The sequence below is a fragment of the Phytohalomonas tamaricis genome (assembly GCF_003012345.1).
Lineage (GTDB): Bacteria > Pseudomonadota > Gammaproteobacteria > Pseudomonadales > Halomonadaceae > Phytohalomonas > Phytohalomonas tamaricis.
In genome coordinates this window covers 744722-802392 of record NZ_PVRV01000020.1, presented here as the reverse complement: position 1 = coordinate 802392, position 57671 = coordinate 744722, and the positions used below count along the sequence as shown (strand labels likewise).

At 56.1% G+C, this 57671-nt stretch carries 49 protein-coding genes and 3 tRNA genes (2 of these 52 running past the window's edge); 40 read left to right on the top strand and 12 right to left on the bottom strand.

Annotation, left to right across the window (positions count from 1 at the left end; translation table 11 throughout):
* From alaS to C3Z11_RS09105, 6 genes are all read left to right on the top strand, one after another.
* Positions 1 to 1350, top strand: partial view of an alanine--tRNA ligase gene (gene alaS, locus C3Z11_RS09130; protein ID WP_106477594.1) — the 3' portion only. 1254 nt of this gene lie to the left of the window's left edge; the window shows 1350 of its 2604 coding nt (coding positions 1255–2604); its start codon lies beyond the left edge, outside the window; it ends in the stop codon at positions 1348 to 1350.
* Positions 1351 to 1468: 118 nt separating this feature from the next.
* Positions 1469 to 2719, top strand: coding sequence for an aspartate kinase (locus C3Z11_RS09125; protein ID WP_106477593.1), 1251 nt, complete (start codon positions 1469 to 1471; stop codon positions 2717 to 2719).
* A 195-nt stretch (positions 2720 to 2914) separates the two neighbouring features.
* Positions 2915 to 3112, top strand: a complete 198-nt coding sequence (gene csrA / locus C3Z11_RS09120; RefSeq protein WP_106477592.1) for a carbon storage regulator CsrA — start codon at positions 2915 to 2917, stop codon at positions 3110 to 3112.
* Between the two features lie 125 nt (positions 3113 to 3237).
* A tRNA-Ser gene (locus C3Z11_RS09115) sits at positions 3238 to 3330 on the top strand.
* 37 nt (positions 3331 to 3367) lie between these two features.
* Positions 3368 to 3444: transfer RNA gene (locus tag C3Z11_RS09110), tRNA-Arg, on the top strand.
* Positions 3445 to 3488: 44 nt separating this feature from the next.
* Positions 3489 to 3565, top strand: a tRNA-Arg gene (locus C3Z11_RS09105).
* A 119-nt stretch (positions 3566 to 3684) separates the two neighbouring features.
* On the opposite strand, the gene C3Z11_RS09100 is transcribed toward C3Z11_RS09105, so the two are convergent.
* The gene (locus tag C3Z11_RS09100) at positions 3685 to 4635 is read right to left on the bottom strand and encodes a tRNA dihydrouridine synthase (protein ID WP_106477591.1); all 951 of its coding nucleotides are present in this window, start codon (positions 4633 to 4635) and stop codon (positions 3685 to 3687) included.
* Positions 4636 to 4956: 321 nt separating this feature from the next.
* Here C3Z11_RS09100 and C3Z11_RS09095 point away from each other — a divergent pair, with 321 nt between their 5' ends.
* From C3Z11_RS09095 to C3Z11_RS09070, 6 genes are all read left to right on the top strand, one after another.
* Positions 4957 to 5625: a GntR family transcriptional regulator gene (locus tag C3Z11_RS09095; protein WP_106477590.1), complete on the top strand. Its 669-nt coding sequence runs from the start codon at positions 4957 to 4959 to the stop codon at positions 5623 to 5625.
* Positions 5625 to 6701 (top strand): ABC transporter ATP-binding protein, encoded by a 1077-nt coding sequence (locus C3Z11_RS09090; protein WP_106477589.1) that lies wholly within the window; start codon positions 5625 to 5627, stop codon positions 6699 to 6701. The genes C3Z11_RS09095 and C3Z11_RS09090 overlap by 1 nt, the downstream gene beginning before the upstream one ends.
* The gene (locus C3Z11_RS09085; protein ID WP_106477787.1) at positions 6698 to 7828 is read left to right on the top strand and encodes an ABC transporter ATP-binding protein; all 1131 of its coding nucleotides are present in this window, start codon (positions 6698 to 6700) and stop codon (positions 7826 to 7828) included. The genes C3Z11_RS09090 and C3Z11_RS09085 overlap by 4 nt, the downstream gene beginning before the upstream one ends.
* A gap of 85 nt (positions 7829 to 7913) precedes the next feature.
* The gene (locus tag C3Z11_RS09080) at positions 7914 to 9431 is read left to right on the top strand and encodes an ABC transporter substrate-binding protein (RefSeq protein ID WP_106477588.1); all 1518 of its coding nucleotides are present in this window, start codon (positions 7914 to 7916) and stop codon (positions 9429 to 9431) included.
* 103 nt (positions 9432 to 9534) lie between these two features.
* Complete coding sequence (locus C3Z11_RS09075; RefSeq protein WP_106477587.1) at positions 9535 to 10476, top strand: ABC transporter permease; 942 nt, start codon at positions 9535 to 9537, stop codon at positions 10474 to 10476.
* A 10-nt stretch (positions 10477 to 10486) separates the two neighbouring features.
* Positions 10487 to 11386, top strand: coding sequence for an ABC transporter permease (locus C3Z11_RS09070; protein WP_262927313.1), 900 nt, complete (start codon positions 10487 to 10489; stop codon positions 11384 to 11386).
* A gap of 80 nt (positions 11387 to 11466) precedes the next feature.
* Here the strand turns inward: C3Z11_RS09070 and C3Z11_RS09065 are convergent, their stop codons facing one another.
* The 3 genes from C3Z11_RS09065 to C3Z11_RS09055 all read right to left on the bottom strand — a co-directional run bounded on the left by C3Z11_RS09065 (position 11467) and on the right by C3Z11_RS09055 (position 14349).
* Complete coding sequence (locus C3Z11_RS09065) at positions 11467 to 13101, bottom strand: gamma-glutamyltransferase family protein (protein WP_106477785.1); 1635 nt, start codon at positions 13099 to 13101, stop codon at positions 11467 to 11469.
* Between the two features lie 139 nt (positions 13102 to 13240).
* Positions 13241 to 13873 (bottom strand): IMPACT family protein, encoded by a 633-nt coding sequence (locus C3Z11_RS09060; RefSeq protein WP_106477586.1) that lies wholly within the window; start codon positions 13871 to 13873, stop codon positions 13241 to 13243.
* Complete coding sequence (locus C3Z11_RS09055) at positions 13873 to 14349, bottom strand: LexA family protein (RefSeq protein WP_106477585.1); 477 nt, start codon at positions 14347 to 14349, stop codon at positions 13873 to 13875. Before C3Z11_RS09055 ends, C3Z11_RS09060 begins: the two co-directional genes overlap by 1 nt.
* Before the next feature lie 143 nt (positions 14350 to 14492).
* On the opposite strand from C3Z11_RS09055, the gene ccmA reads away from it, so the two are divergent.
* The 13 genes from ccmA (at position 14493) to C3Z11_RS08990 (ending at position 29179) form a co-directional block, all read left to right on the top strand.
* The gene (gene ccmA / locus C3Z11_RS09050) at positions 14493 to 15143 is read left to right on the top strand and encodes a cytochrome c biogenesis heme-transporting ATPase CcmA (protein WP_106477784.1); all 651 of its coding nucleotides are present in this window, start codon (positions 14493 to 14495) and stop codon (positions 15141 to 15143) included.
* Positions 15133 to 15858, top strand: coding sequence for a heme exporter protein CcmB (ccmB, locus tag C3Z11_RS09045; protein ID WP_262927312.1), 726 nt, complete (start codon positions 15133 to 15135; stop codon positions 15856 to 15858). Before ccmA ends, ccmB begins: the two co-directional genes overlap by 11 nt.
* 98 nt (positions 15859 to 15956) lie before the next feature.
* Positions 15957 to 16697, top strand: a complete 741-nt coding sequence (locus C3Z11_RS09040; RefSeq protein ID WP_106477583.1) for a heme ABC transporter permease — start codon at positions 15957 to 15959, stop codon at positions 16695 to 16697.
* A 48-nt stretch (positions 16698 to 16745) separates the two neighbouring features.
* Positions 16746 to 16937 (top strand): heme exporter protein CcmD, encoded by a 192-nt coding sequence (gene ccmD, locus C3Z11_RS09035; protein ID WP_106477582.1) that lies wholly within the window; start codon positions 16746 to 16748, stop codon positions 16935 to 16937.
* Complete coding sequence (ccmE, locus tag C3Z11_RS09030; RefSeq protein ID WP_106477581.1) at positions 16921 to 17439, top strand: cytochrome c maturation protein CcmE; 519 nt, start codon at positions 16921 to 16923, stop codon at positions 17437 to 17439. Before ccmD ends, ccmE begins: the two co-directional genes overlap by 17 nt.
* Before the next feature lie 8 nt (positions 17440 to 17447).
* Positions 17448 to 19421 (top strand): heme lyase CcmF/NrfE family subunit, encoded by a 1974-nt coding sequence (locus tag C3Z11_RS09025; protein ID WP_106477580.1) that lies wholly within the window; start codon positions 17448 to 17450, stop codon positions 19419 to 19421.
* A complete protein-coding gene (locus C3Z11_RS09020; RefSeq protein WP_106477579.1) occupies positions 19418 to 19945 on the top strand; it encodes a DsbE family thiol:disulfide interchange protein in 528 nt (175 codons plus the stop codon). The genes C3Z11_RS09025 and C3Z11_RS09020 overlap by 4 nt, the downstream gene beginning before the upstream one ends.
* Positions 19933 to 20442 carry a cytochrome c-type biogenesis protein gene (locus C3Z11_RS09015; RefSeq protein WP_262927311.1) on the top strand — a complete coding sequence of 170 codons (510 nt, stop codon included), beginning with the start codon at positions 19933 to 19935 and terminating at the stop codon, positions 20440 to 20442. Before C3Z11_RS09020 ends, C3Z11_RS09015 begins: the two co-directional genes overlap by 13 nt.
* Complete coding sequence (gene ccmI, locus C3Z11_RS09010) at positions 20439 to 21740, top strand: c-type cytochrome biogenesis protein CcmI (protein WP_106477578.1); 1302 nt, start codon at positions 20439 to 20441, stop codon at positions 21738 to 21740. The genes C3Z11_RS09015 and ccmI overlap by 4 nt, the downstream gene beginning before the upstream one ends.
* 72 nt (positions 21741 to 21812) lie before the next feature.
* Positions 21813 to 25307, top strand: a complete 3495-nt coding sequence (gene smc / locus C3Z11_RS09005) for a chromosome segregation protein SMC (RefSeq protein WP_106477577.1) — start codon at positions 21813 to 21815, stop codon at positions 25305 to 25307.
* Positions 25308 to 25571: 264 nt separating this feature from the next.
* Positions 25572 to 26738, top strand: a complete 1167-nt coding sequence (gene zipA, locus C3Z11_RS09000) for a cell division protein ZipA (RefSeq protein WP_106477576.1) — start codon at positions 25572 to 25574, stop codon at positions 26736 to 26738.
* Positions 26739 to 26855: 117 nt separating this feature from the next.
* A complete protein-coding gene (gene ligA, locus C3Z11_RS08995) occupies positions 26856 to 28910 on the top strand; it encodes an NAD-dependent DNA ligase LigA (protein ID WP_106477575.1) in 2055 nt (684 codons plus the stop codon).
* Entirely contained in the window at positions 28907 to 29179 is a 273-nt protein-coding gene (locus C3Z11_RS08990; RefSeq protein ID WP_106477574.1) for a YheU family protein, read from the top strand. Before ligA ends, C3Z11_RS08990 begins: the two co-directional genes overlap by 4 nt.
* An 83-nt stretch (positions 29180 to 29262) precedes the next feature.
* Here the strand turns inward: C3Z11_RS08990 and C3Z11_RS08985 are convergent, their stop codons facing one another.
* A complete protein-coding gene (locus C3Z11_RS08985) occupies positions 29263 to 30555 on the bottom strand; it encodes a 2-hydroxycarboxylate transporter family protein (RefSeq protein WP_262927310.1) in 1293 nt (430 codons plus the stop codon).
* A gap of 417 nt (positions 30556 to 30972) precedes the next feature.
* Between C3Z11_RS08985 and C3Z11_RS08980 the strand changes: the two genes are divergently transcribed.
* Complete coding sequence (locus C3Z11_RS08980) at positions 30973 to 32571, top strand: ATP-binding protein (RefSeq protein WP_106477572.1); 1599 nt, start codon at positions 30973 to 30975, stop codon at positions 32569 to 32571.
* On the top strand, positions 32568 to 33281 hold the full coding sequence (locus tag C3Z11_RS08975) for a response regulator (RefSeq protein WP_106477571.1): 714 nt from the start codon (positions 32568 to 32570) through the stop codon (positions 33279 to 33281). The genes C3Z11_RS08980 and C3Z11_RS08975 overlap by 4 nt, the downstream gene beginning before the upstream one ends.
* A 19-nt stretch (positions 33282 to 33300) precedes the next feature.
* Here C3Z11_RS08975 and mnmC read toward each other — a convergent pair whose 3' ends face one another.
* From mnmC to C3Z11_RS08960, 3 genes are all read right to left on the bottom strand, one after another.
* Entirely contained in the window at positions 33301 to 35322 is a 2022-nt protein-coding gene (gene mnmC / locus C3Z11_RS08970; RefSeq protein ID WP_106477570.1) for a bifunctional tRNA (5-methylaminomethyl-2-thiouridine)(34)-methyltransferase MnmD/FAD-dependent 5-carboxymethylaminomethyl-2-thiouridine(34) oxidoreductase MnmC, read from the bottom strand.
* A gap of 171 nt (positions 35323 to 35493) precedes the next feature.
* Positions 35494 to 35793 (bottom strand): YciI family protein, encoded by a 300-nt coding sequence (locus C3Z11_RS08965; RefSeq protein WP_106477569.1) that lies wholly within the window; start codon positions 35791 to 35793, stop codon positions 35494 to 35496.
* Positions 35793 to 36365 carry a septation protein A gene (locus C3Z11_RS08960; protein ID WP_106477568.1) on the bottom strand — a complete coding sequence of 191 codons (573 nt, stop codon included), beginning with the start codon at positions 36363 to 36365 and terminating at the stop codon, positions 35793 to 35795. The genes C3Z11_RS08965 and C3Z11_RS08960 overlap by 1 nt, the downstream gene beginning before the upstream one ends.
* 132 nt (positions 36366 to 36497) lie before the next feature.
* Here C3Z11_RS08960 and C3Z11_RS08955 point away from each other — a divergent pair, with 132 nt between their 5' ends.
* Positions 36498 to 37406 carry a PHP domain-containing protein gene (locus tag C3Z11_RS08955; protein WP_106477567.1) on the top strand — a complete coding sequence of 303 codons (909 nt, stop codon included), beginning with the start codon at positions 36498 to 36500 and terminating at the stop codon, positions 37404 to 37406.
* A gap of 60 nt (positions 37407 to 37466) precedes the next feature.
* Positions 37467 to 38093, top strand: coding sequence for an L-threonylcarbamoyladenylate synthase (locus C3Z11_RS08950; protein ID WP_106477566.1), 627 nt, complete (start codon positions 37467 to 37469; stop codon positions 38091 to 38093).
* 65 nt (positions 38094 to 38158) lie between these two features.
* Here the strand turns inward: C3Z11_RS08950 and C3Z11_RS08945 are convergent, their stop codons facing one another.
* Both C3Z11_RS08945 and C3Z11_RS08940 read right to left on the bottom strand, forming a co-directional pair.
* Positions 38159 to 39082: an ion transporter gene (locus tag C3Z11_RS08945; protein ID WP_106477565.1), complete on the bottom strand. Its 924-nt coding sequence runs from the start codon at positions 39080 to 39082 to the stop codon at positions 38159 to 38161.
* A 199-nt stretch (positions 39083 to 39281) separates the two neighbouring features.
* On the bottom strand, positions 39282 to 40172 hold the full coding sequence (locus C3Z11_RS08940) for a CYTH domain-containing protein (protein WP_106477564.1): 891 nt from the start codon (positions 40170 to 40172) through the stop codon (positions 39282 to 39284).
* A 111-nt stretch (positions 40173 to 40283) separates the two neighbouring features.
* On the opposite strand from C3Z11_RS08940, the gene C3Z11_RS08935 reads away from it, so the two are divergent.
* From C3Z11_RS08935 to glrR, 6 genes are all read left to right on the top strand, one after another.
* Positions 40284 to 40964, top strand: coding sequence for a TIGR00153 family protein (locus tag C3Z11_RS08935; RefSeq protein ID WP_106477563.1), 681 nt, complete (start codon positions 40284 to 40286; stop codon positions 40962 to 40964).
* A 52-nt stretch (positions 40965 to 41016) separates the two neighbouring features.
* Positions 41017 to 42285 carry an inorganic phosphate transporter gene (locus C3Z11_RS08930; protein ID WP_106477562.1) on the top strand — a complete coding sequence of 423 codons (1269 nt, stop codon included), beginning with the start codon at positions 41017 to 41019 and terminating at the stop codon, positions 42283 to 42285.
* Positions 42286 to 42423: 138 nt separating this feature from the next.
* A complete protein-coding gene (gene argA, locus C3Z11_RS08925; protein ID WP_106477561.1) occupies positions 42424 to 43737 on the top strand; it encodes an amino-acid N-acetyltransferase in 1314 nt (437 codons plus the stop codon).
* Between the two features lie 913 nt (positions 43738 to 44650).
* Positions 44651 to 46156 (top strand): sensor histidine kinase, encoded by a 1506-nt coding sequence (locus C3Z11_RS08920; protein WP_106477560.1) that lies wholly within the window; start codon positions 44651 to 44653, stop codon positions 46154 to 46156.
* A gap of 8 nt (positions 46157 to 46164) precedes the next feature.
* Complete coding sequence (locus tag C3Z11_RS08915; RefSeq protein WP_106477559.1) at positions 46165 to 46707, top strand: hypothetical protein; 543 nt, start codon at positions 46165 to 46167, stop codon at positions 46705 to 46707.
* A 24-nt stretch (positions 46708 to 46731) separates the two neighbouring features.
* Positions 46732 to 48084: a two-component system response regulator GlrR gene (glrR, locus tag C3Z11_RS08910; RefSeq protein WP_106477558.1), complete on the top strand. Its 1353-nt coding sequence runs from the start codon at positions 46732 to 46734 to the stop codon at positions 48082 to 48084.
* 82 nt (positions 48085 to 48166) lie between these two features.
* On the opposite strand, the gene xseA is transcribed toward glrR, so the two are convergent.
* Positions 48167 to 49525: an exodeoxyribonuclease VII large subunit gene (gene xseA / locus C3Z11_RS08905; RefSeq protein ID WP_106477557.1), complete on the bottom strand. Its 1359-nt coding sequence runs from the start codon at positions 49523 to 49525 to the stop codon at positions 48167 to 48169.
* Between the two features lie 203 nt (positions 49526 to 49728).
* On the opposite strand from xseA, the gene guaB reads away from it, so the two are divergent.
* The 5 genes from guaB to C3Z11_RS08875 all read left to right on the top strand — a co-directional run bounded on the left by guaB (position 49729) and on the right by C3Z11_RS08875 (position 57529).
* Positions 49729 to 51198 (top strand): IMP dehydrogenase, encoded by a 1470-nt coding sequence (guaB, locus tag C3Z11_RS08900; RefSeq protein ID WP_106477782.1) that lies wholly within the window; start codon positions 49729 to 49731, stop codon positions 51196 to 51198.
* Between the two features lie 105 nt (positions 51199 to 51303).
* Positions 51304 to 52878: a glutamine-hydrolyzing GMP synthase gene (guaA, locus tag C3Z11_RS08895; RefSeq protein ID WP_106477556.1), complete on the top strand. Its 1575-nt coding sequence runs from the start codon at positions 51304 to 51306 to the stop codon at positions 52876 to 52878.
* 246 nt (positions 52879 to 53124) lie between these two features.
* Positions 53125 to 55188, top strand: a complete 2064-nt coding sequence (locus tag C3Z11_RS08890; protein ID WP_262927309.1) for a P-loop ATPase, Sll1717 family — start codon at positions 53125 to 53127, stop codon at positions 55186 to 55188.
* 1208 nt (positions 55189 to 56396) lie between these two features.
* Positions 56397 to 56567: a hypothetical protein gene (locus C3Z11_RS16805; protein WP_158700976.1), complete on the top strand. Its 171-nt coding sequence runs from the start codon at positions 56397 to 56399 to the stop codon at positions 56565 to 56567.
* Positions 56568 to 57013: 446 nt separating this feature from the next.
* Complete coding sequence (locus tag C3Z11_RS08875; protein ID WP_106477554.1) at positions 57014 to 57529, top strand: hypothetical protein; 516 nt, start codon at positions 57014 to 57016, stop codon at positions 57527 to 57529.
* Positions 57530 to 57598: 69 nt separating this feature from the next.
* Here C3Z11_RS08875 and C3Z11_RS08870 read toward each other — a convergent pair whose 3' ends face one another.
* A protein-coding gene (locus tag C3Z11_RS08870; RefSeq protein WP_106477553.1) for a DUF2252 domain-containing protein crosses the window boundary here: on the bottom strand, positions 57599 to 57671 show its 3' end. The gene runs 1421 nt beyond the window's last position; 73 of the gene's 1494 nt are visible here — the last part of the coding sequence; its start codon lies off the right edge, out of view; it ends in the stop codon at positions 57599 to 57601.

The window sequence follows — 57671 nt, the reverse complement described above, 5'->3', positions numbered from 1 at the left end:
GCCCAGCGCGAACGTGCACGTGCGGCAAGCCAGTTCGGTGCCGATTACTCGGCCAATGTCGAGCTGGAAGGTCAGACGCTATTTACTGGCTATGACGCTCTGGAAGGAGAGAGCCGTATCACTGCGATTGTCGATAATGAGGGCAATGCGCTTGAAGCGTTGAAAGAAGGACAGCAGGCTATCGTGGTGTTAGAGCGCACACCCTTCTACGCTGAATCAGGTGGGCAGGTGGGCGATGTTGGCTATATCACTGGTGCTGAGGGCCGGTTCCAAGTATCCGATACGCAGAAGCAGGGCGGAAACCATCTCCATTACGGGGTCATGGTCGAGGGGTATCTGGAACCCGGTGCGACGGTGACGCCGCAGGTTGATGCAGCGGTAAGAACGGCCACGATGCGCAATCATTCGGCCACTCATTTGTTGCATGAGGCGTTGCGTCAGGTATTGGGTGATCATGTTCAGCAGAAGGGCTCTCTGGTCAGCGCCGAGCGCCTTCGCTTCGATTTCAGCCACTTCGAAGCCATGACTGCCGAGCAAATTGCTGCGGTCGAGACTATCGTTAATGAACAGATTCGCGCCAATACGCCTGTTCTTACCGAGCAGATGAGTCTGGATGAGGCCAAGCAGCGCGGCGCCCGAGCGCTCTTTGAAGCCAAGTACGCTGATAATGTTCGGGTGCTGACAATGGGCACCAATGCATTCTCCATTGAGTTGTGCGGCGGCACGCACGTAGCGCGCACCGGAGATGTTGGGCTTTGCCACGTTGTTGCCGAAAGTGGTGTGGCGGCCGGTGTCAGGCGTGTAGAAGCGTTAACGGGACAGGCGGCACTTGATTACTTCTATGCACATGAACAGACGCTGGTTCGGCTCGGTGAGCAGATAAAGGCACGACCTGAGCAGGTCGAAGCCCGCGTTATGGGGTTGCTTGACCGTAACCGCGAACTTGAAAAGGAACTTGAGCGGCTCAAGTCCAAACTGGCCAGTCAGGCCGGTAGTGATATGGTCAGCGAAGCAATTGAGGTGGCGGGTGTCAAACTGCTGGCTCGGCAAGTAGAGGGTGTCTCTGCCAAAGAGTTGCGCGGTGTGCTGGATCAGCTCAAGAACAAGCTTGGCTCCGGTGTGATTGTGCTTGGCGTTGTGGATGGTGCCAAGGTAAGCCTGATTGCCGGGGTGACCCAGGATCTGACTGATCGCCTGAAAGCGGGTGAATTGATCGGTTTCATTGCGGAACAGGTAGGCGGACGTGGCGGCGGCCGAGCGGATATGGCTCAGGCCGGTGGCAGTGAGCCTTCAGCGCTACCCGGTGCGCTTGATAGCGTTGCTGGTTGGGTTGCCGGCAAGTTAGGCTGAAAGAGAGAATCGATAAAAAGACTTGGTAATAACAAGGTGAGAGGACAGATGCTGGCATAGCCATGCCGGCTCTGTTTCTTCTCAGACCAAGCGGATACATTTTACGATAGGGACATTTATGGCGCTATACGTACAAAAGTTCGGCGGGACGTCGGTGGGCTCGGTTGAGCGCATCAAGGCCGTTGCCGAGAAAGTGAAGGGATATCGGGACCAAGGTCATCAGATCGTTGTCGTTGTCTCAGCCATGAGCGGCGAGACTAATCGCCTGATCGGTTTGGCCAGTGAAATCAATGATGATCCCACTCCGCGTGAAATGGATATGCTGGTTTCGACAGGTGAGCAGGTGACGATTTCGCTGCTTGCCATGGCATTACAAAAGCTCGGTGTGAATGCAACGTCCTACACGGGCGCTCAGGTAGGTATTCACACTGATAGCGCGCATACCAAGGCACGTATCCAGCGCATCGAAACAGATGAAGTGCGGGCTGATCTCGCTGATGGCCAAGTCATTGTAGTGGCGGGTTTCCAGGGTGTTGATGAAGAAGGCAACATCACTACGCTTGGCCGGGGCGGCTCGGATACGACGGCGGTTGCGTTGGCTGCGGCGCTCAATGCCGATGAATGTCAGATTTATACCGATGTTGACGGCGTCTATACCACTGACCCACGTGTCTGTTCGCGTGCGCGTCGTCTCAAGACCGTGACGGTTGAAGAAATGCTCGAAATGGCGAGCCTCGGTTCCAAGGTATTACAGATACGCTCCGTAGAGTTCGCGGGTAAGTATAATGTTCCACTTCGTGTGCTTTCTTCTTTTGAGGATGGCCCGGGTACCCTGATTGTCGCAGAGGAAGAGGTAGATACTCATATGGAAGAGCCGCTGATCTCGGGCATCGCGTTTAATACTAATGAAGCTAAACTGACAGTACTTAATACGCCGGATATACCTGGCGTTGCGTCAAAGATTCTAGGGCCGATTTCGGATGCCAATATCGAAGTCGACATGATCGTGCAGAACGTTGCGCCTGTTGGTGACCGTACTGATTTTACTTTTACTGTCGCCAAGGGTGACTACAAGAAGACCCGCAAGATTCTTGAAGAACAGGTCATCCCTGAGCTGGGCAGTGGCGAGATCAAGGGCGATGACCAGATTGCCAAGGTGTCTCTGGTAGGTGTCGGCATGCGCTCTCATGCAGGTGTGGCGACTAAAATGTTTCGGGTTTTAGCCGATGAAGGTATCAACATTCGGATGGTATCGACATCAGAAATCAAGATTTCGGTCGTTATTGACGAGAAGTTCATGGAATTAGCCGTTCGGGCCTTGCATACCGCTTTTGGGCTCGATAAGGATGATGTGCAGCAGGAAGGATGATGCGGGTAACGTTTCGGCGTTCGTAAGGATTACGGCGCCGAAGCGGTGAAGCGCTCCCAGCGTTGCGTAGACAGAGCTGATGTCAACTTAATAGTTCTCAAGTTGGCCCAACGGTTCGCCATGAAGCATAATGCACGCTTTACGTAAAACTGCGGCGCGCTCCCGTGGGAAGTTACAACTGAAAAGGAGATCACAATGCTCATCCTCACTCGCCGCGTTGGCGAAACGCTCATGATAGGTGATGAAATCACCGTTACGGTATTAGGTGTAAAAGGTAATCAGGTCCGCATTGGCGTTAACGCGCCCAAGGATGTGGCAGTGCATCGCGAAGAAATTTATCAGCGCATCCAGCGTGAAAAGACCGATGCAGAAAACGATAGTGAATTGGTGTAAAGCCGCTTCTGCTGGTGGTTGTAGCCGGTTTTGCATCAGATGGGTTTGATCTAAAAGCTAAAAATTGTGGTGTTGGGCTGGACAACTCCTTTCAGACTCGATAACATGCGCGCCGTGCCGATGAGGGAGAGGTGGCCGAGTGGCTGAAGGCGCTCCCCTGCTAAGGGAGTATAGGGTTTATAGCCCTATCGAGGGTTCGAATCCCTCCCTCTCCGCCAATCGGTTTCGCTGAAAGGCGAAGATGTTTGAAAGTACGCGCCCGTAGCTCAGCTGGATAGAGTACCTGACTACGAATCAGGGGGTCGGAGGTTCGAATCCTCCCGGGCGCGCCACTTTTGAATAAGCTGTGAAGAAATAATGTTGTACATACTGTATTGCGCTCGTAGCTCAGCTGGATAGAGTACCTGACTACGAATCAGGTGGTCGGAGGTTCGAATCCTCCCGAGCGCGCCAGATTACGAAACCCTGCTCCATGTGAGCGGGGTTTCTTCGTTTCAGGCTCTTCGTCCAGTCACTAGCCTACGTACCTGCCTGTTGATAGCAGCGCCACGCTAATGCGGTGGCGCAATACGTTAAATCGCTGTGTCCGTTTCGCATGATCCTCGTAGCGCGTAGAGAAACTCTGTTAACGTTTTAATCCGCTTGAGAGTAGTGAAGTGGCTTGCTGCCGCCGGATCATGCTGACGCATGATATTGAGCCACTGCTTCAGCAGCGACAGTGTGACCTTGTCGGGCAGTGCCGTATCGATCAGCGTGGCATATTCGAGCAATACTTCAGCGCGCGCCTTCCAGGTCGTGGCGGGTAGACGCTCTCCGCTTGTCTGCCAGTGGCGAATTCGCGCGGCCAGCCACGGGTCGGCGAGGGCGCCACGGCCGATCATGACATCCTTGCATCCCGATAGCGTGCGGGCCTTCCAATAGTCTTCAAGCGTCCAGATATCGCCGTTAGCCACGACCGGGATGCTGAGCTGTTGCTGAATGCGCGCGATCCATTCCCAGTGTGCTGGAGGCTTGTAGCCTTCCTGGCGGGTGCGCGCGTGGACGACAAGCTGAGTCGCGCCGCCTTCCTCCGCTGCCAACGCACAGGCCAGCGCAAGGCGCTTGTCAGCAAAACCAAGGCGAATCTTGGCGGTGACGGGGATGCCGCTACTACGCAGTGCCAATGTGACCCCGTTGACTGCGGAATAGACGCGCCGAGGATCGCGCAGCAGCGAAGCGCCGCCATCATGACGATTGACCAGTTTGGCCGGGCAGCCGAAATTGATATCGATGCTGATCGCGCCGCACGCTACCGCCTGCAGAGCATTCTCTCCAAGTACTTCAGGGACCGAGCCCAAAAGCTGCAAATGCACCGGTATGCCGTCAGGGGTCTGGGCGCCTTGGGCAAGCTCCGGACAGGTGCGTAGAAATACTTTGGCCGGTAGGCGTGCATCGACCACACGTACAAATTCAGTCACCACCCAGTCAAAGCCGCCCTTGGACGTCAATAAGTGCCGTGTCGTGGCATCAATGACACCTTCCATCGGGGCGAGACCAATACGACCGGGAGATATATTCGATAAAGCGGTTGGTGAAGAAGCAATAGGCATGGATAAGCAATAGTCGTACTGCAAAGTAGGGCACCGGATGGCGCAGAGGAATGTGATGATAAACATCCGCAGCCATCATGCTAAGCCTTTTGTCGACTAGACATCGAAAACTTTTGAGCGAGTGCCGATTCAAAAGAGTTGCATCGTCTGCGCATTATCGTTATTGATAATGCAATAACACCAAATAAACGGACCGATGCGCTGCCGAAAAAAAAGAGCAATAACCGGTAAAGTAATACGTCCAGGACACTTGATATGCATCATTCGAAGCGTAAAGCGGCGCATGTCTATCGTGCACTGCGTCAGGATATCGTGCTTGGCTTACGGCCACCCGGCGATTGCCTGCTTGAAATTGCACTGGCCAACGAATTCGAAGCGAGCCAGGGCACCATTCGTGAAGCCCTGATGTCGCTTGCCGAGGAAGGACTGGTCATTCGTGACGGTTACCGCGGCACTCGCATCTCCTCCATTGAACTCGACGAAGCCGAAGAACTGCTTGCCTTGCGTCTACGCCTGGAAAGCGTAGGGATCGTTCGAGCGCTCGCGCAGGTGAAGCCCCCGCTGGTTACCGACCTGCATACGCTGATCGAGCGTATGAAGGCCAGTGCTCGTCAGGAGGATTACTACGCGACGATGGAGTACGACCACGACTTCCATCTGCTCATCTTTCAGCACGCCAGATTACCCGTCATGGTGCCAATGCTGAGCCGTTGCATGCTCCATATGCATCGGCTGTCTTTCGTTGAAACCCGTCGTCTCGAAAGCGGTCAGGCACGTCTTGATGCCATGCTTGTCTCTATTGATCGCCATTACGATATCGTCGACACCCTGGTGCAAGGTGATGAGAAAGAGGCCTTGCGGGTGATCGATGCCCATATCCGCACCGTCTGGGAAAATGGCCTGGCGGGCATGAGGTCACAATAATGACAATTATCCTTGCACAACACGACCAAGCACCCGCAAGAACCAAGCGTAGTGATGCGATGAATGACAATGTCCTGACAGTCGAGGGGCTGAAGGTAGGCTTTCGTACCGACAAGGGGCGTTTCTCCATTCTTGATGGTGTCGACTTCACGTTAAGACGTGGCAGAACCCTCTGTCTGGTGGGAGAGTCTGGCTGCGGCAAGAGCGTTACTGCGCTCTCGATCATGGGGCTTCTTGCCGAGAACGCTGAAATTCTCGGCGGTAGCGCCAGGCTCAACCAGCATGAATTGATCGGCCTTGATCGCCACGCACTACGACGCTTGCGCGGTGATGCGATGGCGATGATTTTTCAGGAGCCGATGACCAGTCTGAATCCTGCATTCACGATCGGCAATCAGCTCATCGAAGGCATTCGTCAACATAGTGATCTGGAGGGAGCCGCGGCGCGTGAGCATGCCATCGAGATGCTGAAGCGCGTGCGCATTCCTGCCGCCGAGCAGCGCATGGGGGAGTATCCTCACCAGCTCTCCGGAGGGATGCGTCAACGCGTGATGATTGCGATGGCCCTGGCCAATGATCCGGGGCTCCTGATCGCCGATGAGCCCACCACGGCCCTCGATGTCACTATCCAGGCCCAGATACTGCAACTGATCCGACGTCTGCAGCACGATAGCGGCACCGCCGTACTAATGATTACTCATGATCTCGGTGTGGTTGCCGAGGTCGGTGATGATGTGGCTGTCATGTATGCCGGTCGGATTGTGGAGCGGGGCAGCGTGACTGCGCTTTTTGATGATCCTCTTCACCCTTACACCATTGGCCTGTTGAGTTCGATCCCGCGGCTGGATGACACCTTGACTCGACTGTCTACCATTCCCGGCTCGGTTCCGACGCCGGCTGAAATGCCACGCGGCTGTCGTTTTTCGACACGCTGTCCGTTCGCCGATCAACACTGTCGCGAAGAGGTGCCGCCGCTCGCGGCGGTTGGCAACGACAAAGAGCATGTTGTCGCCTGCTGGAAAGCCCCTATCGAGCACTGTGAAGAATGCAGCGAAAGCCGCGAGGTGATGGCATGACGGACAGAACAACGCTCAAGACCGATCCACTGGTGCGTATTCGCGGCATCAGCAAGCATTATCCGGTAGGGCGCGATGCGTTTGGTCGGCCCAGCGCCATGCTACGCGCCGTCAACGATGTCAGTCTTGACGTCAGGCGCGGCGAAACGCTGGCACTGGTCGGCGAATCGGGCTGTGGCAAGTCAACGCTGGCGCGCCTGATGCTGCGCCTGATCGAGCCGACCGCGGGGCGGATCGTATTCGATGATGACGACATCTCCAAGCTCTCACCCCGCAAGCTACGTCCCTATCGGGCGCGGATGCAGCTGATCTTTCAGGACCCATTCGCCTCGCTCAATCCACGCATGACGGTGGGTGACGTGCTGGATGAGCCGCTGCGTATCAATGGCTGGCCACGCGAGAAGCGTCGTGAACGTGTCGCTCAACTGCTGGCGATGGTCGGGCTGCGCAGCGCCCATGCCGAACGTTATCCGCATGAATTTTCGGGCGGGCAGCGCCAGCGGATCGGCATCGCCCGGGCGCTGGCCTGTGGCCCGGAACTGGTGGTGGGCGATGAGCCGGTCTCCGCGCTTGATGTGTCGGTACAAGCGCAGATCATCAACCTGCTCGGCGATCTCAAGGCACAGTTGGGTCTGACACTGGTGATGATCGCGCACGATTTGGCGGTGGTGCGTCATATGGCTGACCGGGTCGGCGTGATGTATCTCGGTGAGCTGGTCGAGCTGGCCGATACCCGTACGCTCTTCAGCCGCCCGCGCCACCCCTATACCCGTGCGTTGATCGAGGCAGTACCGCTGCCCGATCCGCATGTTCGTCCTGAACGCCGCTTACTCGAAGGCGATGCGCCCAGCCCATTGTCGGCCGCGCCGGGATGCAAATTCGCAACGCGTTGCCCGCTGGCACGCGAGCGCTGCCATAGCGATACGCCGGCACTACTGGAGACGGGCGAAGGAGTGAATGGCGAGCCACAGCGGGTGGCCTGTCACTACTGGAAAGAGGCTGACATGGGCGCGCCAATGACAACAGCTGTAGCTCAGGAATCCGAGCGCTATCGTCTGCGTGCCAAACTTTTTCAGGCGCGCCTGCAGGCGCTTGAAGAGAAGACTGCAACGCAGCCCGTTGCCTGAACCAATAATGATGTAGCGATATAACGACAAGTGCTTCACTACTAGCCACTAAGTAATAACAACGACAATGACAAAGGTAACTATCATGAGACGTTTCTGGAAAGGCAGTGCGTTGGCGCTGCTCAGTGCCACGACGCTGTTCGCGCATGCCGCAAGTGCGCAGACGCTGACTATCGGCTTGGCTGAAGATCCTGATCAGCTCGATCCTGACCGGGCGCGTTCCTATGTGGGGCGCATCGTATTCACGGGCATGTGCGACAAGCTTGTCGATCTTGATGATAAGCTCAATATCGTGCCGCAGCTTGCTACTGAGTGGTCATGGAATGACGATCAAACCGTGTTGACCATGACACTGCGAGATGGCGTGACCTTCCATGATGGCACACCGTTCAACGCTGAGGCGGTCAAGTACAACATCGAGCGTTCACTCAACCTGCCGGGCTCGAACCGCAGAAACGAGATTAGTGCGGTCGATCATGTCGAGGTTGTTGACGGCCACACCGTCAAGTTGCATCTGAAACAGCCGTTCGCGCCGCTGCTGGCGGCGCTCTCCGATCGTGCCGGAATGATGATTTCTCCCAAGGCGGCGGAGGAAGAGGGTGAAAACTTCTCGCGCAATCCGGTCTGTTCCGGGCCGTTCAAGTTTGTCGATCGGGTCGCTCAGGACAAGATCACGCTGGAAAAATATGCCGGTTACTGGAACAAGGACGCGATTCACCTCGACCGAGTCATCTATCGGCCGATCCCCGATGCTACCGTGCGCCTGGCGAATCTGCAGTCCGGGCAGCTCGATATCATCGACCGCGCCGCGACGTCCGATCTCAAGCAGATTCGGGACGACAGCAGTCTCAAGCTCGAATCAGCCGTCAGCCTCGGCTATAGCGGCATTACCATCAATACCGACCATGGTCCGAGAGCGGATAATCCGCTCGGCAGCGACCCGCGTGTGCGCGAGGCGTTCGAGCTCTCTATCGATCGGAATATCATCAATCAGGTCGCCTATGATGGTGAGTTCACTCCTGATAACCAGCCGATTTCGACCCAGAGCCCGTTTCATGCCCACAGCCTGAAGTCACCTGTGCGTGACGTCGAGCGCGCCAAGGCCCTGCTGAAGGAGGCCGGGGTCGACCGCGTCAGTATTGACCTGATGGCGACCAATAGCCCCGAAGTCATGCGCGTGGCGCAAATCATCCAGTCGATGGCTGGACAGGCCGGCTTCGATGTCAAGGTGACCGCTACGGAGTTCGCCACCATGCTCGACAGCTATGACCGCGGCGACTTTCAGGCCGGCCTGTTGAACTGGAGCGGCCGTGCCGACCCCGATGGCAATCTTTATGCCTTTCTTACCTGCGATGGCACGCTCAACGATGGCGAGTACTGCAATGCCAAGCTCGACGAGCAGTTGAACAAGGCGCGCCGGACCAATGATACCGCAGCGCGGCATGAAGCCTATGAAGCGGCCGAACGCATCCTGCTCACGGATCGTCCGATCATCTATCTCTACCATCCCAACTGGTTCTGGGGATTGTCCAAGCGGGTCGAGGGATTCAAGCCGTATCCGGATGGCATGATTCGTCTCACGAACGTCAGTCTCGGTTCCTGAGGGTCAAACGCCGCTCCTCTTGCTGGAGGAGCGGCCGGATACCGTTGGGCTGACTTACAGGTTAATGCGCCGCTTTTATCGGCGTTCACATGGGTAGGGCGTCATGTTCGCTTTCATCTTCAGGCGCGTGCTGATCGCCGTGCCGACGCTTTTGCTGATTTCATTGATGGTCTTTTCGCTGCAGCTGTTGCTGCCGGGTGATCCCGCGCTGGCACTTGCTGGTGAAGAGCGCGATCCCGCTGTTATTGAGGCGATTCGCGAGCAGTATCATTTGAATGATCCGATGATCGTGCAATATGGCCATTGGCTGGCCGGCGTTTTCACCGGTGACTGGGGTATATCACTGCGCAACCAGATGGCAGTCACGGATCTTCTGCTTTCCAAACTGCCGGTCACGCTTGAACTCGCCATTCTGGCGATGCTGGTCGCACTGGCGATTGGTGTCACGGCAGGGCTGGTGTCGGCGGTCAAGAAGGGTACACGCTGGGATTTCGGTGCCAATGTCATTGCACTGTCGGGAATATCGATTCCCAACTTCTGGCTTGGCATCATGTTGATTTTGCTGGTGTCGGTGCGCTGGGGACTATTGCCAGCTTCAGGATATACCAGTCCGCTGGAAAGCGTGTCGCGCAATCTTGAAATGATGGTCATGCCGGCGCTGGTGCTGGGAACGGCGATTGCCGCGATCATGATGCGCCATACTCGTTCGGCAATGATCCAGGCGATGCAGGCTGATTATGTGCGCACGGCACGCGCCAAGGGATTATCCGAACGCGTGGTGATTCTCAAGCACGCCTTTCGCAATGCGCTGGTGCCGGTGGTGACCATGGGGACGCTGCAATTTGGCGAGCTGCTCTCCGGCGCGGTACTGACTGAGCAGGTCTTCACGATTCCCGGCTTCGGCAAGCTTATCGTCGATGCCGTATTCAATCGCGATTATGCCGTCGTGCAGGGCGTGGTGCTGTTTACCGGCACGGTCTTCATCGTCATGAACTTCATTGCTGACCTGCTCTACTTTCTGCTCAATCCACGGTTACGGACATGAGGATGCGACCATGAGTGCAACCACACAACCCATGGTGCAGCCTCCCGTTGCTGCCCCGGCGATGGCTGCCATTGAGCGCCCTGGCGCGCGGGTCTGGCGGCGTTTTCGCCACCATCCCAGTGCGCTGCTGGGCGGCACGCTGGTACTGGCATTCGTGATTGTCGCGTTGGGTTCGCCATGGCTGGCGCCCTTTGATCCAGCGGCGAATGACTGGATGGCCATCCGTCAGGCGCCTTCCGCCGCGCACTGGCTGGGCACCGATGATGTCGGGCGCGATGTGCTGTCGCGTCTGCTTTACGGCGCGCGAGCATCGCTTTATGCCGGTGTGTTGTCGGTAGTAATCGCTTTCATCATTGGTGTGCCGTTCGGGCTGCTGGCGGGTTACTACGGAGGGCTTGTCGATGCCACGATTTCCCGTGTGATCGAAGCGCTGCTGGCCTGTCCCTTTCTGATTCTGGCGATTGCCTTCTCGGCGTTTCTCGGCCCGTCGCTGACCAATGCCATGATCGCGATCGGCATTGCGGCATCACCGATGTTTGCGCGTCTGACGCGAGGTCAGGTCATGGCGGTGAAGACAGAAGACTACATCGAGGGTGCACGTGCGGTTGGCGCTTCCGACCTACGTATTATCAGCCGTTATATTCTGCCCAACGTATTCACGCCGCTGCTGGTGCAGGCAACGCTGACCATTGCCACGGCGATCATTGCCGAGGCGAGTCTGTCATTTCTGGGGCTGGGCCAGCAGCCGCCGGCGCCGAGTTGGGGCTCGATGCTCGACACGGCCAAGAACTTCATCACACAGGCGCCGTGGATGGCTGTATCGCCGGGGGTGGCGATCTTCATCGTCGTGTTCGGCTTCAACATTCTCGGTGATGGCCTGCGCGACGCACTCGACCCGCGCGAAACCTGATGCCCTGATGACTAGGCAATACAAAACGCCCCGGCTTGCCGGGGCGTTTCTCTTTCATTGTTAGACATCGGTGAGACGGGCTAGAGTACGGCGATACTTGAATCAGTGCGTGGCTCAGTGCCGCCGCACAGTACACCGGTCTGCGGGTCACGGATGATGATCTGACCGCGGCCGAAGCTGGAGAAATCGAAGGCGAGCTCGATCTGGTGGCCACGGCAGGCCATTTCACGCACCAGATGGGCAGGGTAGCCACACTCGATGCCAATCTTCTTGCCACCCATCCACTGCCAGCGCGGTGCGTCGAGGGCGGCCTGTGGATTGAGGCCGAAGTCGATCATGTTCATGATCACTTGCATGTGGCCCTGAGGCTGCATGAAGCCGCCCATCACGCCGAAGGGTCCCATCGGCACGTCGCCTTTGGTCAGAAAACCCGGGATGATGGTGTGGAAGGTTTTCTTGCCAGGCGCCAACACGTTGACATGGTCTTCATCGAGACTGAAACCGTGGCCACGATTTTGCAGCGCGATGCCGGTGTCGGGAACCACCACGCCAGAGCCGAAACCGTGATAGTTGCTCTGGATGTAGGAGATCATGTTGCCTTCGCCATCAGCGGCAGCAAGATAGACGGTGCCGCCGGCGTTGGGCTTGCCCGGCGTTGGGTCGAGCGCCTCGTGATTGATCAGGGCGCGGCGTGTATCCGCGTAATCCTTGTGCAATAGCGCATCGGCTGAGACCCGCATGTGGTCGGGGTGAGTAATGAATTCATGACCATCGGTGTAGGCAAGCTTCATCGCCTCGATCTGACGATGTAATACCTCAGGATTGTCGCGAGCATCGATGTCATCAAAATCACTCATGATGTTGAGCGCCATCAACGCCACCATGCCCTGACCGTTAGGCGGAATTTCCCAGACATCATAGCCGCGGTAGTTGACCGAAATCGGATCAACCCATTCGGCACGATGGCTCGCTAGGTCACTGGCACGCAGGTAGCCGCCGGTCTGCTGCGAGAAGGCGTCGATCTTGGCGGCAATCTCACCGCGATAAAAACTTTCACAGCGAGTTTGTGCCAGCGATTCCAGCGTGCGTGCTTGCGCTTCGCAGCGGTATAGCTCGCCCGGCTGCGGTGCGTGGCCGTTCGGAGTGAAGGTAGTGAACCAGTGCTCGGTCGAGGCTTCGTTGAACTCGTGACGGAATTTCTTCTCGGCGCGTTGCCACATGTCACTGATCGCGGGCGAGACTGGGAACCCTTCACGGGCCAGCTTGATCGCCGGTGCCAGTACTTCGGCGAAGTCGAGTTTGCCAAAACGGCTGGAGAGTTCGGCCCAGGCGGAAGGCGCACCAGGCACCGTAACGGGGGTCCAGCCGTAGAGCGGCATTTCCTGATGACCTGCCGCCTTGACGGCATCCAGCGTTAGTGCTGCAGGTGCCACGCCACTGGCGTTGAGTCCGTGAAGCTTGCCCTGTCCCGACTGTTTATCCTTGATCCAGACCAGCGCGAAGGCGTCACCGCCGATGCCGTTGGCCGTGGGCTCAACCACGGTCAGCGCCGCTGCGGTCGCGATAGCAGCATCAATGGCATTGCCGCCGCGCGCCAGAATGTCGCGGCCTGCCTGGGCGGCAAACGGCTGCGAGGCGGCCACCATGCCATTTTTTGAATAGGTGACGCTGCGTTGGGAAGGATAGGGGTTTTGTTGAGAGAAAGGGGTAAGCATGGTGTCTCCAGACACAATTATGTTGTTGTTGCGTGGATGATCAGTGAAGCGTTCGAGTTTTTTCTTGTTGCTGATACACATTACGTTATCAATATTGATAACAGCCAACGGCTAATATGCTGTCGGCGATGAGATAACGTCAAGCCTGGGATGAGCCATTGTCGACAAGCGTCAGTTGTCCCTTGAGGCGTATTTCAAGTTCACTGAAGTCATGCGCCATATCGGTCGGCCAGGCCACGCTGAGTATCACGCCATCCGCACCGTAGCAGACGTTTTCAATGGTGGCGACTTGTGCTTCGAGCCAGCTGCGCGCGTCGCGCTCACCGGCAAAATCAACCTTGAGCTGGATCAGTTGGCGCGGCACGAACGTCACGGTCGGTAACTGTTCCAGACCCAGCAGAACGGCTTTCGAATAGGCGCGGGCCAGCCCGCCGGTACCGAGTTTGATGCCGCCGAAGTAGCGGATCACTACGCAGGCGATCTGACCAAGACCACTGCCATCTAGCACCTGGAACATGGGGCGCCCGGCGGTACCGCCTGGCTCACCATCATCGGAAAAGCCGATGGCATTCTGCTCGCCTGGAGGGCCAGCAATAAAGGCCGAGCAGTGATGGCGTGCATCGGAATACGCCGATCGGGCACGGCCGACAAGGCAATGCGCCGCATCTATATCCGGCGCATGGGCTATCCAGGTAATGAAGCGGCTTTTCTGGACTTCGAACTCAGCGACATGCAGCGCATTTTCTGGCAGATCTGGAATAGGGTAGGCCATCAAGCGGCCTGGTCTGATGGTCGGCGTGCTACTCCCATTACCAGGCCGAGCACCTGGATATCATCGTTTTTAAGATAGATAGGCGGCATCGACTCGTTGGCCGGCTGCAGCCGCACGCCGGATTTTTCGATGTAGAGCTTTTTAAGCGTGACTTCCTGATTATTGATCAGCACCACGGCTGTCTCGCCATTCTCGGCGCTTTCGAAACGCTCGATGATGATGATGTCGCCGTCTCGAATGTTGCAGTCAATCATCGAGTCGCCGCGGACCCGGAGAGCATAGGTGTTGCGCCGCACCATGCGCGAAGGAATGCGAACGGTTTCATTGTCGAGACACGCCTCCATCGGCAGACCGGCGGAGACAATACCGAGCAGGGGTACGTCGACCAGTTCGTCGGCGTCGATCTCTTCCCAGGCGTTGTCATTGAGCGGAATGTTGGGCAGGCGGTGCAGAAAGCGAGGCTCAGCGGTCGACATGACACTCTTCCTTTTGGACGTCAAAGGCCATCATAGCAAGCCTGTCATGGCGAACACAGAGGGACTGGCGTGCTGAGGTGAAATCGCCATTCAGGGGGATTCGTAGTAGGATGCGCCGCTAGTCGCGAAGGGAGGTAATGGCGTTGGCGGTACTACTCCAGGCCCATGAGCTAAGCTGCGAGCGTGACGACCGCTGGCTATTTGAAAACCTCGCGTTTCAGGTCGGTACAGGCGATCTTCTACGTATCGAAGGGCCTAACGGTAGCGGTAAGACAACGCTTTTGAAGATTCTGTCCGGGCAGTTTGCTGACTTCACGGGAACGCTGCGCTGGCGACAGCAGCCATTGGCGCGCGTGCGCGGCGATTTTATGATGCATCTGCTCTATCTGGGGCATCAGACGGGGATCAAGGCGACACTGACGGCGCTGGAGAATCTGGCCTGGTATCAGGCGCTCAACGGGCGTGATGACGAGCAAGCTTCTGGACAGCGTTGGGAGGCATTGGCAACGGTCGGACTGGAAGGGTTCGAGGATGTGCCGGTACATCAACTCTCGGCAGGTCAGCAACGTCGCGTGGCGCTTGCCCGGTTGCATCTGGAGCATCGCCCGTTATGGATTTTAGATGAGCCTTTCACGGCAATCGACCGGGATGGTGTGGTTAAGCTGGAACAGTGGATCGTGGCGCATTGCCGCAACGGTGGCGCGGTCATTTTGACGACGCATCATGCGCTGACTACCGATTACGATGTCAGGCACGTGCGTTTCAACGGACAAGGTGGCTGCGATGTCGGCTGATCGATTGCCAGAAGCGTCCTCGTTCAACACGTCGGCTGCTCCGTTGCGTTACGCCTTCCTGGCCACTATCAGACGCGATCTCACCCTGAAGCTGCGCCGCCGCAGTGAGTTGGCTAATCCACTAGTGTTCTTTGCACTGATCATTACCCTATTTCCGCTCGGCATTACTCCACGGCAAGAGGTGCTACGTGAACTGGCACCGGGGTTATTGTGGGTCTCGGCGTTGCTGGCCGTGCTGCTGTCGCTTGATGGTCTGTTTCGTGATGATTTTGAAGACGGTACGCTTGAGCAACTGCTGCTGTCGCCTCAGCCTTCTTCTCTTCTGGTGCTGGCCAAGATAACGGCGCACTGGCTGACGACGGGGTTGCCCTTGGCGTTCATGGCGCCCCTGCTTGGGCTTATGCTGGCCTTGCCAGCCACGAGTTTTCCGGCGCTTTGCGCTACTCTGGCGCTCGGCTCGGCGTCGCTGAGTTTGATCGGTGCGATTGGTGCAGCGCTAACCGTTGGGCTCAAGCGTGGTGGTGTGCTGTTGTCTCTCCTGATTTTGCCTCTCTACATACCCGTATTGATCTTTGGCGCTGGTGCGGTGAAGCTGGCCATCGATGGCGCAGTGGTGATGCCCTATCTGGCCCTGCTGGGGGCATTGCTCGCTGCCGGATTGGCCCTGGCGCCCTGGGCCGCAACAGCGGCGCTCCGGCTTAGTGTTAATGGTTAGCGTGCGAGGTAAATGAATCTTCCTGTATGATGTGCACTGTCATTTGGCTGTCTCTTGCCTGGCAGGCTGAATGTTCTTTAAAAGTTTGAGAGCGCGTAATGTGGCAAATCGTTCATAAGTTAGGGTCACCCAAATGGTTCTATCGCGTCAGTGGCCCTTGGTTGCCCTGGCTATGGAGCCTGTCGGTCGTGTTGCTGGTGATCGGTACGGTATGGGGGTTAGCGTTCGCTCCCGCCGACTATCAGCAGGGCGATAGCTTTCGCATCATTTACGTACATGTGCCTGCCGCTATCCTTGCCCAGTCGTGTTTTGCGCTGCTGGCCATCTGTGCGGTTATCTTCCTGGTCTGGCGCATCAAGCTTGCCGATATGGCCGCCACAGTGGCAGCACCCTTCGGTGCAGCGATGACCTTCGTAGCCCTGTTCACAGGCTCGGTATGGGGAATTCCTACCTGGGGCACCTGGTGGGTATGGGATGCGCGTCTGACATCGATGCTGATTCTGCTTTTTCTCTATCTGGGCATCATTGCGCTGCGTGGTGCATTTACCAGTCGCGATAGCGGCTCACGCGCCGCGTCGATCCTGGCGCTGGTCGGGGTTATCAACCTGCCGATCATTAAGTATTCGGTGAACTGGTGGAACACGCTGCATCAGCCAGCGACGTTCAGCCTTACCCGCCAGCCTGCGATGCCGGCCGAGATGTGGCTGCCGCTGCTGGTCATGGTGCTCGGGTTTTATATGTTTTTTGCAGCTACCGTGACATTTCGCACGCGCAACGAGATATTGCGGCGCGAGTCGCGTACCCGTTGGGTGCGTGAGTTGGCCGAGAAAACGCACTGAGGCAGTCGCTGAAATATTTCATGAGCTATTTAAGAAGAGGAGCGCAACGTGAGCTTCGAAAGCGTTAGCGCACTATTGCACATGCATGGCTATGCGCCTTACGTCTGGCCAGCCTGGGGCGTCGCGTTAGGAGCGCTGGCGTTGTTGGCGCTTCATGCCCGTTATGAAAAGCGTCAGTTGCTGCGCGATATAGAACGCCGCATTCGGCGCGAGCGAGTGAATCATGACACCCAAGCGTAAACAGCGCCTTTATATTGTACTTGGTCTGGTAGTGTTGGCAGGCGTTGCCGTGGGGCTGACGCTTTATGCGCTGCGTGCCAATCTCAACCTGTTTTACAGTCCTCAGCAGATTGTCGATGGCGATGCGCCGATTGGCCGTCAGATTCGTGCCGGTGGGTTGGTACGTGTCGGCAGTGTTCAACGCTCGGGAGATAGTCTCGATGTCACGTTTGATGTGACCGACTATCGTGTCAGCGTGCCGATACACTACAACGGCATTCTGCCGGACCTGTTTCGTGAGGGGCAGGGCGTGGTCATCACCGGCACGCTAAATGACCAGGGCCGCTTTGAGGCGTCTGAAGTACTGGCCAAGCATGATGAAAAATACATGCCGCCGGAAGTGGCCGAGGTAATGAAAAAGGCCAACGCCAAGGACGTGCCTGCTGGTTACGATCCGGCCCGAGACGCTTTCGATAGTGCCGAATCATCCACCAATGCGCCTGCCGACGCTCCCCGCTCTTAGGTCGAGACATGCTGATTAAAACCGTTCCCGAACTCGGCTTCTTTGCGCTGATCCTGGCGCTATGCGTGGCGCTGGTGCAGGCCATCGTGCCTTTGATGGGTAGCCTGACACGCCGTCCCTTATGGATGAGTTTTGCGCAACCCATGGCATGGAGCCAGTTCCTGTGCCTGGCCATTTCTTTTGCCTGCCTGACTTTTAGTTTCCTGAAAGATGACTTTAGCGTCGCTTACGTTGCCAACAACTCCAATTCGCTGTTGCCTTGGTATTACAAGTTCAGCGCCGTGTGGGGCAGTCACGAGGGGTCGGTGTTGTTATGGTCGCTGCTGCTCTCGGCGTGGAGTTTCGCGGTCAGTATTTTTTCGCGCCATTTGCCACGCGACATGCTGGCGCGCGTACTGTCGGTCATGGGCATGGTGAGTTCAGGGTTTCTGCTGTTCATTATCCTCACCTCAAATCCCTTTGCGCGTATCCTGCCGATTGCTCCTCAGGAGGGCGCCGACCTTAATCCTCTATTGCAGGACCCTGGCCTGATTGTTCATCCGCCCATGCTTTATATGGGTTATGTCGGTTTTTCGGTGGCGTTCGCCTTCGCCATGGCTGCGCTTATCGGTGGTCGCCTCGATGCGGCCTGGACACGCTGGGCGCGGCCGTGGACCAATATCGCCTGGGCATTCTTGTCGCTGGGTATTGCGCTGGGTAGCTGGTGGGCCTATTACGAACTCGGCTGGGGCGGGTGGTGGTTCTGGGACCCGGTCGAGAATGCGTCGCTGATGCCTTGGCTGATGGGTACTGCGCTGATCCACTCGCTGGCCGCCACTGAAAAGCGTGGCACATTCAAGAGCTGGACGGCACTGCTGGCGATCTTCACCTTCTCGCTATCACTGTTGGGTACTTTTCTGGTGCGCTCGGGCGTGCTCACCTCTGTACACGCCTTCGCCAACGACCCGTCGCGCGGCACGTTCATACTGGCGTTGCTGGGCATTACCGTTGGCGCTTCACTGCTGGTCTTCGCATTGCGTGCTCCCAAGGTCAAGAGCCCGATCGGTTTCGGGTGGCTGTCGCGTGATGCGCTGCTGCTGTTCAACAATATCCTGCTGCTGGTGATGATGGTAACGGTGCTGCTCGGCACTCTTTATCCGCTGCTGCTCGATGCCTTGGATCTCGGCAAGATCTCGGTGGGCCCGCCGTACTTCAATGCGTTGTTCGTGCCGTTGGCCACCCTGCTTGCCATCTTCATGGGATTGGGCCCGGTCGCACGCTGGAAGCAGATGGGAGCGGGTGAGCTGGTGCGGCGCGTCTGGTTTGGGGCACTGGTGGGGTGTGTCATCGCTGTTGCGGCGCCGCTGCTCTATGACGGACAGTGGAGCTTTGGTGTCTCGCTTGGCCTGCTGCTGGCGATCTGGATCGTGCTGCCAATGCTGCGTGACATGCTGATCAAGCTGCGTCAGGAAGGGCCGCGTGGGCTGCGTAAGTTGTCACGCAGTTATTACGGCATGGTGCTGGGGCATGTGGGGTTGGCGGTGACGCTGGTCGGCATCACCATGGTTTCGCACTATTCCAGCGCCGAGAATGTACGCCTTAATGAAAATCAAAGCGTTGAAGTGGGTGGCTATACCTTCACCATGACCGGATTGTCGGAACAGCGTGGCCCCAATTATCTCGCTGACCGGGCCACGGTCAGGGTCTCGCGTGACAATACGCTGATTACACTGCTGCATCCCGAAAAGCGTTTTTTCATGGCGCGGGGGCAGGCAATGACCGAAACCGCACTCGATCCGGGCCTGTTACGTGATCTTTATGTCGCGATGGGTGAAAAGCTCGATAACGGCGATTGGGCGATGCGCGTTCAGGTCAAGCCGTTCGTGCGCTGGCTATGGTTGGGGGCGTTGTTGATGGCGGCTGGCGGCATTCTGGCCGTGCTCGACAAGCGTTATCGCCGTCTGGGCTCAACTGATGCCAAGCGTCTGGGAGCATCGTCATGAAGCGCCGACTACTGCTGTTCATCCCGCTGGTACTATTCGTTGCGCTGGGTGTGTTCCTCTGGCTCGGGCTTGGCAAGGACCCTTCCGCGCGCGATTCGGCACTGCTCGCCGACCCGTTCCCCGAGTTCCAACTGACGACGCTTGAGGAGCCGAACCGCCAGGTCGACAAATCGCTGCTTGAAGGGCAGGTGACTTTGGTCAATGTGTGGGGGGAGTGGTGCCCGACCTGCAAGCGTGAGATGCCGCAGCTTCTGGCGCTCAAGGCGCGCGGCATCCGTCTTGTCGGTGTTGACTACAAGGATAGCCGCGACAAGGGCCGCGCTTTTCTCGATGAGTTCGGCAACCCGTTTGAGCTGACCGTTTTCGATCCCGAAGGCTCGCTCGGCTTCGACCTGGGCGTATATGGCGCGCCTGAGAGTTTCATCGTCGATAGGGACGGTATCATTCGCTATCACCATACCGGCTATATCACGCCCAGCGATGTCGACGCGGTCGTTAGGGAGGTGGGCAAGTGGCAGCGTTGATCCGTCTGATCATCTTCATGCTGGGCATGGGGTTGGCCTTGCCGAGCCTGGCGGCGATCGAAGTGCATGATTTCGATGATCCGGCCTTGCAGGCACGCTACAACGCCCTGCTTGACGAGTTGCGTTGCCCCAAATGCCAGAACGAGTCGATCGGCAGCTCCAATTCACCGATAGCGCGAGACATGCGGGCGCGTACCGCTACCTGGCTTGAACAGGGGCGCAGCGATGAAGATATCCGCAATGCGATGGTGGCACGTTTTGGCGACTACGTACTTTATGACCCGCGTCTTGATTCGCGTACCTGGCTGCTGTGGAGCTTGCCCGGTGCGCTGGTCATTGTGGGCGTTACCATCATCGCTTTGGTGGTGCGGCAGCGGCGCAAGCGCCACGCCGAAGGCTTGAGTGCGCTGGAACGCCAGCGCCTGGCGACACTGCTCGATACCCATCAAGAGGCTGCTCGCATGCCGCAGGATGAACGCCGGGAGAAGTCACCATGACGCTTTTATGGTTAGCCTGCGGTGTGTTGCTGCTGTTGGTGATCGGGCTGTTGTTGTGGCCGCTTGTCCGCGCCGGGGGTACGTTTGCTGCACAACGTGATTTCGAGGCGCGTGATATGGCGTCGGCAGGCAATGTCCGCGTCTTTCGTCAGCGCCTGGCCTCGCTTGAAGCAAGCCGGGGCAGCGGCGAGCTCGATGAGGCGCGCTATCAGGCCAGCCGGCTTGAGCTTGAGCGCAGCCTGCTGGAAGACACCGAAGACAGCCATCTTCGTCCGCTCAAAGCAGCCCGGGCTGGCCTGTGGCTGGTGCCGGTAGTCATATTGCTAGTGGTTAGCGGTGTGGTCTATGTCTATCACAGCTACGGTGCGGCAGATGATCTTGAGCTTTACGCTGTGCGTCAGGAGGTGTTGGCCAGTAATGACACGTCAAATGCCCACTTCATCAACCGGTTTGAAGCCGAAGCGGAGCGCCAGCCCGATAACCCCAGGGTATGGGCGACGCTGTTCCCGCTCTACCGTGATTCGGGGAGATTCGACGCTGCGGTTGCAAGCCTCAAGCATTTGATTGCCCTGGAAGGCAGGTCGCCGGCTCTGGTCGCTGAGCTGGCACAGATGACATTTTTTGCGGCCGGACGTACGCTCACGCCTGATGTGCAGACGCTGGTCGCTGAGGTACTCAAGGAAGATCCACGTCAGCCGACGATACATGGCATGCTTGGCTTCGCCGCCTTCCAGCACGGTGAGTATCGCAAGGCAATCGATCACTGGCGCCTGGCGATTGCCGGTTTTGATGATGAGGAGAGCCAGAAGGCGCTACGCGCTGCCATTGGTGTCGCGCAGGAACGCTCGGGCATTATTTCGAGTGATGAGTTGGCATCGGCGCGTTCAAGCAGTGCGGCCCGCTCAACAGACGATGAGCAAGGCGATATGCAACCCCCTTCGCCTGCTGAGGCGGCTATCACGGTTCATGTGAGCCTCGACGAGCAGCTGCGCGATAAAGTGACTGCAGACGATACCGTTTTCGTTCTCGCCCGTGATATCGACAACCGTTTGCCACCGCTGGCTATCGCACGCCTTAAGGTTGGCGATTTGCCAGCGAACGTGACGCTGAGCGATGCCAATGCGATGGCAGCGACAGCGAAACTTTCTCAGGTTGAGCGCGCCAGTATTGTGGTGCGTGTCTCGAAGGCAGGTGTGGCCACGCCTGCCCCGGGTGACTTGTACGGCGAAAGCGACGCGGTTGCGGTGCAAGGTGATGCCCCGGTTGAGGCAGTTATCGACCGTATCATCAAGCAATGACCGGTTTCGGTGTAATGAATATATTGAGCAGATTGGGCGGTAGATGCCGCCTGCGAGGACTTTGATTACTGCATGCGTCTTAAATCGATCAAGCTGGTGGGTTTCAAATCCTTTGTTGATCCGGTCACGGTGCCCTTCGATGGCAACATGACCGCCATCGTAGGGCCCAATGGCTGCGGTAAATCAAACGTTATCGATGCCGTACGCTGGGTCATGGGCGAATCGTCGGCCAAGATGCTGCGCGGCGAGTCGATGGCCGATGTCATCTTTAATGGCTCGACCGGACGCAAGCCGGTCGGCCAGGCCTCGATCGAGCTGTCATTCGATAACCGTGAGGGCAAGATCGGCGGCGCCTATGCGCAGTACGCTGAAATTGCGGTCAAGCGTCTCGTCACCCGTGACGGCCAGTCACTTTATTACTTCAACGGTCAGAAATGCCGCCGGCGCGACATCGCTGATCTATTCCTCGGCACCGGCCTGGGGCCGCGTTCCTACGCCATCATCGGGCAGGGCATGATTTCACGGCTGGTCGAGGCGCGCCCGGAAGAACTGCGCGCCACGCTTGAAGAGGCCGCGGGGATTTCCAAGTACAAGGAGCGACGCCGCGAGACTGAAACGCGCATGCGGCGCACCCAGGAGAACCTAGAACGCCTTGATGATTTGCGCGAAGAGTTGGATAAGCAGCTCGAACGCCTGCGGCGACAGGCCGATGCGGCGCGGCGCTATCAGGATCTGAAAGCCCGTGAGTATCGCCTTAAAGGTGAGCTGGCGCTGATTCGCTCAAGAGCGCTGCGTGCCCGTCAGCATGAAGATGAGGCGCGGGTGCGAGAGCTTGAACTCGGGGTCGAAAAGGACGTGTTCGGCGTACGCGAAAGCGAGAATCGCCTCGAGCAGTCCCGCACCGAATACGACGAGGCTTCTCAGGCGCTCGAAACCCATCAAGCGCGTTTTTATGAAACCGGCGCGGCGATTGCGCGGCTTGAGCAGACACTCGAAAGTGCTCGCGCACGCGAGCAGCAGCTAATGGCCGATATCGAGAGTCTGGGGCGCGATCTGGTTGATCTCGATCGGATCGGTCAGGAAGATGTCGAGCGTCTGGCGGCGTTGGAAGCACGTCTGGAGACGCTGATACCGGAACAGGAAGACGCCGCCGAGCAGCTCGAAATGCTGGCGGCACGTCTTGAAGAGGCCGAGGCGGCACAGCTTGGTGCGCAGGATGACTGGGAACGCTTTGCTGAAGCTGACCGTGACGCCGGGCGTGAAGCCGAACGTGCACAAAGCGACATACGCAGGCTTGAGTCGAATCTTGACGGTGTCGACAAACAGCTCACCCGGCGTGAACACCAGCTGGACGAGCTGCCTGATGTCAGCGCATTGCGTGAAGAGCGCGAAGCATTGGCGGAACAGCTAAGCGAATTCGAGCTTGAGCAGGAGGCGCTCGATACGCGGCGCGAGCAGCAAAATGGCATGCGGGAAGCCGCCAGTGAGCGGATCGATACGTTGAGCCGTGAACGTGACGCGCTGATTGAGCGTCAGCATGCACTGCAGGGTGAGAAATCTTCGCTCGATGCCTTGATTCGCGCCGCACTTGAATCCAGTGATGAGGCGTTCATCGCCCATCTTGAAACGCACGGCCTTGACCGTGTCGTCTCGCTGGCTGAGCGGCTTGAAGTGAGTGAGGGCTGGCAGTCGACCGCGGCGTGGGTATTGACGCCGTGGCTGACAGCAAAAGTGGCTAACACAGCGCAGTTTACGGCCGCCTTTCAAACCCTTGCCTCTGGCGAACTGGCCATTGTCGATGAAGCGGCATTCTCTGCACCTGCGGCCACGCTTGCCGCTGAAGTGCGTGGCGCCGGTGCGCTGAATGCATTGCTGGGTACGATTAAGCTCGCTGAAGACAGTGAAATGGCCTGGTCGATGCGTGACGCTCTGGCACCCGGCGAAAGCGTTCTGACCCGTGATGGATTGTGGCTGGGGCGTGGCTGGGTGCGCCGTCGTGGCGACAACGAAAGTGCTGATAGTGTCATTGCACAGCGTCAACGGCGCGACGAGGTAGTGGCTCAACTTGCTGCGCTCGGCGAGCGGCTCGAAACGCTTGATAATGAATTGAATACCGCACGCGAAACGCTTGTTCAAAGTGAGCAGACGCTTGAGCAGGTGCGTATCGATGAGCGTTCGCTGGGCGAGGCGCGTCAGCAGATAGCATTGAAGGAGTCCACCCTGGCCACGCGGCTTGAGCACGTCGATAGTCGTCGCGCTGAACTGTGTGAAGAGATCAGCGGACTCAAGGAGAATCGTGCTGCTGTTGAGCTGGAGCTGGAGCGTGAACGCGAGCGTTGGCAGGCGGCGATGGAGGTGGTGGAGGCCAACAGTGCCACACGTGAACAGCTTACGCCCGCCCGCCGTGAAGCACAGGAATATCTAAATGCGATCCGCGCCCAGCTTGCTCCGGCGCGCGAGCTGAGTAGTCGGCTTGAGCTGGAGCGCTCAAGGCTAGCGACTGAGCGTGCAGGCCTTGAAAGCCAGCGTACGCGGGGAGATGAGCAGAAGGCGCGCCTGACCGAAAAACGCGAGTTGCTTGAAGAACAGCTCGAAGAAATCCGTGAGCCATTCGAAGAGAGCCGCGAACAGCTTGATGAGCTGCTTGATCAGCGTAGTCGTCAGGAAGAGGCTCTGAATGCGTGTCGTGATCGTGCTCATCAGTTGGCTGAAACGATGCGTCAGCTCGAGCAGAATCGTCAGCAGCATGAGCGCAACCTCGAAGGGCTGCGGGCCCGCCTCGAGGAGGCGCGCATGCATGTGCAGGAGCAGAAACTCAAGGCGGATGCGCAGGATGAGCAGCTTACCGAGTTGGGCCATGATGTCACTGAATTGCTTGAGCAGTTGCCGGCCGAGGCCAGCGAATCGCAGTGGCAAACCGAACTTGAGAGCGTTGCTGAAAAGATTCGCCGTCTGGGCGCCATTAACTTGGCGGCAATTGAAGAATATGACCAGCAGGCCGAGCGCCGCGATTATCTTGAAGCGCAGCATAGCGAGTTGAGCGAGGCGCTTGAAACCCTCGATAAAGCGATTCGCAAGATTGATCAGGAAACGCGTGTGCGCTTCAAGCAGACCTTTGACGATGTTAATGCAGGGCTTGGCGAGCTTTTTCCCAAGGTGTTCGGCGGCGGTGCAGCGTGGTTAACCTTGACCGGTGATGATCTGCTTGAAACTGGCGTGGCGATCATGGCGCGTCCGCCCGGCAAGAAGAACAGCACGATTCATCTACTCTCGGGTGGTGAAAAGACCATGACTGCGCTGTCGTTGGTATTTGCAATTTTTCAGCTCAATCCGGCGCCGTTCTGCATGCTCGATGAGGTCGATGCACCGCTTGATGATGCCAACGTGGGACGCTACGCCAAACTGGTGCGCGACATGTCCGAGACAGTGCAATTCATCTATATTACGCATAACAAGATCGCCATGGAGGCTGCCGATCGCCTGATGGGGGTCACCATGCAAGAGCCAGGAGTCTCGCGCCTGGTTGCCGTAGGTGTCGATGAAGCGGCCATACTGGCAGAAGCTTGATAAGATCAACGGTTGAAAATTTAGTCAGAATAAGTACGTACAAGTATCGCCAAAGCTTGCATTAAAGTTCATAAAGCGTTAACAACTTGGCAATAACAGGGTATGTAGGGATAATCGACAGGCGATTGCGACCACGCTGGACTCGTTGATGCTCGGATGAACGCCTGGTACTCGTGATTTATTCGAAAATCGAGCGTCCTTTTTTCAGGCGATCGCGCTATGCTACGGACGAGCATGGTGCCCTAAAGATAGGCAAGATATTTCATGGAATTACGAGAGTGGCTCATTATTTTGGGGCTGGTGCTTGTCGCAATCATCGTCGTTGACGGTGTGCGGCGGCTCCAGCGCCAGCGGCGCGTTCCGCGTCTCGATCTTGGCGATGAGGCGCAAAATCCCCGCGACCCGGAAGACGTCAAGCGCGAAGAAGCGCTCAGTTGGGAATTGCCCAATGGTGGCGCGCGCGTAGTGGATGCAGAAAGCGTGACGGATCCTCGTTCGACTCGTCAGCCTGCTTCCCATGATGAAGATGACTACGACGATGAACATGAGCCGGACGAGGAGGATAGCCCTCCCGGACGGTTTGCAGGGCTCGCGTCGGGCAAGATTTTCCGCCGTCCGCTTGATGAGATGAACAAGCGGCGAGCGGCACGTATTTCTGCGTCTGAGCAACGTGAGGCACAGCGACAGGTTGAGCGCCAGCGTCAGGCTGAAGCAGAGCAACGTCACGCCGAAGAACTGACGGCAGCAAAAGCAAAAGAGGCGCGTCGCACCGAGAACGAGCAGCTAGCGGCGCGGTCACGTTACGTTGAGCCTGATAATTACGATGACGTCCATGATGATCGCTATAGCGATCAAGAACGTTTTGACGGCTATGCCGATGATGCTGATGATTCGGCCTATGAGGAAATTGCCGCGCAGCATCCGGCTGTTGAGCTTGCCAAACGCCATCAGGTCGGGGCTGAGCGTGCGCGCAATACATTGGCCGATGCCGATGAAATTATCGTCATCAGTGTGATGGCGCATGATGATGAAGGCTTCTCTGGCTTGGCCCTGTTGAAGTTAATGCTCGCCTGCGGCCTTCGTTACAGCGAAATGGGCGTCTTCCATCGCTTTGAGAGCGAGTCGGACAACAGTCCTTTGCAGTTCTCCATGGTTAATGTCATCAAGCCAGGAACGTTCGCGCTCGATGCCATCGATGAAGATTTTTATACGCCCGGTGTGACGTTCCTGATGCCGCTTCCCGGAGCAGAGGATACGCGTGCCGCCTTCGAGGCCATGTTCGAGACGGCTATGGTGTTAGTACGTAATCTGGGAGGTGAACTGAAAGATGAGAACCGCAGCGTAATGACCGCTCAGACCGTTGAGTTTGCACGCCAGCGTGTGCACGAATTCGAGCGCCGCTGGAGATTACACCGGCACCATGCCAACTGATGCATATTCTTATCAGAGCCGAGCGTTCTGATAAGGTCTATTCTGTCATGATACGGGGGGCAATTAAGCCCCCCGTATTGTTTGTATATCAATCCTTTAAAGAGCTGTTGCCAGCCGATGAGTTCGCGCGTTCCTGATGCCATTTATGACGAGGTGCGCACGCTGCGTACCGATCTCGAAGACGCTAACTACCGTTATTACGTCGAAGACGATCCTGCTATTCCCGACATCGAGTATGACCGGATGCTGCGGCGCCTGCAGGAAATCGAAGCCGATTATCCCGAGCTTGTCACGGCGGATTCGCCAACGCAGCGTGTCGGCGCGCCCCCAGCCGAAGGCTTTCCCGAAGTCAGACATTCAGTGGCGATGTTGTCTTTGGATAACGCCTTCAGTGACGAAGAGCTGCGCGCTTTCGTCAAGCGGGTCAGTGACAAACTTGAATGTGCCGATGACGATCTCACGTTCTGCTGTGAGCCCAAACTCGATGGTCTAGCCGTCTCACTCATCTATGAAAACGGCTTGTTCGTACAGGGCGCGACCCGTGGCGATGGCCGCATCGGAGAGGGGATTACCGCCAATCTGCGAACGCTGAAGTCGATTCCGCTGAAGCTGCGGGGGGACAGTTTCCCTGAGTTGCTTGAGGTGCGAGGTGAGGTTTACATGAGCCGCTCCGGTTTCGAGCGGCTTAATGAAAAGGCGCGCGACGAGGGTTCCAAACTGTTTGCCAACCCGCGCAATGCCGCTGCCGGAAGCCTGCGACAGCTTGATCCTAACGTTGCGGCTAGCCGTCCGCTTGAATTCTGCGCCTATCAGGTGGCCCGTATTGATGATGCCTACCTTGAGTCTTGTCACTCGGCGCTGATGGCGCGGCTACGTGATTTCGGTTTTCGTTCAAGTCCTGAACTCAGCGTGGTCAAGGGCAGCGAGGGTATTATCGACTTCTGTGAGCGTATGGGGCAGCGGCGTGAAACGCTCGATTACGATATCGATGGCGCCGTGCTCAAGGTCGATGACCTGCGCTTGCAGCGCGAACTCGGTTTCGTTTCCCGTGCGCCGCGTTGGGCAATTGCCTTCAAGTTCCCCGCGCAGGAACAGACCACGGTAATCAACGACGTCGCCTTTCAAGTCGGGCGTACGGGACGATTGACGCCAGTGGCCAAACTTGAGCCGGTACAGGTCGCCGGCGTCACGGTATCGAACGCTACGTTGCACAACATGGATGAAATTGCGCGCCTCGATGCGCGCATCGGTGATAGCGTGATCGTGCGTCGCGCTGGTGATGTAATCCCTCAAATCGTCAGAGTTTTGAGTGAAAAGCGCCCTGACGATGCACGTGAGATCGTACTCCCTGAGCACTGTCCGGTGTGTGGCGCTACGATCGAGAAGCTCAGCGAAGAGGTCGATGCACGCTGCTCGGGAGGGCTTTACTGTGCGGCACAACGCAAGGAAGCGCTCAAGCACTTCGCTAGTCGCCGTGCGTTGGATATCGATGGGCTTGGCGATAAGCTGATTGATGCGTTGGTGGAGCGCGAGTGGGTCAGCACACCGGCCGATCTGTTCCGGCTGGAAGCCGCCAAGCTCGCTGAACTACCACGCCTGGGCGAGAAATCAGCCGCTAATCTGGTCAGTGCCCTGGAGCGTGCCAAGCGGACGACGTTGCCACGCTTTATCTATGCGCTCGGTGTGCCCGAGGTGGGCGAGGCGACGGCCAATGCCTTGGCGACCCACTTCGGCTCGCTTGCGCGGCTGATGGACGCCTCGCATGAAGAGCTTATCGCTATTCCCGATATTGGCCCGGTGGTGGCGGCCCACATCGCTACTTTTTTCCAACAGGCACACAATCGCGAAAGCGTCGATGACCTTATGGCAGTGGGCGTGACCTGGAGCGAAGTGGAAGTAAGTGCCCGTGAACAACCGCTGTCAGGCCAGACGTGGGTATTGACCGGCACACTCGAAGCGATGACCCGCGATGAAGCCAAGGCGCGTCTGGTCGCGCTAGGTGCCAAGGTCAGCGGTAGCGTCTCGAAGAAGACGCATGCGGTAGTCGCTGGACCCGGAGCCGGTAGTAAGCTTGCCAAGGCTGAAGAGGCCGGGGTTGAGATACTGGACGAGGCGACTTTTATTGACCGTCTCAAGGCGTTTGAAAATGACGAAGGGGATAGTGCCTCATGAGTGGACGTTTCGTTGAAATTCCGCCGCGCATGCTTCCGCCGGATACGCTTGAGCGGCTGCTGGAGGAATTTGTGACGCGGCAGGGGTATGACACGACCGATACCTCTGGGGCGGGCATGACGGGCTGGGTAGATGACGTCAAGCGCCAGCTCGAACGCGGCGAGCTGCTGATCGTGCATGATCTGCAGACCGAGCTCACCGAGGTGATGACACTGACCCAGTGGCGCTCCTTTGGTCGTGATGTTGGCGATGATGAGGAAGAAGGTTAACCGGCCGAACGCATCCGCCACTAGCTGAGCACAGGCCAATAAAAAGGCGCCCCTCGGGGCGCCTTTTGCATGCTTGACTGCGCTCAGGTAAAGAAGATGGGTACCACCAGGCTTGAAATCAGCAGGATCAGCGCGCCACCCAGACGTGAAGATATCTGTGCGAACGGCATCAGCTGCATGCGGCGTGCGGCGGAGAGTACGGCGACATCGCCTGTACCACCCATGTTGGCCATGCACAGACCGGCCGTGATAGCTGATTCGATCGGATAGAAGCCGACCAGTTTGCCCGCCAGTCCGGCGCCGAACGCAGCGCCGGCAACGACGGCGAGAACAATCAGTACATAGGTGATCGAGATGGCATCAATGACCTGGCCGAGATCGGTGTAAGCAATGCCGATGCCGAACAGAAGGGCAAACGTCCAATTCTTGGCAACGAAACGGAACCAGTGAGCAGCGGCGTCGTTGATTGCTTCGGGGACCAGCTTCATGACCTTCATCGCGGCAACCAGGACAATCATCAACGCATAGGGATGCAGCGGGATGAAATCACCCAGAATCTGACCTGCGGTAAAGAAGGTCAGGGAAATCACCAGACCAATGCCCAGCTTGGAAATATCCAGCGGCGTGTGTTCTTCCTTGATCTCGACGCCTGGCATCATCTGACCGTTGCCGGTCAATGATGGCATGCGGTTGGCCAGCCCGTTGAGCAGGCCGGCAATAATGATGGCGAAGACGTTGCCCAGTGCCAGGGCCGGAACCAGAATCGAGATATAATAGCTGGCTGGCTGGCCTAGCAGTTCCTGATAGATCTGACTCATGGGGACCGCCCCGGCACCCATGCCGCCACCCATGATCGGCAGCGTGATGACGACGACGGCGTCCTGAGGCGAGAAGCCGGTCAAAAGGCCCATGGCCATTGCAAACAGGCAGGCAAACAGGACCGCCGCCAGCAACGGGATGGCAAAGCGCGCCCCGACCTTGACCAGAATGCGGGAGTCCATACCGAGAATACTACCGGTGATCAGTGCGGCGATGTAAAAGTTGAGAAAGCCGCCGCTTTTCATGAATGTCGTGATGTTGTCACTGACCCCTGTGGGCAGGATATTGGCATAAACCAGCGCGGCAGAACCGAAAAGGGCAAGAATGGCGCCGCCGCCCAGATAGGTCTTGACGATAGGCAACCGATCACCCACAAAACCGAATAGCTCACCAAGCACCATCATCACCAGTAAGGCACCGATCATGCCTTTGGAGAGCGTGTCGGTATACATGGCAATAATCATCACCAGCGTGACGATAGCGAAGATGGGGACTTTTAACCCGAAAATGCGATGACTGTTCGCGGAGCTGTCAGCCACGGGCGATGTCTCATTCATGATTTTTCCCATGGAAAATTCCTTCTGTGCCGGTGGCGACCGATGGCCATGCGTTTGCATGACGTAGTGCCACGCAAAGGCATTTTGATCAGTCACGGACTGGACTGGCGATAGATAACCTTGTAGCGCGGGAGTGAGTGTTCTGGCTCCAGCAGAAAAGGTCGCGGTTTTACAGGTCCAATGCTTTATTGTCGCGTTGCGCGCGGGCGGACTCGGCTGCTGAGAATACGGCTTTGCATGGGAGCGCCAACCTTTAGGAAGTTAAAAAATATTTTTGTAATTAAAAAAAATGAATACGCTTTGTGCTGCATATTTTGCGGCAGTAAGAAATGCCACCAAGGTCGTAAAGGCTACTGTTTTAACCGTGACCACGGCTGATGAGCAGAAGGCTGAAAGGCTACACGCGGAATATTTTCGATGAATACTAAACAGTTGCCTCTGAGCGCGCTGATATCGATGCTGGTCATTGCCCTCATCGTTTCATCGCTGGGCCTGGCATACTGGCTGTTTAGCGCTCAACTGCGCGCCAGTACCGAACGGGCACAGGAACAGCGGGTAGTGAATGTGGCGCAGACTGTGGCAAGCGAGCAGCGAATACGCAATGCGCTGCGCCATCAGGATGCGTCGCTGCAGCATGATATCGAGGCATTACGCCGAACGCTGGGTGTCGATTTCATTGTCATCATCGATGGGGGAGCCATTCGCTTGACCCATCCTGACCCGACGCGCATAGGCCATCATTTTCAGGGCGGTGATGAAGCAAGAGCGCTAGCTGGCGAGCACTATGCTTCGCATGCCCAAGGGACGCTAGGCACCAGTATTCGCGGCTTTGCACCAGTAAAAGACGAGCGTGGGGACGTTATCGGTGCCGTGTCTGTCGGTGTCACGCTTTCACGCCTGGCGCCCCTTACGGAACGTCATCGCGGGCGGCTGTTGGGTGGGTTGGCGCTGATCATGGTAGTGGGTGCATTGGGCGCCACCTGGTTGGCAGGCAGTATCAAGCGCCGGTTGATGGGCATGGAGCCCAACCAGATCGCGCAATTGGTAGAAGAACGCCATGCCATGCTCGACGCGATGCATGAGGGGACTATTGCGGTCGATGCGCAAGGCGATGTGACGCTGATCAATCCTGCCGCACTTAGGCTGTTGAGAGCGGCTGGCGTTGTACCACGTGTCGGCTATCCGGTTACTGAGCTGCTGCCGAATGCAAAGCTGGATACCGTGTTGGCCACCGGACACGAGCTGCGGGATCAGGAAATACGCCTGGGGCGGATGGCCTTTCTTGGTACGGGCAAACCGATGTTCCTGCAAGGCAACCTGATCGGGGCGATCATGACCTTTCGCGACAAGACGGAGATTCATACGCTGGCCGAAGAGTTAACCGGTGTCCGGCGCTATGCTGAGGCCCTGCGCGCCTCGACGCATGAATTCAAGAACAAGCTTCACGTCGTGATGGGGTTGGCTCAGCTTGGCGATATCAAGGCCCTGCGCCAGTATCTGCGTGAATTGGTCGATTACCGCATGGGTATCGTCGAGCCGATTGTGGAAGGGGTGCATGACCCCGTGCTGTCAGGCTTTCTATTGGGCAAGCAGAGCGAGGCGCGTGAGAAGGGCATTGAGCTTGCAGTACTTGTCGAAACGATTATCCCCGCAGCCGAAGACAGCGTAACGGTACATACGCTGATCAGCATCATGGGTAATCTTCTCGAAAACGCCTTTGATGGGGTCGCGTCAATGCCAACACCGCAGGTGGCGTTGACGCTGGGCATCGATGCCCAGACCTTGTCACTGCATGTGCAGGACAATGGCCCCGGCATTCCCGCTGCGCTGCGTGAGCGTGTTTTTGAGCGAGGCTACTCCAGCAAAGGCAGGCAGCGTGGTCTAGGGCTCTATCTGGTGCGTGAGTATGTGGAGAGTGCCGATGGCACCCTGAACCTTTATTCCCAACTTGGACAAGGTACCCTGATTGAAGTGACGTATCCTTACCCATTGCACGACTTGGAAACGCCGCTATGAAGGTGTTGATCGTTGAAGATGACCCCATGGTCATGAAATTGAACGTTGAATATCTTTCACGTCTGGAAGGCATGCAGCTGGTGGCACGCTGCAGCGATGTGACCACGGCATTGGTCGTGCTTGAGCGTGAGCCGGTCGATGTGGTACTGCTCGATATCTTTCTGGCCAATCGCAGCGGCCTTGAGATTATTGAGTGGCTGCGTGCGCAAAAAATGGACAGTGATGTAATTCTGATCACTGCGGCGTCCGAGATGGAAACCGTGCGCGCGGCACGGCACCTGGGCGTCAACGATTATCTGGTCAAACCGTTTGAATTCAAGCGATTTCGCGATGCGCTGCTGCTGTGCCAGCATCAGCGCGATGCGCTCAAGACGCAAGGTGCCCAGGTTGATCAACAATCCCTTGATACGCTGTTTCGCGCGACATCGGTTACGCCACGGCGTGCTGATGGCCTGCCCAAAGGGCTGACGGCGCATAGTCTCGTCCAGGTGATCGAGGCTGTTCTTGATGTGCAAAAGGACAGTTTCACGACTGAAGAGTTGGCAGACAACACCGGCATGTCGCGAGTGTCGGTACGCAAGTACCTCAAGCACCTGGCCAGCCTCGGCCTGCTCAGTGAGTCCTTCGCCTACGGTCAGGTCGGTCGCCCTTCATTTACCTATACCTGCCTCGATCACGATGCGCTGGGCCGACTGGCCCGCCAGCCCTGAATGCGCTTATCGATCGTCTTCAAGGCGTTCTGATCAAGTCGGTGATAAGACGACGCCCGGGATGGAGATGGTCGGCCAGTTCAAGAGTAAGTGGCATGGGTTCGTCGCAGATACGTGAAGCAAGCAGTTCAGCGCAAAGCGGCGCGCTGACCAGCCCACGTGAGCCATGCGCGACGCTGATCCACAGTCCTGGCCAGTGGCGGCCCGGCACGTCGGCAATACGCCGCGCATCATGGGCGAGCGCGGCGTAATCGCTGCACCAGGCTTCGGCCACCGGCGCGGGACCAACCAGGGGTGACTTGTCGGGGCTGGCGCAACGTAGCCCAACGCGTGCCTCGAAAGCTTCAAATGAACGGCCTAGTGCGGCGGCATAGTCGGGCAGGGCGCGTTCAAGTTCAGCCAGGTTGGCCGTGTGATCTTCCGGGCGCATCTCAAGCGCCGTATCGTGCGGTGCAAACGTCGCGCCAAAGCTTTGGACGCCGTGCCATGGAGGCGGTGTATAGCCGCCAGCGCAAACGACACATTTGGGAGCGAGAGTAGCGTCCGGTACGGCCACCTGGCTGACCTGGCCACGGATGCTTTGCAGCGGCAGATGAGCGAGCGCCTCGAAGCGGTTACTTGCCTGTGCGGTGGCCACCACTACCTGTTCGGTCTCAAATGTACGGCCATCGCTATCACGCAGACGCCAGCGCGGCGCTTCAGCGGTACCGATGAACTCGATCGCTACCACGAGCCCCTGATGAAACGTTATGCCGTCCGTGGCGGCCAGCGCCTGACAAAGGGCCTTCGGGCGGACCCAGCCGGCGCCAGGGTAGTAAAGCCCACCCCGCGTATTCGAGCTTAGTGCTGTGCCGGCCCGCTGAGTGGCGCCGGCCACATCGACACCATGCACTATATGTTCAGGCAAGTCGTAACGGCTAAGAAACGTGCGTTGTCGTGTGGCTTCCTTATCGCTCAAGGCGAGTTGGAGCACGCCACAGTCCGACCATAAGCGACGCTCGGGATCAAACTGCGCGAGCCAGCGCGTCGTATACTGCAGAGCCGCCAGATAGAAGCGGCTCTGTGGGTTGGGGTGAGCAGCAAGCTTGACGTAGAGCGCCCCCTGGCGATTACCTGAACCGCCGGCGCCGGGCGCTTCGGTATCAAATAACATCACGCTACGACCGCGGCGGGCCAGCGCGTGAGCAGTACTCGCTCCGGCAATACCCGCGCCGATTACCGCAACATCGCCGCCTGCGGACGTTGATGAGATAACCGGTGGCGGGGTGAACCAAGGGGTACGCATGCGCCGCCTATCGGTAGGCGGCGTTGCGATACTCCCGCGCAGCATTTCACGCTTACGCCCGAATCCTTTGATTTTCTCGCAGTGGAATCCGGCCTGGATCAGGCCGCGCTTGACCAGTCCCGCACAGGTGAAGGTGGCGAATGTCGCGCCGGGGCGGCTGACAACGGCCATGGCGTCGAACAGCGCTTGCGTCCACATCGCGGGGTTTTTCGCAGGAGCAAAACCGTCCAGAAACCAGGCATCGACCTGACCATCAAGCTGCTCGAAACATTCAGTCGCTTCACCGAAATGCACATCGAGTGTCACCCGTGGGGCGAGGACAATACGGTGCACACCGCTGACGGGGGCTGGCCACTGAGCGATGAGACGAGTGCTGCGCTCGGCCAGGGTTGGCCAGGCCGATAGCGCACGAAGCAGGTCCTCTCGGGTGAATGGATGTTTTTCCACCGAGACCAGATGCAACCGCGCTGTATGGGGGGCATGAGCTTCAAAACAGGCCCAGGCGTGAAGCATGTTAAGCCCGCTACCGAACCCGGTTTCAGCGACCACAAACGGGCGGGATAAGTGCCATTGGGCAAAACGCTCGGGCAGGCGATTGCTGTTGATAAACACATGCTCAGTCTCACGCAGGCCGTCATCACGGGAAAAATAGATATCGTCGTAAGCGAGCGCATGCGGGGCAGCGTCATTCCAATCGAGCTGAGCATGTTCAAGGCGCAGGGCGCGCGCCACCGGGAGCTGTCGTGATTCGGTCAAGGTATCGGCTTGGTCAGAGTGGTTGAAAATTGCTCAATCTTTGCCAGCAAGCGATGGAACACGCTTTAGAAGAGTTGTTCCATCGCTACTTCACAAGGTTATCCACAGTGCCTGTGAGTAAGTCGAGTGACTATCATGTTGAGTTATCGACGGGCTGTCGAACGGCTGGGTTCAGGGCAGTGTTTTGCGAAATGGCTTGACCCTGACCTGTGCATAGACGCCGGCCACGACATAAGGATCGGCGTCGGCCCACTGCTGTGCTTCATCGAGCGAAGCAAATTCGGCAATCACCACGCTACCGGTAAAGCCCGCATCGCCAGGGTCGTTGGCATCAATGGCGGGACAAGGCCCGGCCAGGATCAGACGGCCCTCATCGCGCAGCGCCTCAAGGCGTGCCAGATGCTCGGGGCGAGCGGCCTTACGGCGTTCGAGGCTGTTTTCGATATCGTCACTGATAATGGCATAAAGCATCACAGCTCATCCTTCTTGGTGGTGGAGGGGCCATTTTGTCCATCGCGCGGCATATGTCGGGCGAGAAATACGCCCTGGACGAGAATGAACAGAATCGTCAATCCCATCATGCCGAACAGCTTGAAATTGACCCAGGTCTCTTCGCTGTAGTGGGTGAACACGTAAATGTTAAGCGCGCCCATGGCGGCAAAGAAGGCGACCCAAGCCAGATTGAGTCGCATCCAGACGGCACTGGGCAGGGTAATGCTTTTCTCCATCATGCGCTGTGTCAGTGCCTTGCCGCCAAACAGCGGCGAGAACAGGAACGCCACGGCAAACAGCCAGTTGACGATGGTCGGCTTCCACTTGATGAAATCGCCATTGCCGAACAGCACCGTAGCGCCGCCGAGCACGACCACCAGCGCGAGCGTGACCAAATGCATCTTTTCCACCTTGCGGTGGCGCCACCAGGTATAGAGTACCTGCAGTACCGTGGCGGGAATCAATACGGCTGTTGCGGTCACGATATCCTTGGTCAGGTGATAGACCAGAAAGAAAATCGCAATGGGAAAGAAATCCACAAGCATCTTCATAAGCGTACGCGTTCTCCAGCAGGGGCGTATCGTAAGGAGTGTCTCGGCATTGACCGCCATGACCATTGCACGCCACTATACCGGTTTATTCTGACAAAGTTTCCAACCAGGACGCTACCTAGCGTCATACCGATGCCTTCCGACTCAATATCCTTTCCGTACAATCTCGATACCGCTCGCGGCATTGACCTGCACATGCACTCCAGCGCCTCGGATGGCATGCTATCGCCGACGGCGTTGGTCGAGCTGTGCCATCAGCGTGGCCTGACGCATATTGCCCTGACCGATCATGACACCATGAGCGGCGTAGAAGAGGCGCGTCAAGCCGCCGGCCGCCATGGCATCACATTAATTGACGGCTGTGAACTATCGACGCGCTGGGAAGGTGTCGGCATCCATGTCGTTGCGCTGTTTCCCGCTGGGCCGGGTGAGCATATCGCCGCCGGACTTGAACTGCTGAAGCAGGCGCGCATCACCAGGGCAGAGGTCATCGCGACACGGCTTGAGCGCATCGGGCTTGATGATGCCTTGAATTGCGCACGTGCGCAGGCCGGCAGCGATCGCCCGCTGGGTCGGCCTGATTTTGCCCGCGCGCTCGTCGCGGCCGGGCTGGTGAAGGATCTCAACAGCGCATTCAAGAAATATCTGGGTGCCGGCAAGCCCGGCGATGTCAAGACGCATTGGCCAGCGCTTTCTGATGTGGTGAGCTGGATCGTGGCCGATGGCGGCGTCGCCGTGCTGGCTCATCCGCTACGCTATAAGCTGACGCGGCGCAAACTGGGCGCACTACTGGATGCCTTCGTGGCCGCAGGTGGCGAAGGGGCGGAGATGGTCAGCGGTTACCAAAATGACGACCGTACCCGAGATCTTGCCAGTCTACTGGCTAAGCGTGGCCTTTATGCCTCGCTCGGCAGTGACTTTCACTTTCAAGGGGGGCCACTAGCGCCCGGTACATTCAGCCCGGCGGGACGCACCTCGCTTCCCCCGGTGTGGTGTCATCCATGCTTTGCGTCTCATGCAGTGGCCATGGCGCCGCCATGAGCATGCCACGTCAAGGGTAAGTCAGGAGCAAGCACAGAACACAGAATAAGGAGCGTTCTCATGAGCCAGTTTTTTCAGTTACACCCCGAAACGCCACAGAAGCGTCTGATTCAACAGTCGGTTGATATCATCCGCGGTGGCGGTGTCATCGCCTATCCGACCGATTCGGGTTATGCCTTAGGGTGCAGCTTGGGCGAGAAGAAGGCCATTGAGAGAATCAAGCGCCTGCGGGCGCTCGATGACAAGCACAACTTCACGTTGATGTGTTCGGATCTCTCCGAGATAGGCACCTATGCCAAGGTAGATAACCGAGTGTTCAGGCTGCTCAAGGCGTACACGCCGGGGCCCTATACTTATATTCTTAATGCGACCAATGAAGTGCCGCGCCTGTTGCTGCACCCCAAACGCCGCTCGATCGGGGTACGTGTTCCCGACCATCGGATTACCCATGATCTGCTGGAAGTGCTGGGGGGGCCGCTGATGAGCGTAACGTTCATCCCGGTAGACGAAGAGTTACCCATGACCGACGCGGAAGATATCCGCGATCGTTTCGGGGCGCAGCTTGATTTGATCATCGATGGCGGTGCCTGTCATCTTGAGCCGACCACCGTGGTGGATCTGCGTGAGCTACCGCCCACTATCGTTCGCGAAGGGCGGGGGGATACCGCGCCGTTCGAGACTGACTGAACGCCTCAGTACTGAGTCAGTACCGAGACGCTTTACTCCACGCTCGGTACTGGCGCCTGATCGGGCTAGGTGTGATGGCTGGCCGCACCTTCCTTATCATCCTCCTCATCTGTTGTGTCCTTGTTCTTCTTGTCCTTGCGCTCTTTCCTGGGGTCGGTGGTGGTTTCATCAAGCCAGGTGCCACAGCGCTTACAGTAGCGAGCGTCCTTGGCATGTCCCTCATGGCCACAGCCGGGGCAGGTTTCGTCGGATTCGTTTTCGTATCGCATCGCACGCATGACTTCGGCGGAAAACACGCCGGTAGGCACGGCGATAATGGAATAGCCCAGTATCATCATGATGGACGAGAGAAATTGACCGAGCGGCGTTACCGGTGCAATATCGCCATAGCCAACTGTGGTTAGCGTTACGACTGCCCAGTACAGCGCCCGGGGAATGCTGGTAAATCCCGCTTCGGCAGGCTCGATGAGATACATGCACGAGCCGAAAATAGTAATGAGCGATAAAATGGTGACCAGAAACATCAGGATCTTGCGCTGACTGCGCTGCAGCGCCTGTACCAGCATCTGCCCTTCACCCACAAAGCCCATCAACCTTAATATGCGGAAAACACGCATGACGCGCAGAATACGTACCACTAACAGCGTTTGAGCGCCGGGAATCACCAGGCTTATCCAACTGGGCAAGATACTTAACAGATCGATAACGCCGTAGAAGCTGCGGGCATAGCGCGTCGGCTGGTTAATACAGTACAGGCGAGCGATATATTCGATCGTGAATAGCCCGGTAAATACCCACTCCAAGACAAAAAATTGCTTGGCATAGCGTGCATTGAGACCGGGCACACTATCCAGCATGACCACGATGACACTTAACAGAATCACTGTAATAAGTGCGATATCGAAAATCTTTCCAGCGCGAGTGTCCGCTTCGAAGATAATCTTGAACAAGTGTTCGCGATGGTTAAGTTCATGTGGTGAAGAGGGCACAACAGCTCCTTAACATAATTTCAAGCCTACAGCGTAGCGAAGGGTTGAGCCTGTAAGATCATCTTACATTCGAAACATTTATTTTCCGGCCTGGCTGCTATTTCCAAACGGCATCTCGATACGGTAACTGTCTTGGCAAAGAACGACGCATATCATGGTTTTATCATGACGCATGCAGCGTTGAGGCGCTGTCATTTCCTTACTGTGATCGGGAGGCCAATTGCGCCAGTAGGCTGAGGAAACGTTTGCCAAACGCCGGGGTAAGCCAGTCTTTTCCGGTCAAGGCCTGATGTAATGATGCTGCAGGCTGAGCGATTGCTGTCTCGTCATGCTGTGCGACGGCGGCAAACGCTTCACGTGCACGGGCGATGAACTGTTCATCGTTAGTATCGGTGTAGGCATCCAGCGCCGTAATCGCATGCTCGACATAAAGCAGAGGCTGTTGTGTGGCTGGCTGTGCCTGAGCAGGCACTGTGGCCGTTTCATCCCATGTGTTGTCACGTAAAGCGACGGCGCGTGCGGCCTTGCTCATATTGGCCGGGCGCAGAGCGACACTATCGGTTAGCATCTCGGCCAAGGTCCACAAGGCTGATTGTTCGCCCTCTTTTAGCTCCAGTTCCAGTTCGCGAATAGCGCAGCGTCTTTCTCCGGCAATGACCTCGCCCTGATCAAGTGCAAGTTCAATCGTGGCGTCGCCGTGCTTGATTAGCCAGGTGACGCGCTTGAAGTCAGTGCGGTAGGCGGGCTGCAACGCATTCAGCAAGGCTTCGTCCTGAAACGTGGCAAGCGGCAAGCCACGCAATCCAGTGAAATCGAGCGCATGTCCGCTAACGTCCCATTCCCATTCGCCACGCGTATGCAGTCCGCCCTGGCCGCTGCCTGCCGTCTTGACTGTTTGCCTGACAGCATCGCCCTCTGAGCGCAGGCGCAGCGCGATACGCTCTTTTTCCAAAGTCCGTGAGGGGGTGTCGAAATAGATATTGATGAACTCATGAAGTTGCGCATCCTGCCCGATGAGCAGGGGATGGCGATGCAATTGTGCTGGGCCGGATTCACCCAGTGCGAGTTTCAATTCGATTTCATGCGCCATAATAAGAGGGTCCGGAAATTAGCGTGTTTACGCTCAATGTGAAATTTTTATGACGAAGCCGCGCGCAGTTTATATACTGACGCTGCCATTCCTAACGTGCTGACGTTCATCATGGTAACAACTAACCCTTTTTCTGCGCTATTTGGTCGTTCGCCATTTCAGCCGCTGCTTGAACACATCGTCAAGACGTCCGAGTGCGCTGACCTGTTAGCAGTGTTCTTCGATGCTGCACTTGCTCATGACTGGAAGAAAGCGGATGAAATCCGTAACGCTATCAGTCAGGGCGAACATGAGGCAGATGAGCTCAAGACACGCCTGCGCATGAATCTGCCTAACAGTATGTTTCTGCCTGTGCCACGCTCCGACCTGCTTGAGCTGATTCGAGTACAGGATGAGATCGCCAATAAGGTCAAGGATATCGCCGGGATCATGTTAGGGCGCTGCATGTCTGTGCCTGAACCCATGGTCACACCAATGCGCGAATACTTGCAGACGGCGATCGCGACGGTGCATCAGGCGCGTAAGGCCCTGTACGATCTTGATGATCTGCTGGAATCAGGATTTGGACGCAACGTGTCTGATCTGCTGATTACTCAGATTCGCGACCTGCATCAGCTTGAGCACAAGGCCGACGATCTTCAGATCGCGGTCAGGCGCCAGCTATTTGCGCTTGAAGCTGATTTGCCGCCTGTCGATGTGATGTTTCTTTATCAAATCATTGACTGGATTGGCGAGCTTTCTGATCGCGCCGAGCGCGTCGGAGCACGCCTGCAAATTCTTATGGCCCGCTGAGTTTAGATCCTGCGGGTTTTTCATGTCCGGACATTAAAACGATTATCTGCCTATGACCATCATCGCGCAGTATAGCGACGTATTCATTATTCTGGCTTGCGCCTTCGGTCTGTTCATGGCCTGGGGGGTAGGTGCCAATGACGTCGCAAACGCCATGGGAACATCAGTTGGCTCCAAAGCCATTACTATTCGCCAGGCGATCATTATCGCCGTCATCTTCGAGTTTCTGGGGGCCTGGTTGGCCGGTGGTGAGGTGACGGCCACCATTCGTAATGGAATTATTGATCCTGAGTTGTTGAAAGAAAGACCTGAATATCTCGTTTACGGCATGTTGGCCTCGCTGTTGGCTGCGGCTATCTGGTTGATGATTGCTTCAAAAAACGGCTGGCCGGTGTCGACGACTCACTCCATCGTGGGGGCGATCGTTGGCTTCGCTGTGGCAGGGCTGGGGCCGGAGTCCGTGCACTGGAGCAAGGTGGGCCAGATTGTATCGAGCTGGCTGATTTCACCGATAACGGCTGGCTTCATCTCGTTTGTGTTGTTCAAGTCGATTCAGCATTTAATCTTCGAAAATAGCGATCCGTTCGCCGCGGCCAAGCGCTACGTGCCGGGTTACATGTTCCTGGTCGGTTTCATCGTTTCGATGGTCACGCTGGTCAAGGGTCTCAGCCACGTTGGGCTTACGCTTTCCTTCCTCGATAGCCTGACGCTGGCTGCGGGTATCGGCGCAGTCATCATGCTGATCGGTATTTTACTTGAGCGGCGTATCGGGCGTGAGCGACGCAATTCTGGCGATAATTTCAGTTTTGCCAGTGTCGAGCGTATCTTTGGCATACTGATGATGTTTACTGCCTGCGCGATGGCCTTCGCGCATGGTTCCAACGATGTCGCCAATGCTGTTGGTCCTCTTGCGGCGGTGGTCAGTGTGGTCAGCAATCAGGGCGTTATCGATGCCTCCGCCGCCATGCCGTGGTGGATTTTAGTGCTGGGCGGTGGCGGGATCGTCATCGGCCTGGTGACCTATGGCCATCGCGTCATTGCCACGGTGGGCACGGGCATCACTGAGCTTACACCGAGCCGTGGTTTTGCAGCGACACTGGCAACGGCTATCACGGTGGTGGTTGCCTCGGGCACAGGGTTGCCGATCTCGACCACGCACACGCTAGTCGGTGCGGTGCTTGGTGTAGGCCTGGCACGTGGCATGCGCGCGCTGAATTTGCGCGTGCTTGGCTCGATCGCGATTTCCTGGTTGGTGACCTTGCCAGCAGGCGCGGGACTATCGATTGTCTTTTTCTTCATGTTCAAAGGCATGTTTGGTTAGAGACAATAAAAGACTGTAGCCATGAGGCGGCACATTTGTGCCGCCTTTTTATTGCCTCGGTGTTTTACCGCCTGCTCTACCGGTTAGTGGCTCTGATATAGTGGTATTTCGATAATCAACAACGTTGGAGCGCTTCTGTTGGACACCTCGTTTCCTTTCGCCGATTGGTTTCGCAATTCTTCGCCGTATATCAATGCACATCGGGGGCGAACCTTTGTCATCCTGATCGAGGGTGAGGCGTTGCGTGAAGAGCGACGAGATGCCCTCATTCAGGACCTGGCGCTGTTGCATACGCTTGGGGTACGCCTGGTGCTGGTGCTGGGGGTGCGCGCTCAGGTGCGCGAGGCCTTTGCCCACATCGGACTTGAGCCCCAACCACATCAAGGGCGTTTCGTCGTAAACCAGGACATGATGGCCATCATCGAGCGTGAGGTTGCCACGTTGCGTCTGGCTATCGAAGCGCGTCTTTCGCTGGGCTTGCCCAATACCCCGCTACATGGTGTAGAGCTCACTGCGGTGAGCGGTAATCTGGTCATGGCGAAACCGCTGGGCGTTCGGGAGGGTGTCGATTTCATTCATGGCGGCGAGGTGCGGCGTATCCGAGCCCCCGCGATCGAGGCGCTGCTGTCGCAAAGAGCGCTGGTTGTGCTGCCACCGCTGGGCTATTCGAGCACCGGTGAGGTATTTGACTTAGACGCCTCTGAAATCGCTCAGCAGACCGCAATTGCCTTGAAAGCGGACAAGCTGATCGTGATCGGTGAGGCGAGGGGGTTAAGTGATGGCGATGGCCGCCTGCAACGCCAGCTGGCACCGACGGAAGCGGAAGAAGTGGCGGTACGCTGCCCGCCTGAAAGTGAACTGGCGCGGCACCTTCTAGCGGCTTGTCAGGCTGCTCGTCACGGTGTGGCGCGAACACACCTTATTTCCTGGCATGATCATGATGCACTGCTCGGCGAGCTGTTTACGCGAGATGGCGTGGGCACGATGATTACGCGAGATCGTTACGAGCAACTGCGCCGCGCGCGGCTTGAAGATATTGCAGGATTGCTTGAGTTGCTGAACCCATTGGAAGAGAAGGGCATTCTTATAGCCCGTTCGCGGGAACGTCTGGAGCATGCCATTGATGATTATATCGTCATCGATCGCGATGGCATGGTGATTGGTTGCGCCGCTCTGCATCCTTTCCCGGAAGCCGGTATGGGAGAGTTGGCATGTGTGGCGGTGCATGGTGCCTACCAGGGCGGGGCGCGCGGTGACATTCTGCTGGCCGAGATCGAGCGCGAGGCCAAACGGCGGGGGTTATCACAGCTGTTTTCGCTGACAACGCATACGGCTCACTGGTTTCTTGAACACGATTTTCGCCTTGGCAATGTGGATGAGCTGCCGGAAAACCGCAAACTTGCGTATAACCACTCGCGCAACTCCAAGGTACTTATCAAGCAGCTCACCTGACCGGCACGTCGGTAGTGTTTTCTATAAAAACCGTGAATTCATTCGCGGTTTTTGTGGTTCTGGACAAGGTGTCGCTTTTTAACGACTCTGCCTGCGGCTAGTGTCGCTTTTTAGCTACTACTTAAACTATTGATTTCAAAAGGTATTGTTCTGCCTATTGGTTTAGGTGTCGCCTTTTCGAGACATATAAGTGGCCATGGTCGTCGTTTAACATACGACCTGATGAGATAAATTTGAACTTGATTAATTATGTTGTTGTTTTGAAAGCATTTTTATCTATATGGCACGGCATTCGCTATATTCATAGCGAGCATGAAGAATGATGTATAAGCCCGCTCATTCTTCGGCAGGTTGACGCAGTCGCACATCCTTCCCTGTGCGATGCGGCTGGTCTTCCTGTCATGTGTCAGCTCCACGCGTTATGCACTCAGGTTGCGATGAGACAGGTATCGCCGTTAAGGCATGGATTGATACCGTACAGGCAAGGATGCCTTGGCATGGACGCCACTCCCCTCGGGGAAGAATTTGGTCCATCACTATGGTGATGGACCTGCCGGACGAAGCTTTGGATGATGTGGATTATCCAAGGGAATCGGAAAACCTGGATGTGAATATTCCGATTCCTGTGGCTTCGAGGGCCTTCGGGCCCGTCGTTCACTTTGAGGCGTGTGGCCAGGCGAATCGTCAAAAAGTGATCACTTGACCCTTCAGTTCCCTGCGTACCTTGGGGCCGGCATTGCCGGCCCTTTTTTATGCCTGTCAAAAAGCCCAAAACCCCATAAATAACAGACGTTATGTATTCAATGTATTAATAGCGTTTTTTTGTGTTGTGATGACGTTATTTCAAGCAACTCTGTTATGCTGTAAAAACCAGCTAAATGACATCCACGCTTTTCTAAACAGAACTCTATCGATGGCTAATCAGGCTTCCCGTCGCTGGCGTCCCCGCTCGCTGCCCCAGTTAATACTGCTGGCCTTCGCTATGGTCATGCTACCCATTGCCGTACTGATCTTTCAGGCCGGACAAGCCCTGTCGGAGCTGTCGGAGCTGTCGGAGCTTGCTGATGTCAGTGCTCGTCAGGCAGTTGATCAAACCAGAAGGGCACGAGAGCTCTCCAATCTCTCGCTCTCCATGGAGCGTAGTGCTCGTCAATATGCCGTGCTCGAAGACAGTGGGCTGATGACGATCTATGCGGAAAAGGCTCAGCAATATGGCGAGTTACTTGACGCTCATGCTCGCCTTCTGGAAGGCGACGCTACGCTAGAATCGCTTCGTCAGCAGCTTAATGCGTTACAAACGCTTCCTCAGACACCAATCGATGAATTCCGTAACCGATTGACGGAATTCACCCAGTTTTCCCAGGATACCGATACGCTGGTAAACGATACGGCACGGCTGATTGATGCCAGAATCGATAACATCCGCGCCCGTGCGCGTGAGGTCAAGGGGCAGCTGTGGCTGCAAACCACCGCGCTTGTGTCACTCAGTTTATTGCTGATCCTGTTTTTTACCTGGTTGATTATTCGGCCGATTCGCCAGCTTGAGCGCCGCATACTGAGTATCGGCAGTGGGGGCGAGCCTGAGGATGCCCAGCACATTAATGGCCCGGCGGAATTGGTCAATCTGGGCGAGCGTCTATCGTGGCTGTCATCTCGTCTGCAGGAGCTTGAAGCGCAGAAGCAGCAGTTCCTGCGCCATATGTCGCATGAACTCAAAACGCCACTGGCCAGTATTCGTGAAGGCGCAGGCCTGCTTGCTGATGGCATCGTCGGTGAGCTGACCCCGCGCCAGCGCGAGATTGTGCTGTTGCTCGATGATAGTAGTCAGGAATTGCAGACACTTATCGAGCAGCTGCTTGATTACAATCTCTTGCAGCAAAATCGCCGTTTAATGCTGACAAAGTTTGATCTTATTACTGTCGTTCAGGAAGTGATTTCCAAGCATCGCCTTGCGCTTGAACAGAAGGGAATGGAAGCGCATTGGCTCAAGAAACCCATTTATTGGCATGCTGACCGAGTGAGAACGGCACGAATTCTCGATAACCTTGTCTCAAATGCCATCGCATATGGTGAGGACGGCGGTAAATTATGGATTCGTGCCCGGGTTCAGGATGAACGTTATCTCGTAGTGGAAGTGGCCAACACCGGCACGCCGATTACCGAAAATGACCGCCCCCGGTTGTTTGAGCCGTTCTATCAGGGCGGCGCCCGGCGCAAGGGGCCACTTAAAGGTTCAGGCATTGGTCTTTCAGTCGCCGCAGAAAGTGCGCTTGCCCAGCAAGGTACCCTGGCGCTGGTCGATGATGAAAATAACGAGGCAGATGTTTGTTTCCGTTTGACCCTGCCTTGGGTAGTAGAAAATGATAATACAGAAAGCGAACGCGTCTCATCGCAGGAACGCACGCCGATAAGGAACTGAACGGTCTTATGAATTACAAGTCATCGCTCATTGGGATGGGGTTAAGTGTGGTGCTGCTGATCAGTGGTTGCCAATCACTTGATACTGCGCCTGTCGTCGAAGAGTCTGCCTCCAACTGTTATTTCAGTGGTGCGCCTGCCCTGGTCGAAGGCGCTTGCCTGCTACCCACGTGGGTTACCTTTGGCCTTCAGGCGCAAAGCGGTGATGAGCAGTGGCGCGAAGAGAAGCTGACGGAATATTCGGGTAACGATACGCGCTCCCAGCTGGTGCGTGCCGTTGTGCTGTCATGGGATACCCCATCGCACTGGAAAGAAGCCTCTGCTATCTATCATGCCGAGATGAACGATGCTCCTCTCATGTTGCAGCCTTTGCTCCGACAGTGGCTTAATGAGCTCGAGGCTCGTCGTGATTTAGCCGACACTCATCAGCGCGGTGACCGTCAGCGTCAGCAGATCAAGGAATTGCAGGAAAAAAATGCACAATTGAGTAAAAAGCTCGAGGCGCTCACCGCAATTGAAGAAAGTATGAACGCGCGTCGCAATAATCCTTGAGGCGGCGCGTCAAAGGAGTTTCGTGTGACGCTCGGCTCTGCCCACCTGTTATTGGTCGATGACGATGCCAGCCTGCTCAAGTTGCTAGGTATGCGTCTTGAAAGCCGTGGTTATCGCGTAACCACGGCGCTAAGCGGGCGTGAAGCGCTCGCCTGTATTGCCAATGAACGCCCTGATCTCGTGTTATCCGACCTGCGCATGGATGAAATGGACGGCATGGCACTGTTCGGTGAAATCCAGAGTTGCCAGCCCGGATTACCCGTCATTATTCTGACCGCACACGGATCGATTTCTGAAGCGGTCAGTGCGACCCGCCAGGGCGTGTTCAGCTTTCTGACCAAGCCAGTCGATAAAGATGAGCTTTTTGCTGCGGTCGATGAAGCACTGATCCAGACCCCCAACACGAATGATGCGGAGGCCACCTGGCGCGCCGATATCATTACGCGCAGCGTGAAAATGGAGCAGGTGCTCGAACAGGCGCGTTTAGTCGCGAGTGCCGATGTCAGCGTATTGGTAACCGGGCCAAGCGGTAGCGGCAAAGAGCTGCTCGCTAATGCCATTCACAAGGCGAGCGTACGCGCCGATCATCCCTTTATTGCGATCAACTGTGGCGCGCTGCCTGAACAATTACTGGAAAGTGAGCTGTTCGGTCACGCCAAGGGCGCCTTTACCGGGGCAGTCAACGCCCATGAAGGCCTGTTCCAGGCCGCCAATGGCGGCACGCTGTTTCTCGATGAGATTGGCGATATGCCGCTGGCGCTGCAGGTCAAACTGCTGCGTGCTTTGCAGGAGCGTCAGGTGCGGCCGCTAGGCAGCACGCGCTCAATTCCTATTGATGTGCGTATCATTTCCGCGACTCATCGCGATCTTGATCTTGCCATGCGTGAGGGCGATTTCCGCGAGGATCTTTACTATCGCCTCAACGTGGTCAATCTGCGTCTGCCCCCCTTAAAAGATCGTGCTGAGGATGTGCCGCTATTGGCCAAGCATCTGCTCGACAAGATTGCGGCGCGTCACAAGCCGTTCATCAAGGGATTCTCGCCTGAGGCGATGGAGCAACTGGCAGCCAGTGCCTGGCCTGGCAACGTGCGGCAACTCGTCAATGTCGTTGAACAGTGCGTGGCGCTCTCCAGTTCACCGATCATTCCTCGCGGGCTGGTCGCGCAAGCGCTGGCTACCGAGGAAAACAAGCTACCCTCATTCAATGAGGCACGATCAAGCTTCGAGCGCAGCTATCTGATCAAGGTATTGAAGATCACCGATGGCAATGTGACTCAGGCTGCCAAGATCGCGGGCCGCAACCGCACCGATTTCTACAAGCTGCTATCACGCCACAACCTCGAACCCGCCATGTTCAAAGACAGCGTTGAGCAATAACCGCTGTCATGATCTGAAGCGTGGTCATCGGCTCATGACGTTTGAACGCGGCGTTTGGCGTGACGGCACTTGTGTGGGTGCCTTACTGTTTCAGACGCCGCTTCACTTCTACCTTGAGCCTGCCTTCCCCAAGCCGCACGCTGAGCTGCTGGCCCGGTGTAGTATCCTGAGCGCGGCGTACTACCTGACGTTCGCTGTTTTCAACAATCGCATAGCCGCGGCCCAACACACCGAGTGGGCTAACGGCGTTGAGTTGACGGGCAATACTTTCCAACCGTTCACGTTGGCTGCGCAACTGCCGCGGCAGGGCGGCATAAAGGCGTGCCTGTAACTCTTCGGCGTGTTCTCTCGCCAGCGTTAGGCGTCGCTCGGGTGTCTGCCGCATCAGCCGCATCTCGACATGCTCAAGGCGGCGGTGTTCAGCGCCAAGGCGCTGGCGCAAGGCGCGCTGCATGCGTTGTTCAAGCTCCCGAGTACGACGACGCTGATCAAGCAGCCGCTCGCCGGGATGACGCAAGCGTGAACGTGTATGGTCAAGACGCTGTTGCTGCTGGTCGAGCAGGTGACGCTGGGCACGGCTTAAACGCTGGGTCAGCGTATCGAGTCGGCTCTGAATGTCGTGTTGATCAGGCACCAGCCGTTCGGCGGCTGCGGAGGGGGTGGGTGCGCGCACGTCAGCGGCAAAATCGGCCAGTGTAAAATCGACTTCGTGACCCACTGCAGACATTACCGGCAAACGGGAATGAAAAATTGCGCGTGCCAGATGTTCGTCGTTGAAACTCCACAAATCCTCAAGGCTACCGCCGCCGCGAGTGATCAGTAGCGCGTCGAAGCGGCCGTCACGGTTAGCCAGCGCAATGGCGCGAATAATCGCGCCACTGGCCTCACTGCCCTGCACCGGCACTGGCAATACGCTGACGTTAATAGCTGGCCAGCGCTCGCCAAGCACGGCGAGTACGTCGCGAATCGCCGCGCCGGTGCCCGAGGTAATGATCCCCAGGTGGCGCGGCGGATAGGGCAGGGCGCGCTCATTGGCAAACACGCCTTCGTCCTGCAGGCGTTGCTTCAATGCTTCCAGCGCGGCGAGCATGGCACCGCGTCCGGCACCTTGTACCGCTTCGACGATCAACTGGTAGTCGCCACGCGGTTCGAATATCGAAATCTTGGCGCGCACGCGGATCAAATCGCCTTCACGCATCGGCGCACCGACAAAACGGGCACGGTTACGAAACAGTGCGCAGCGCACCTGAGCACGGTCATCCTTGAGGGTGAAATAGACGTGCCCTGAAGATGGGCGGGAAAGCCCCGAGATTTCACCTTCTACCCAGAGTTCCCCCAGCTCGCCTTCAAGCAACAGGCGCGCCTGGCGATTAAGTTCAGCAACGCTCAACGTGCGCTCGCTGCCGGCTGCGGGAGTAGACGGTCTACGGCCTGAAAACATGACGCCTCTATGCTGATGACAAGATGATAAAAGGGGCTTTGGCTCGACGCATGCCGCTGCTACATGCCACGGATACATGCTACTGATAATAGTAGGATGCGACGACGCTGCTCTGGCTGAGATTGTGTGTGGACAAGGCAGGGTTTACAATAACGGATTACTTTTCCCCTCCGCACCGATAACTCGCATTGGGCATTTCCGATATGCTACGTATAGCGCAAGAAGCTCTTACGTTCGACGACGTATTACTCGTCCCCGGCTACTCCGACGTTCTGCCAAAAGACGTCAGCCTCAAGTCCCGCCTGACTCGCAACATCAGCCTGAATATTCCGCTCTTGTCTTCTGCGATGGATACCGTGACCGAAGCGCGCCTGGCCATTGCCATGGCACAGGAAGGCGGCATTGGCATCATCCACAAGAACATGACCATTGCCCAGCAGGCGGCGGAGGTTCGCAAGGTCAAGAAGCATGAGAGCGTCATCGTCAAGGACCCGGTAACCGTTAGCCCCAAGGCCAAGCTCAAGGACCTGCTGGCGATGGCCGAAGAATACGGCTATTCCGGCTTCCCGGTAGTGGAAGGCGAGACGCTGATCGGTATCGTGACCGGGCGTGACATGCGCTTCCAGCCCGATATCGGCGACAGCGTCGAGGCGATCATGACCCCGCGCGAGAAGCTGGTCACTGTGCCGGAAGGCACCACGCTTGACGTGATCAAGACCAAGCTGCAGGAAAACCGCATCGAGAAGATTCTGATCGTCGATGATCAGTTCCGCTTGAGTGGGTTGGTCACTGTGCGCGATATCGAAAAGGCGCGTACGTATCCGTTCGCCGCTAAAGACAGCGATGGCCGTCTGCTGGCGGGGGCTGCCGTAGGTACCGGCGCTGAGACGCCTGATCGTATTGCTGCGCTGGCCGAAGCCGGTGTCGATGTGATCGTGGTTGATACCGCACATGGTCATTCCAAGGGCGTGATTGACCGTGTTCGTTGGGTCAAGGAACACTACCCCAACGTTCAGGTCATCGGCGGCAACATCGCTACCGCCGAAGCGGCAAAAGCGCTGGCCGAAGCCGGCGCCGATGCGGTCAAGGTCGGCATCGGCCCCGGTTCGATCTGCACCACGCGTATTGTTGCCGGTGTCGGCGTGCCGCAGATTTCAGCGGTCGCCAACGTCGCTGAGGCGCTCAAGTCGTTCGATATTCCGCTGATCGCCGATGGTGGTATTCGCTTCTCCGGCGATATTTCCAAGGCCATCGTCGCGGGCGCCAACTGTGTGATGATTGGTGGGTTGCTCGCCGGTACCGAAGAAGCACCGGGCGAAGTTGAACTCTACCAGGGCCGCACTTACAAGGCTTACCGCGGCATGGGCTCGATGGGTGCGATGTCACAGAGCCAGGGCTCGGCGGATCGCTACTTCCAGGACAAGGCTGAAGGGGCCGAAAAACTGGTGCCGGAAGGTATCGAAGGCCGTGTGCCCTACAAGGGCATGATGAGCGCCATCGTCCATCAGCTGATGGGTGGGCTGCGCTCATCAATGGGCTACACCGGCTGCCGCGATATCGAAGAGATGCGCACCAAGCCGCAGTTTGTCCAGATTACCGGCGCAGGCTTTGCTGAATCTCACGTTCATGACGTGCAGATCACCAAGGAAGCGCCCAACTATCGCGTTGGTTGATCAGCAACCACGCGGGTTGAGTAGATAGATAGTGCAAGCGAAGCGGGAATCTCTGGATTCCCGCTTCGCGTTTAGATTTTATGAGTGGACGCCTAAGGGGCCATCATGACCGATATCCATTCCCACAAGATTCTTATCCTCGATTTCGGCTCGCAGTATACGCAGCTCATTGCCCGCCGCGTGCGTGAGATCGGCGTCTACTCCGAAGTGCGCGCCTTCGACATCACCGAAGACGAGATCCGCGAGTTCGCCCCCAACGGCATCATCCTCTCCGGCGGTCCTGAGTCCGTGACGGAACTTGGCTCACCGCGTGCGCCGCAAAGCGTGTTCGAACTCGGCCTGCCGGTGTTCGGCATCTGCTACGGCATGCAGACCATGGCGGAACAGCTCGGCGGGCGTACCATCGGCTCCAACGTGCGTGAATTCGGCTACGCCCAGATTCGCATCGATCAGGAAGATCGCCTGCTGAACGGCATCAAGGACCACCTCGATGACGCCGGCAAGCCGCTGCTTGATGTGTGGATGAGCCACGGTGACAAGGTTGGCGAGGTACCCGAAACCTTCACCATCACCGCTTCGACACCCAGCTGCCCGATCGCCGCCATGGCGTGGGAAGAGAAGAACTTCTACGGCGTGCAGTTCCACCCCGAGGTGACCCACTCGCTGCAGGGCCAGCGCATTCTTGAGCGCTTTGTAGTCGAGATCTGCCAGTGCGAACAGCTATGGACCCCGGCGCGCATCATTGAAGATTTGGCCGCCCGCGTGCAGGAGCAGGTCGGTGAGCGCAAGGTGCTGCTCGGCCTCTCTGGCGGGGTCGATTCATCTGTGGTTGCCGCGCTGCTGCACAAGGCGATCGGCGATCAGTTGACCTGCGTATTCGTCGACAACGGCCTGTTGCGCAAGAACGAAGGCGACCAGGTAATGGAAACCTTCGCCAGGCACATGGGCGTCAAGGTGATTCGTGTCGATGCCGAAGAGCAGTTTCTTGGCAAGCTCAAAGGCGTCAGCGACCCGGAAGCCAAGCGCAAGGCGATCGGCAACACCTTCATCGACGTGTTCGACGCTGAAGCCGTCAAGCTCACCGATGTCGACTTCCTCGCCCAGGGCACCATCTACCCCGACGTGATCGAGTCCGCCGCCTCCAAGACCGGCAAGGCGCACGTGATCAAGTCGCATCACAACGTTGGTGGCCTGCCCGAAACGATGAAGATGCAGCTGGTCGAGCCGCTGCGCGAGCTGTTCAAGGACGAGGTGCGCAAGCTTGGCTTGGAGCTCGGCCTGCCGTATGACATGGTCTACCGTCACCCCTTCCCGGGGCCGGGCCTCGGGGTGCGCATCCTCGGCGAAGTGAAGAAGGAGTACGCCGACATTCTGCGCGAAGCCGACGCCATCTTCATCGAAGAGCTGCACAACGCCGACTGGTACCACAAGACCAGCCAGGCGTTCGCCGTGTTCCTGCCGGTCAAGTCGGTCGGTGTAGTAGGGGATGGCCGCCGCTACGAATGGGTCATCGCGCTGCGCGCGGTGGAAACCATCGACTTTATGACTGCCCGCTGGGCGCACCTGCCGTATGAGCTGCTGGAGAAAGTCTCCAACCGCATCATCAACGAGATCAGCGGCGTATCGCGGGTGACGTATGACGTGAGCAGTAAGCCGCCCGCGACGATCGAGTGGGAGTGATAGCCGAGTAGGGTAGGCGAGGACCGTCTAGCCCCACCGCATCAACCGTCTCATACGAAAGCCTGCCTTTACCGGCAGGCTTTTTTGTTGCTATATGTAACAATATTGGTTTAACTATTAAATATATTATCAAATGCATGAAAAATAATTCAATTACTTATACCGTATATTAATTGGCATGCGTTACTTTGTCTAAAAAACGCATTAATGATATTTAAAATATTATATTAAAAAATAGGGATTGAAATGATAAAAGGTAATATTCTAGGGGATGTAAGAGCAGAGCAAGATACAAAAATGCTTGATTCTGCTTTTTGGGAGTCTTCCGATTATAAGGCGCTTTTGGAATCTTATGATAGGCCTATCGTAGTTGGTAGGCGCGGTACAGGGAAAAGCGCTTTAGCTCATAAACTTGCAAATCATTGGTCAAATAAGCCTAAAACTGTCGTAATAAAAATAGCTCCAGAAGAAGAGCAGATTATTGGTTTGAGAGATATTTTTGAACTTTTCGGCGAGAAATACTTGCATATAAAAGCTGGTACTAAAATGGCATGGCGATATGCTATATATATGGAGGTTATTTCTGATATTGCTTCGCATTATAAGTATCAGAAGAATTTGGATGTGGCATCTATAAAAGATCACCTTTCATCATGGGGGGCTAAACGAAAGGGTATAACCTCAAAGGTAAGAATTAAGTTAAGATCGATATTTGTAGAAAATCAAAGTCCGCAATCTAGGATTGCAGATTTATCCGACGCCCTAGAACTAGATTTAATAGAAGAAGTGCTTTGTGAAGCACTTGAAAAGTCAAATGTAAGTTATGTGATATTCGCTGATAAATTAGACGAAGGATATAGTCCTGATAATTTGGGAGTGGCAATTGTAGATGGATTTGTTCAGGCGGTTATAGATATAAAAACAAAAATTAATGAAAGAGTGATAGCTTTTGCTTTTGTAAGAGATAATATATATAGAGCTATTTCAAAATTAGATCCCGATTTCACAAGAAATATTGAGGGACAGACGCATAGATTGCATTGGGATGAATATAATCTATTCAATATGGTCTGTAACAGATTTAGAGTTGCATTTGACTGTGGTATTGAAAATAACATCCGAGTTTGGAATAAGTATGCAGTTAGAGATTTAAAAGGAAATGAGGGTTTCCGAACGGCATTAAAGCTGACGCTGTATAGACCTAGAGATATTTTGGTTTTGCTTAATGAAGCATTTTTAAGAGCTAATAGTCATAATAGGCAAGAAATAATTTTAGATGATATTGAAGTTACAGCCAAATCAATATCTATCAATAGGCTTTCTGACCTACATAAAGAGTATGAATATATATTTCCATCGCTAGAAGAATTTACTTCGGCTTTTTACGGCTCTACTTCGGAAGTAAGTGTGTCCTCTGCTATAGGAAAAGTTAACCTCATATTAGGTAAGGATGAATTTGAGAAAGAAAAGCAGCAAGACATATTTATAATTGGTAACCCTAAAGAAGTTCTTCAGCGATTATATAGTATTGGTTTTTTAGGTATTTATAATGATCAATCGGCGTCATTTGTTTTTTGTCATGATGGTAAAGACCCTGATCGTGATTTTGAAGATAGTGCTCGGCTTCTTATACATCCGTGCTATTGGCTTGCGTTGTCAACAACGCAGTCTGAGTTAAAGTTAGACGAGGCTGAAGACATTCATGATGAATACGATATCGAAGTTACCTCTGTATCCAAGGAGCAAAGGAACCAGAAAATAGGCGCTCTCCTATCAGAGCTTGAAGCAATTTCTGAAGGAAAAAATGGTGCTTATGATTTTGAAGGATGGTGCCTTAAAGCAATAAAAATAATTTTTGCAGGAGTATTGTGCAACGTTGAGGCTAACCCTAATAAAAATGGACTTCAACAAAGAGATATAGTCGGGACTAATTTGGGTGAAACAAAGTTTTGGGAAAGAGTTCTACAAGACTATAAAACAAGGCAGGTTGTGTTTGAAGTCAAGAACTATAGAGATTTATCAGCTTCTGAGTATAGGCAGGTAAATAGTTACTTATGCAATGACTATGGAAGTATTGCGTTTATAATAACAAGAGATCATAGTAATAACTTGACAAAAGATCGTGAACTTAATTGGGCAAAAGAATTATACTGTAATCATAATAAGCTTGTGGTAAAGCTTTCGTGTAAGTTCATAGAAAAACATCTTCGAAAAATTAGAAGTCCGCAGAAACATGATGCTTTGGATAAAGAGCTTAATTCTCTTGTTGATACGTATATAAGAAGATATTTTTCAGCGAAATATAAATGAATAGTTATATCTGATGCGTTCTTAAGAAAGGTCATTTTGTTCATGCTCTTGATTGGTACGTCTAGTCACCAATGATGCCATCGGCTCTAAAGGCCGGTGAAATGTGGATGCAGTTCTTGCGAACGTACTTGGTGTGCGGCTTCATGTGTGGTCGAGATCGGAAATCTCGAAAGCATCAAAAAAGCAACGCTACTGAATCATACAATTGCTCGAAGATGTTGTTAGGTGTGGCGCCGCGGTGGTAGTAAAGGTGGTTTTGAACAGTAGGTGCCTGTATCCGGTTAGAGTGAGCAAGGCGAGTGGATTTCGCAATATCGATTCGATGCCCATGGAAGTTATCATGGGCACGGCGACAACTTCTTTTATTGAATCTCTCACGCATCAATCACTACACGGTATTGGAAAGACCATCGACGGCAATCACAGCGGTATCCGGAGCTACGGTCACGCTGATCGGACGGCCGTGCGTTTTATAATCTTATGTGAGAAATCCTGAACTAAATTGAATGGGGCGCCGTAAGGTTGGCCATTGCTGGAAGGTACAAAGACAACCTTATAGCCCACGGGATCTGAGCGGTCCCAACTACCGTATTCGTCGATGAACACGCCTTCCTGAACGGAGGTGAGGTAGTCGGGTACTAGGCCTGGCCCAAGTTCGTCGCGTTCGCTCATCATCGCTCAGATTTCATCCGTCTCTGGCTGAAAGGCGGATACAGGTCAGCGTAGAGCATAAAGTCCAAAGGATTGAAGAGCGCGCAGGAAGCTCCGAACGAAAAAAACTGAAGGATATACCCAGGGGTAGTGCGTTACGCCATCATGAACTGACGACGTATTCAGAAGGATGCGATGGATTCGTCGCTAGACATGGCGGATTGAATCATGCCCATGCCTTACTGCGAACTGGCATCGTTCCGCTGCGCTGCTCGCTGTAGCGAACTCTTCATTTCTTTCGCGACGATTACTGACCCGTCCGGGCCGAACCGCCGCTTGCCCGGCTGATCATCGATGCACGATATCCAGCTGCTTGAACGCGCCCCTCGCATGGTCTTCGCGGAATAGCTCATGGTCGCGGCGTATGCGATCAGCGGCTTCCTCGGCGAATGCCACAATATTCTTTATAAATAGATCCGGTGGCCTGATGGCGTTGACGAGTGCTGATTCGATATCGTCATTGACTCTGGTGGACCCATCGGAGAGGGCATGTGTAAATGCGAGTGGGTACGATCATCACGTTTATACCTCCCATTTCCGATCATGCTTCTCTGATCATCAGTGAATCCTGTCATCTGCAGCTGGTCTATTACGCTGCACTCGAAGGGCAATCCTACATGCCACACCTGCTGGAAAAGCTTTCAAAGAGCGCCGTCGATGCCGTTTAAGTCCTTCTCCGTCCGCAAGTTCCTGAGCACCTGACCGCGCCGCTTCACTTCTTGCGCCCGAATGATTACAAACCCCTGAGCCTCAAAAAAGGGCAGGGCGGTGAGGCTTGCCTTAGTGGTAAGGCGCGCATGGCCTTGCTGACGGATGGCATCTTCCACCGTGGTCAGCAGTCCCACCCACCGGCTCAGGGGAAGAGCCAGCTACATCTTTCAGGATGACGAATTTCTGCTTGAGCGAGCCTTGGACCACCGCGGCAGGGGCAGGCAGCCATAGCCCTGAGAGGGTCCTGTTTCAGCAGGTGCCAAACAACTGAGGAAATTATTTAACATAAATTATTAAAGAGGCGCGAATAAATGTCGTTATTAGACAGGCACTTGCATCGTGGTAGAACGCGCGGTGTCTTACTAAAGGCCTGTCAAGAGCCTGCTCCTCAAGAGATTGTTCAATGAACTTCAAAACCCTTGCCGCCCTTATGGGCACCTGTGCCGCGCTCAGTTTGACCGGTTGTGCCTCCATTGCTGGCGACAGCGAACAGAGCGTGACGATTAATAGCACGCCTTCCAATGCGGCAGTTGTGATTACTGACGAAACGGCCCAACAGGTGTTTGCTGGCACCACACCTACTACGGTTACCCTCAAAAAGTCCGATGGCAGTTATTTCGGCGGCAAAACATATCATGTTGAAATCAATAAGCCGGGGTATTCGCCACGCAAGGTGGAGCTGACCACCTCGGCGAATGGCTGGTACATCGGCGGCAACATCCTGTTCGGTGGCCTCATTGGCTGGTTGATTGTCGACCCGCTCAATGGCGGTATGTACACACTGTCTCCGAATGAAATCAATGCTGACCTCGGCGACAAGGTGGCTATCCAGGGCGATCAGCAGTCATTCAATCTGGTCATGATCGAAGATGTCCCCGCTACCATGAAAGACAATCTGGTCAAGATCGGCCAGATCTGACCCGTGTGGGCCGGGCCTGTGCCCGGCTCGGCAGTGTATCTTCCCTTCACCGCGCTCTCGCCCCTAGGCTCACCGATGCACGATATCCAGCTGCTTGAATGCGCCCCGCGCATGGTCTTCGCGAAATAGTTCATGATCACGG

What these genes read in the sequence shown, in the direction of transcription:
- C3Z11_RS09125 (WP_106477593.1), top strand. Translation starts at nt 1,469, where the DNA reads ATGGCGCTATACGTACAAAAGTTCGGCGGGACGTCGGTGGGCTCGGTT.
- csrA (WP_106477592.1), top strand. Translation starts at nt 2,915, where the DNA reads ATGCTCATCCTCACTCGCCGCGTTGGCGAAACGCTCATGATAGGTGAT.
- C3Z11_RS09100 (WP_106477591.1), bottom strand. Translation starts at nt 4,635, where the DNA reads ATGGAAGGTGTCATTGATGCCACGACACGGCACTTATTGACGTCCAAG.
- C3Z11_RS09095 (WP_106477590.1), top strand. Translation starts at nt 4,957, where the DNA reads ATGCATCATTCGAAGCGTAAAGCGGCGCATGTCTATCGTGCACTGCGT.
- C3Z11_RS09090 (WP_106477589.1), top strand. Translation starts at nt 5,625, where the DNA reads ATGACAATTATCCTTGCACAACACGACCAAGCACCCGCAAGAACCAAG.
- C3Z11_RS09085 (WP_106477787.1), top strand. Translation starts at nt 6,698, where the DNA reads ATGACGGACAGAACAACGCTCAAGACCGATCCACTGGTGCGTATTCGC.
- C3Z11_RS09080 (WP_106477588.1), top strand. Translation starts at nt 7,914, where the DNA reads ATGAGACGTTTCTGGAAAGGCAGTGCGTTGGCGCTGCTCAGTGCCACG.
- C3Z11_RS09075 (WP_106477587.1), top strand. Translation starts at nt 9,535, where the DNA reads ATGTTCGCTTTCATCTTCAGGCGCGTGCTGATCGCCGTGCCGACGCTT.
- C3Z11_RS09070 (WP_262927313.1), top strand. Translation starts at nt 10,487, where the DNA reads ATGAGTGCAACCACACAACCCATGGTGCAGCCTCCCGTTGCTGCCCCG.
- C3Z11_RS09065 (WP_106477785.1), bottom strand. Translation starts at nt 13,101, where the DNA reads ATGCTTACCCCTTTCTCTCAACAAAACCCCTATCCTTCCCAACGCAGC.
- C3Z11_RS09060 (WP_106477586.1), bottom strand. Translation starts at nt 13,873, where the DNA reads ATGGCCTACCCTATTCCAGATCTGCCAGAAAATGCGCTGCATGTCGCT.
- C3Z11_RS09055 (WP_106477585.1), bottom strand. Translation starts at nt 14,349, where the DNA reads ATGTCGACCGCTGAGCCTCGCTTTCTGCACCGCCTGCCCAACATTCCG.
- ccmB (WP_262927312.1), top strand. Translation starts at nt 15,133, where the DNA reads ATGTCGGCTGATCGATTGCCAGAAGCGTCCTCGTTCAACACGTCGGCT.
- C3Z11_RS09040 (WP_106477583.1), top strand. Translation starts at nt 15,957, where the DNA reads ATGTGGCAAATCGTTCATAAGTTAGGGTCACCCAAATGGTTCTATCGC.
- ccmE (WP_106477581.1), top strand. Translation starts at nt 16,921, where the DNA reads ATGACACCCAAGCGTAAACAGCGCCTTTATATTGTACTTGGTCTGGTA.
- C3Z11_RS09025 (WP_106477580.1), top strand. Translation starts at nt 17,448, where the DNA reads ATGCTGATTAAAACCGTTCCCGAACTCGGCTTCTTTGCGCTGATCCTG.
- C3Z11_RS09020 (WP_106477579.1), top strand. Translation starts at nt 19,418, where the DNA reads ATGAAGCGCCGACTACTGCTGTTCATCCCGCTGGTACTATTCGTTGCG.
- ccmI (WP_106477578.1), top strand. Translation starts at nt 20,439, where the DNA reads ATGACGCTTTTATGGTTAGCCTGCGGTGTGTTGCTGCTGTTGGTGATC.
- smc (WP_106477577.1), top strand. Translation starts at nt 21,813, where the DNA reads ATGCGTCTTAAATCGATCAAGCTGGTGGGTTTCAAATCCTTTGTTGAT.
- zipA (WP_106477576.1), top strand. Translation starts at nt 25,572, where the DNA reads ATGGAATTACGAGAGTGGCTCATTATTTTGGGGCTGGTGCTTGTCGCA.
- ligA (WP_106477575.1), top strand. Translation starts at nt 26,856, where the DNA reads ATGAGTTCGCGCGTTCCTGATGCCATTTATGACGAGGTGCGCACGCTG.
- C3Z11_RS08990 (WP_106477574.1), top strand. Translation starts at nt 28,907, where the DNA reads ATGAGTGGACGTTTCGTTGAAATTCCGCCGCGCATGCTTCCGCCGGAT.
- C3Z11_RS08985 (WP_262927310.1), bottom strand. Translation starts at nt 30,555, where the DNA reads ATGAATGAGACATCGCCCGTGGCTGACAGCTCCGCGAACAGTCATCGC.
- C3Z11_RS08980 (WP_106477572.1), top strand. Translation starts at nt 30,973, where the DNA reads ATGAATACTAAACAGTTGCCTCTGAGCGCGCTGATATCGATGCTGGTC.
- C3Z11_RS08975 (WP_106477571.1), top strand. Translation starts at nt 32,568, where the DNA reads ATGAAGGTGTTGATCGTTGAAGATGACCCCATGGTCATGAAATTGAAC.
- C3Z11_RS08965 (WP_106477569.1), bottom strand. Translation starts at nt 35,793, where the DNA reads ATGCTTTATGCCATTATCAGTGACGATATCGAAAACAGCCTCGAACGC.
- C3Z11_RS08960 (WP_106477568.1), bottom strand. Translation starts at nt 36,365, where the DNA reads ATGAAGATGCTTGTGGATTTCTTTCCCATTGCGATTTTCTTTCTGGTC.
- C3Z11_RS08955 (WP_106477567.1), top strand. Translation starts at nt 36,498, where the DNA reads ATGCCTTCCGACTCAATATCCTTTCCGTACAATCTCGATACCGCTCGC.
- C3Z11_RS08950 (WP_106477566.1), top strand. Translation starts at nt 37,467, where the DNA reads ATGAGCCAGTTTTTTCAGTTACACCCCGAAACGCCACAGAAGCGTCTG.
- C3Z11_RS08940 (WP_106477564.1), bottom strand. Translation starts at nt 40,172, where the DNA reads ATGGCGCATGAAATCGAATTGAAACTCGCACTGGGTGAATCCGGCCCA.
- C3Z11_RS08935 (WP_106477563.1), top strand. Translation starts at nt 40,284, where the DNA reads ATGGTAACAACTAACCCTTTTTCTGCGCTATTTGGTCGTTCGCCATTT.
- C3Z11_RS08930 (WP_106477562.1), top strand. Translation starts at nt 41,017, where the DNA reads ATGACCATCATCGCGCAGTATAGCGACGTATTCATTATTCTGGCTTGC.
- C3Z11_RS08920 (WP_106477560.1), top strand. Translation starts at nt 44,651, where the DNA reads ATGGCTAATCAGGCTTCCCGTCGCTGGCGTCCCCGCTCGCTGCCCCAG.
- C3Z11_RS08915 (WP_106477559.1), top strand. Translation starts at nt 46,165, where the DNA reads ATGAATTACAAGTCATCGCTCATTGGGATGGGGTTAAGTGTGGTGCTG.
- xseA (WP_106477557.1), bottom strand. Translation starts at nt 49,525, where the DNA reads ATGTTTTCAGGCCGTAGACCGTCTACTCCCGCAGCCGGCAGCGAGCGC.
- guaB (WP_106477782.1), top strand. Translation starts at nt 49,729, where the DNA reads ATGCTACGTATAGCGCAAGAAGCTCTTACGTTCGACGACGTATTACTC.
- guaA (WP_106477556.1), top strand. Translation starts at nt 51,304, where the DNA reads ATGACCGATATCCATTCCCACAAGATTCTTATCCTCGATTTCGGCTCG.
- C3Z11_RS08890 (WP_262927309.1), top strand. Translation starts at nt 53,125, where the DNA reads ATGATAAAAGGTAATATTCTAGGGGATGTAAGAGCAGAGCAAGATACA.
- C3Z11_RS16805 (WP_158700976.1), top strand. Translation starts at nt 56,397, where the DNA reads ATGCGAGTGGGTACGATCATCACGTTTATACCTCCCATTTCCGATCAT.
- C3Z11_RS08875 (WP_106477554.1), top strand. Translation starts at nt 57,014, where the DNA reads ATGAACTTCAAAACCCTTGCCGCCCTTATGGGCACCTGTGCCGCGCTC.